A 57,671-nucleotide genomic window follows, 5' to 3' on the forward strand; every position below is an offset into this window, starting at 1 on the left:
TGTCAGCACCAAGTGGTATATCCTACTCTATACCCGTAAAATATCTGCATGCGTTGATGGCTGAGCTTGAGTGAACGGTGTCTGTTTTTTTTACAAGTTGATTTTGTCGGTTTGTAAAATCTTTTAAAAACAATACGTTGAAAGTTGGTGCGATTTTTGCGTGATAGGGTGAGTTGTGTTTCAGTTACTGAACTCTTCAGCGCTGATCTATTTGTTAGGAATTAGGACATGAGTGACGAATATAAAGCTGTTGACTCTCTCGAGGTGGCCAAAAATCAACAAGGCCAAAACCTTAGTCGGCGCAAATGGTTAAAGAAGGCCGGAGTTGCTGCTCCAGCACTGTTGCTATTGGCTAATCGGCCTGCAATGGCGATGGGCTGCACGATCTCAGGATTTATGTCAGTGCAACTGGGAACATCCCTGACTGTACATGATGGTGCAACCTGTAATGGCTGGAGTCCAGGAAACTGGAAAAACCAAAATGGACAGATTAATGGTTGGGCGTGGAATGCCACAGGTGAATCACCTAGCTCTATGTTCAAGTCTATTTTCACCACCAACAGATTGTCCTCAACTTACATTAAGAGAGTCGTGGGCGGCGTGCCAGAGAGCATGCCAATGGAGTTCACCAGTTACTTGTCAAGTACGCTTGGTCAGGAGCTTAGTGGAAATACTAAAACCAACTCTATTACCCAACATGCAGCGGCCGCTTTTCTGAATGCTGCATTTTTGGCAAATGGTGGCGCTGGTTCAAATCCTGATCCTTGGATGGTGACGTATCCCAGTATGGAGGACATTATTGGTGCATATTTGCTCTATGAAATTTCACATTTGTCTGCAGCTATGCTCCAAGCCAGCAGTGGTACTGTCTATCTGTTAGAGCGAAATGGAATACTACTTGGTCGCTCAGATACGATGACAGTGACAGAATATAGCTCGTTCTTTAATAGCATTGCCGATGGCGGTGGTAGTCAGGCTTGGCAGGACGGGCTCTAAGTTTTGCCAACCGCATTTAAATAAGCAGTGAATTTGCGGTATTTTCAAGCAGCTCAAACACAACTGACTGAGTATATTACACCACCCCATTGGGTGGTGTATGTTGGTCGGTATAAGCGCACTTTGTTGTTGCCTTTTCAAGCGAAAGGGCTTTTTGACTTCATTAGCCAAAATGGCCCTTTGCCGTTATCCAGTGAAGCGCTTCGGACAAACTTCGCCGGAACAGATGACGAATTTTCCCTGTTAATTGATAAACTTGTGACTTCTGGGTTGTTGGATCAGTCTACATGACGTTGTTATCAGGCTATTCTTTATCACAACTGAACTCCAAGCTTTCAGAAGACGGTGTGTGTTTTCGCTCTGGGCGTTTTGTCTCCCGCATTCGCAGTACTATCTACAACGTTGCCAATGACCTGCTTAGAATCTATTCTGGTGCAGAGGTCTGCGACGATCAGTTTGTCGACTTTGATATTGAGCTTTTACCGTCGGGGGGCTACCGTCGCTTTTACAAACCCCAGGTTAATTTTAGCTTTAATGGTTATTTGCCGTTTCAGCCTTTACCACAGGAACAGTCACTTCCATTGATGGAATGGGGACTAAACTGGTGTGTCAGCAATCACTTTCAACAAGCCTTAGTTATTCATGCTGCTGTTGTTGAAAAATACGGGCGAGCTCTGATACTCCCAGGACAACCTGGAGCAGGTAAAAGCACACTTTGTGCGGCCTTGGTAAGTGTGGGGGGGTTCCGCTTGCTATCAGATGAACTCACTATTATTGATTGTCATTCGGCAGAAGTCCTGCCTAACCCCAGACCAATTAGTTTAAAAAACAAGGCAATTGATATCGTCGCTGGGCTTCAAAGTGGCTTAAACCTGAGCCGCACTGTAAGAGATACTCAGAAAGGCTCGGTTGCATTGTTGCAGGCCCCACCTGGCAGTGTAGCAAGCTGGAATCTTACCGCCTCCCCTGGCTTGATTGTTTTTCCTAAGTTTAAGGCTGGCAGCGAGGGGGGAACCTTGCAGGAACTTAGTAAAGGTGAGACCTTCCTTCAATTAGCCAATCAGTCTTTCAACTATCCAATTCTGGCAGAGCAAGGCTTCAATGCGATATCCCGGCATTTAGATCAGGCTCAGTGCTATCGATTTGACTACGACGGGGATTTAATTGCCGCAGTCGATGCGTTAGATGGGCTAATGCAAGATGTTTGAGAAGCTGATCGTTCGTGCACTTAAAAATCCTAGCGAGGTAAAAGAATTTACTCCAGCTCAGTGGCAGGCGTTTTTATCTCAGGCTTATCAAACAGGTCTGCTTGCAAGATTTTACTTTTTGTTTAAGACCCAGACATTGCTTCAGTTTGTGCCACCTCCGCTCAGTTGGCATTTTAACTCTGCTCATGCTCTGAGCTTGGCGCACCGTAGAGATATTCGCATTGAAGTTGAGCATATCGAGCGGGCTCTGAAAATGGTTGGAATTCAGCCGGTGTTCCTCAAGGGTGTAGCGTATGATCTGGCTCAGGATAAAGTGGCTGAGGGCCGGGTTTTTTCAGATGTCGATATTTTTATCGGTAAGGCTGAGTTGGCAAGTGCTGAGCACGCACTAGGATTGCATGGTTGGAACATGGGTAAAATGACAGCCTATGACCGTTCCTATTATCGGCGATGGATGCACGAATTACCGCCGATGATCCATAGAGAGCGGGGGATGACATTGGATGTGCACCATAGCCTATTACCTGTCACCTGTCGGTATGCATTTGACCCTACTGAGTTGCAGTTTGATGTCAGTAACGGCCATTGTGTGTTGTCGCTCATCGACCGTATCATTCATGCTTTTTGCCATCTGCTGATGGAAAGCGAGTTTGAAAAAGGTTTAAGAGACCTATCCGATCTGGACTTGCTGTTTCGTCAGTTGGACACTGCTGCCCAGTGGAATCAGCTGTTAACTCGGACTGAGCAGTTAGGCGTGGGGCGGTTGTGTTTTTACGCCCTTCGATATGTTCACCTTGTACTTGTTACGCCGATACCTGATTTTGTTTTACAGGGGAGTCAGCGCTGGGCGCCATCTGCGCCTGTTCTCGGACTTATGGATTGGGCGTTTCCTAAGGTGTTGGTCAACGCATTGAGCATGACAGCTTCATGGCGTATTAAGTTAGCACATTTTTTACTGTATTTACGTGGACACTGGTTACGTATGCCGCTGCATCTGCTGGCGCCTCATTTAGCGCGCAAAGCCTGGATGAGAATTTCAGGGAGTGCCGAACAAGAGACAGCTATCTGATACGACGGGCAGTATATACTGGCTTGGTTTGTCACTATTCATAGGGGATGCACGTTGCTTGACGTTATAGGATATAGTCTTTGCCTTGTTGGTAACCTGTTGCTTTTCCTTTTGCTGTTAACTGTGCGACGTCCTGGGTTACCTAAGCGCTTGCTTTTGGTTGCTGTGGTGACCAACCTGTTATGGGCGTTGACTCACATAGGCGCAGCCACCGGAGTCAGCGGTTCATTTTGGTTATTGTTCCTCGAAGGTGCCAAGTCATTAATTTGGCTTATGTTTATCTCTTCGGTGTTAAAACGTGATTTACATCGTTTAAGCTCACTGCTTTCACAGCCAGTAACGCTTTTTAGTATCGCTTTACCACTTATGTTACTGCTGTTAGGCGCCCCTGGATTTCTGTCCTTCAAGTGGTTGCTGCTCATTCAGACCGTTATCCCGCTGGTGATGCTGATTTTACTCGAGACACTCTACCGTCAAGCGGGTTCGGAGCGGTGGCATTACAAACCCTTGGTGTTGTACTTGGGGGCGACCAGCTTATTTGACTTTGTTATGTATGCTGATGCCACCATGGTCAGCAGTATAGACCCGATGTTCTGGACGGCTCGGGGTTATATTTACGCCTTGCTACTTCCTGCACTTGTGATTGCAATACGTCGTATAAAACATTGGGGCATAGAGATCTTTGTCTCTCGAGATGTAGTGCTACACAGTTCGTTACTGTTGCTCGCAGGTGGATATTTGTTCGTGATGGCGATTGCAGGCTATGCCATTCGATATATCGGTGGGGACTGGAGTGGCGCAGTGCAATTAGTGCTGTTGTTTTTGTCGTTGATCTTGTTACTGGTGCTGTTTTTATCCAATACATTCAGAGCCAGAATAAAGGTCTTCATCACCAAGCACTTTTTTGCCAATCAGTATGATTATCGTGAAGAGTGGCTAAAGTTATCGCAGTCATTAAGCGGTAGTGAAAACAATTTAAGGCAGGTTTTTGATAATGGATTAAACAGCCTGATGGCGGCCATTAATTATTCGTCGGGTATGCTGCTCAAATTTAATGGGAAAAATCAACAAATAATGAGTTCCATTGGTCATCCACCATTAACTGATATTGAGAAGGAGGTATTGGAACAACTTAAAGTCTTTTTGCAGCAGAAGCACTGGTTGGTGGATATTGAAGAGCTTCGTTATCGTCCTTTTGTTTATGAGGGACTCAAGGTTAACCATGCCATCCTAAATCAATGCCGTTTCCAGTTGGTATTGCCATTCTATCGGGATGAGCAATTGTGGGGTGTGGCATTGCTGTATGCACCAACAGAGCAGAAAATCCGCTTAGACTGGGAATTGCGTGATTATCTAAACGCAGTTATCGCCCAGGTGGCAAATTATCTTTTTCACTATGAAGCGGCCAAAGAGGTGGCTGAGAATGCACAATTTGCAGCCTTTAACCGAATGTCGGCCTTCGTCTTGCACGACTTGAAAAATGTGCTGGCACAAATAGACCTTATTTTGTGTAATGCACAACAGCACAAAAATAACCCTGAGTTTATCGAAGACACTTTTGAAACATTGGCGCATACCAAAAGCCGTATGGAAAAAATGCTCAGGCAGTTGACGGAGAAAAAAGAAGCCTTGCCGAGTAGCACGCGCACGCTTAATCTAGGTAACCTTGTTAACAAAGTAATTCAGGAACGTTGCCAAGGCTTATTACCCATACCTAAATTAGCTGAATCTGATGAGATTGAGTTAATTTTGGACGAAGAGAAGTTTAGTAACGTTTTATATCACTTGATCAGCAATGCGCAACAAGCCACGCCTGATGACGGTTCAGTTGAATTAAAAGTGAAGGTGAGCAAAAGTGACGCAGGGGCGCTGTTAGAAATTACTGACACGGGGTGCGGTATGTCCCAAGAGTTCATTGCAACCCGTTTATTTAAACCTTTTGATACCACAAAAGGTAATGCTGGCATGGGCATTGGTGCCTATGACGCTAAAAATTACATTGAAAAAGTCGGCGGACGTATAGAGGTTGTAAGCCAAGTCGGGCAAGGTACCAGATTCAGTCTGTTTCTACCTGCGACTGCCGCCATTGATGCGTAGAGGATAATAATATACATGGAAACACTGCTAGTTGTTGATGACGACCTGGGAATACAAAAACAACTGAAATGGAGTTTCAGCGACTATGAAGTAGTTTTTGCCGATGATCGGCAATCCGCCATTGCTCAGTTGCGGCGTTTCGAGCCAAAAGTGGTGACCTTGGATCTTGGTCTGCCGCCTGATCCTGCAAATGCTTCAGAGGGGCTGGCAACCTTGGCCGAGATTCTTAACCTAGCGCCTCAAACCAAGGTGATTGTCGTCACAGGTAACAATGACAAAGAAAATGCGCTTAAGGCCATTCAGTTGGGCGCATACGACTTTTATCAGAAGCCTATTGATTCAGATACCATTCGCATACTCGTTAGCCGTGCAATGACGCTGTTTGACCTGGAGCAGGAAAACCGTCAATTGGCGCAATCATTACCCGCTATGGGCAGGATTATCGGCAGCAGCGAATCTATTCAACAAGCCAGTCGCAGAGCAGAAAAAATTGCTCAGACCGATGTGAGTACGCTTTTGTTGGGTGAAAGTGGTACAGGTAAGGAAGTATTTGCCCGCTCTATCCACGACTTAAGCGCCAGGCGTAACAAGCCTTTTGTGGCGATTAACTGTGCCTCAATTCCTGAGAACCTGCTTGAGAGTGAGCTGTTCGGTTATGAAAAAGGCGCTTTTACCGGTGCTAACAAAACCACCCCGGGTAAGATAGAGACTGCTCAGGGCGGCACTTTGTTCCTGGATGAAATCGGAGACATGCCTATTGGCCTGCAAGCCAAAATGTTGCGATTTTTGCAAGAAAGGGTGATCGAACGGGTTGGCGGGCGTCATGAAATTCCGGTGGACATCCGCGTGGTTTGCGCCACGCACCGAGATCTGTCATCTATGGTGGCAGAGCAAACCTTCCGTGAAGACTTATTTTACCGGGTCAGTGAAATCACTATTCGAATTCCTCCGCTCAGAGAGCGGGGCAGCGACGTGGTGTTGTTGGCGCGTACCTTCCTGGGGGCTTACAAAGATGAATATGGCTCCAAGGTCAAAGGGTTTAGTGAGGATGCCATTGAAGCCATGATGCAGCATCGCTGGCCAGGCAACATTCGCGAGTTGCAAAATAAGTTGAAGTCGGCAGTTATCCTCGCCGAAGGAAACCTGATTCAGGCCGATGATATGGGCTTAACGGCCGGGCAAAATGGCACAATGCAGAATATTAATTTGCGTGAGGTACGTGAAGAGGCGGAGAGCCGGGCAATCAGGCAGGCTTGGCACTTGGCTGAACAGAATATGTCTAAAACCGCAGAGTTACTCGGCATCACTAGGCCGACCTTGTACTCGTTGATTGATAAGTACCGGCTGGATGATATTAAACCCAGCAACTGACATTACTGCCGTTAAACGTAGATCTCAGACAGATCAAAGATAACTTGGAATAAAGTATTGTAATTGGTTACTTTGTGTGGAATATAAAATCCATTAACCTCTGTAAACAAAGCGCCCTGCTCGGGGCCAATAATAAATAAAGGTGTTCATTTGTCTGATTGGTTAACTATTCTCCCCCCTGTTCTAGCCATCGTTGTGGTATTTTGGCGCAAGGAAGTCATCCTTGCATTGATGGTTTCATTGTTCTGTTCGGAATTGTTGCTGTTGGCATCATCTGGAAGCAGCCTGGTTCAGGCCGGCATGATGGGACCGTTTCAAACGTTGGAACGAGTTGTTGCGGTTTTTAGCTCAGCCGGTAACACCCGGATCCTGATCTTTTCACTGCTGGTCGGTGCACTGTTAGCCTATATGCGTTATTCCGGTGGCGTAACAGCTATGGTGGAAAAACTGATCAATAAAGGGGTGGCCAAAAGCCAACGCCAGGTAGGCTTGCTATCCTTCTTTTCCGGGGTCGTTGTATTTATTGAGTCTAATCTCAGCGTGCTAACGGCGGGTATCTTATCCCGCGGGTTGTTTGATCGTTTTAAGATGAGCCGTGCAAGGCTAGCTTATATTATCGATAGTACCAGTGCACCCATTTGTATATTGATCCTGTTAAACGGCTGGGGGGCTTATGTACTGGGTTTACTAGGCAATTATCCCACTGAGCAGTCGGCTGTATCTATCCTCATTGGCACTATTCCAATGAATTTTTACGCCTGGTTGACCCTGTTATTAGTGCTATTCACTATCCTGACCGGCAAGGTCTATGGCCCGATGAAAGAGTCGGAGCGCCTGCTTAACCAAAACCAGGCCCACAGTGAAATTGATTTTGAGGCGACTAAGGCTCGTTTCATGATAGTGCCACTGCTGACCATGGTACTGGGTATGCTGGGTTTTATGTACTGGACCGGCGATGGGCAGATTACGCAAGGGGACGGTTCTAAGTCTGTACTTTATTCCACCACTCTGGCCTGTATGGTGGCCTATGGTTTGATGCTGCAGTCAGGTCGCTTTAAGCACAAAGATCTGGTCGATATCGGCTTTAAAGGAATGGGGGAGTTGTTACCCCTGGTGTGTATCGTTTTACTCTCACTGGCCCTAGGGAGCAGCCTAAAGTCGCTTGGTACGGGTGATTTTATCGCGGGCATTGTAGCTGAATCCTTACCCTTGTTTTTGATTCCAGCCTTGTTGTTTTTGGCTGGCGGACTGATCTCTTTTACCACTGGTACATCTTGGGGAACTTTTGCCATCTTGATCCCTATCGGGATGCCAATGGTGTTGAACCTGGGATTACCGCCTGAGTTGATTCTGGCAGCGATTTTGGGCGGCGGCGTGTTTGGTGACCATTGCTCGCCCATATCCGATACTACTGCAGTAAGTAGTATTGCGTCAGGTTGTGACTTGCTTGAACACGTACGCACGCAGCTCCCCTATGCTTTGTTCTGCGGTGTATTAACACTAGTGGCCTATTTGCTGGCCGGTTTGTTTTGGATTGGACTATGAAAAGAAAAATCCTGCTGACTGTGATGATGGCGTCTGGCTGGGCAACGGCCCAGTCGATGCCGGAAGATTTTGCCGATATGACAGCTATGCTACCCGACGCGGTATATGACATCCGCTATCACGGCAGCAATAACTTTGTTGGTATGCCTGTTGATGGTTATCTGGCACCCAAGTGCATATTACAGGGGAAGGCAGCCAAAGCGCTGGTAAAGGTTTCAGAGGCGGCCCAAGCGCAAGGCTATAAGTTGAAGATCTTCGATTGCTACAGGCCAACACAAGCAGTAGCACATTTTATGCGCTGGGCGCAGGACTTGGCTGATACTGCCACTAAAGCGGCGTATTACCCTAACCTTGGCAAAGACAAGTTGGTGGGGGAGTATATTGCTGAACGCTCGGGCCACAGTCGCGGCGCGACCCTTGATTTAACCTTGATGAAGCGAGATAAACAAGGTGAGTGGGTAGAACTGGATATGGGTTCGCCATTTGACATGTTTGATGTGTTGTCTAATACCGAAAACCCATCGGTTACTGACGCCCAACTGCAAAATCGTTTTACCTTGCGTGCGTTAATGGAAGCTCAGGGCTTCACCAATTACGATATGGAATGGTGGCATTACTCTTTATCACCACAACCTTACCCAGATACTTACTTCAATTTCCCCGTTGAATAAGATGAGTTTATTAAGGCCTGCTTAGCGGCAGGCCTTAGTTCTTGCCGAAATCAGCGAAGCATTTCCAAGCCCTTGATCTCTTTGATACCCAATCCAGGGGTGTTTTCTATACTTATTTCCGCGCCATTGAATTTCACATTGCCGACCACTGGGTCAAAGGCGCAGAGTGATGGCCCATCCAGATCCACTTTGGTTATCACGTGAGATTTCGCTACCGCTAGGTGTGCTGCTGCCGCGACACTGATACTGGTTTCCAACATACAACCTATCATGCACTGAACATCAAAGGTTTCAGCGATATCTGCTATGCGTATCGCATTTGAGATTCCGCCGGTCTTCATCAGTTTGATATTGATAATATCGGCAGCGCGCATCTTGATGAGATCTATCACTTCTTTGGGGCCAAAGGTACTTTCATCGGCCATAACGGGGGTATGTACACGCTCGGTAATGTACTTCATACCTTCCAGGTCGTAGCCTTTGACCGGTTGCTCGACCAATTCAAGACGCACACCTGCGTCCTCAAGTTTAGTCAGCGCGTATACGGCCTCTTTGGCTGTCCAACCCTGATTGGCATCAAGACGAAGCAATGCTTTACCTTCTACAGCTGCATAAATCGCTTTGACTCGCTCTATGTCCACGCCAATGTCTTTGCCGACCTTTATCTTTAACGTCTCAAAGCCTTGGTTAACGGCATCGATACTGTCTTTTACCATCTTATCGATGTAATCGACACTGATGGTGATGTCAGTGCTGATGGTAGGTTCGCCGCCGCCCAGAATTTTGTATAAGGGCGTATTGTAGCGCTGAGCAAATAAGTCATAGACCGCAATTTCTACGGCAGCCTTAGCACTGTAGTTCTTAACAATACTACCCTGTATCAAGTGTGTGATTCGATTGAGATCTTCTATCTCTTCACCAATCAGCTTGGGTTTAATCATGGTTTTGATGGCTTCAATAATAGAGCCATGAGTGTCACCCGTTATGACTGCAGTGGCAGGGGCCTCACCGTAGCCCACATGGCCGGTATCTGTTTCAACAATAACGATGACATCTTCGACTTTTTCTACCGTCCTTAATGCGGTTTTAAACGGGGTCTTAAGCGGTACCCTGAGCATGGCAAATTTGATATCGGTGATTTTCATATAAGACCCTTAGCGAACAGACTTGATGGTGTAAATCCGATCCAGATAACTGGTGGACTTAGATAGGTGCAAAGGCAGTAGCGGCGTGACTGACACACCGTTCAAGCCACCCTGATAGTAGTTACCCTGCTCATCCACATAAGACATGCCATGCACATCGTGAATCACATAGGGCTGACCCTGTTCCTCGCCCAGATACATAACAACATGACCAGGAATATAAATGAGATCGCCCACTTGCAGCTCTTTTAAGGCATTTAATTTGTCCTGAACCGGGCTGTCGGCATCAAAACGGATATTTTGTCCGAACGCACCATTCCCTTGTTCTCCGGAATTGCGCGGCATCAAAATGCCGAAGGTACGGTAAATTTCCGACACAAAGCCTGTGCAGTCCCTGGCGTTGTAGTCATGTCCCCAGCCATAACGCTCGCCCAGAAACTTAAAGCCCTGTTGAATAATATTGGCTTTGTTAAACGGCAGATAACCTTGATGAAGGTCTTGGTTGCGGCTGATTAACGCTGGTTTGAAAGACAACTGGCCACTCTCTTCACGATAGGGAAGTTTCACCACATAACTAGCGTAAGGATTTTGCCCATATAAATAGTGTTTGACCGACTGGTTATCCAGCAGCGGCATCCGCACACCCATATCCAATTGTTTCTCAGACAGCTGGGGCGCTTGTGGGTTGTAGTTGGTAAATACCTTGGCGCCTGTCACAACTACAAATGGTGCCTGTTGTCCGTAGCCAAGCACTTCTTCTTTGCTACCTAAGGCAACCGACGACTTAGGTAACCAGGCCAGATAATGATAGGCCCTGGCCAGATACCACTGGCCATCTTTACTTTCGTGAAAAATGGCCAGCGCATCCCCCGGAAACAATCCGGTTTCAATGAAACGGTCGATATCCAGATCCATCGCTTGGTTGTAGGTTTTCTCGGCAGAGGGAAAGCGGCGCATATTGGTGCGCTCGGTAACCAAAGCAAACCTAATCGCGTTCTGTGGCTTAATTGCTGCAACGTTGAGGTTATCAAGATAACGCTGATAGTCTGCACTGCTTAGTTTAGTGCCATCGGCAAAAAATCTGTCACTGCTGGGAACGGTACTGATTTGGTTGATGGCCGCCTTGAGAGCATCAGCACTTAAGCGAGCGGGTAACTCGGACAGATTCTGCAATTCTTCTTGCTGCTTAAAACTGCGTTGGTTGAGTGCATTAATTTGCAACTCGTTGAGCAGCACAGTCTGCGCATCTTCCTGCTTTAGTTGCCAGTATTCAGCATGCAGGTGCTGGGGTTGAATACCAATAACATCAGTATCCGCAAAGGCTTGGGGCTGATAACTAGTAAGAGCAAAGCCAAAAAGCAATAGTAAAGAGTGTAACTTAATCATAGTTTTTCCATTCTCAGTGTCAGATGGCCGGCAACAGGTTACCAATCAAAATGCCTCCCGCTGTGCCGACTATATAACCTAGCAACGCCATTAGTATACCAACGGGGATAAGGCTGCGTGAGTAAGAGGCGGCAAGAATTGGCGCCGAGGCAACCCCACCTATATTGGCCAATGAGGCAACGCCACAGGTAAACAAATCCAGCTTGAATAGCTTAGCCAGTATTAACATCACTATGGCATGCAGCAGAAGGATAAGTAGGCCTGAAAGAATAAATAAGGGAGCCTGACCGATGTTTGCAATGCTGCCTCTGGAGGCGATCAAGGCAATCAGCATAAATAGCATCAGCTTGGATAATTCGCGGTCTCCACCTAATCGCTTCAGTGGTGTTTGCGCTGCGATTAGGCCAAGTCCGGTGGCAATAACCACCTGCCAAGCCGTGCTGTTGAAAAACATGTTGGTTGGTAGCAACTGGCCTAAACTGATGGCGCTGGTTGATACCAAGGCGCCACAGCCTAACCAGAATAGCAGTGAAGCGCCATTGGCGGGGGCAATGCGCTGTTCGTCCAACTGTGCCGCAACCTGTGAAAGCCGTTCGCTGTCTGCACCACTCCAGCGATTGAACTTGGTGGCATGGGGAGTAAGGGCGAGCAGAATAAATACCCACACGGCATAGTCGATAGAATCCACCAGCAGCGCATAGCCCATGGCGTCTTCATTGATGCTGAAGATCCCTTGCACCGCCACCATGTTACCTGTGCCTCCCAACCAACTGCCTGCTAAGGCCGCAAATGTTTGCCAACTGTGCTCTGGTAGCCAGTTTTTGGTAAGCATGTACACAACAATAATGGCCATAACGATAGACGTTGAGGCTGCGAGAAAGGTTAGCAGTAGCCGGGGGCCTAGTTTGGCAATGATGCGCAGATCCGCTTGTACCATCATCAGGAAAATCATGGCCGGCAACAGACTTGTCTTGGTTGCTTTATAAGCTTGGTCTATAGCTGGGCTGGCTTGCCAGACTGAGAGGGTGGCTGCACAGAGAATCATAAAGTACAGCACAACTACGGCAGGTACGAGGGAGAAGAAGCGTCGCCCTACCTTTTCTTCCAGCAAAGCCAATAAGCCGGCGCTGGCCAGGATCAAGGTCATAAAACCTGTGACGGATTCGATGAGAGTAAACGGCATGCTCTGCAATGGGCCTCCTGCACTTGTTTAATAAATACACATGATGATTATCTAGGAATATTATTTCATATCAACTTAAAAATAATAATAAATTATTTACAAGTGCCATGTTGGTGATATTTTATCCAAGAGCAGTTTTGCCTCTGGTATCACTAGCTCAAACGAAAAACAATAAAATCAAGGGGATAACATGTTGAACAAAAAACTGAAACGCACGGCTCTCAGTCTGGCAATATCCGGCATGCTGGGAATTAGTCTGATGCAATACGCCGGTACCGCTATGGCGGCAAACAACGACGGTGCCATTCACGGAACCGTGAGTAATGAGATGGCAGAGCATCTGCAAGATGCCCAGGTCACTATTGTAGACAAGGCGACAGGTATTAAACGTTCGGTCACGGTTAAGTCCGATGGACGCTTCCGCTTTCCCCGTCTGCCAATAGGTAGTTACGAGATTACCGTGCAGAAAAACGGTTACGAAACACTGAAACTGGACAATGTGTCGGTGGGAATAGGCAATGCCACGACGCTTGAACTGACGATGACCAGTGGCGATGTGGAAGTTATCTCGGTATCAGGTGCCCGTATTGCCATGATTGATACCACGTCCACCGAATCAGCATTAAATATTTCAGCCCTGGAGCTGGAGCGATTGCCTGTAGCCAGAAGCATTAATTCGGTCGCTTTGCTTGCCCCGGGCACGGCTGGTGGTGGTCGCCATGGTGGCTTGTCTTTTGGCGGGGCATCGGGTGCTGAAAACGCAGTCTTTATTAATGGTTTAAACGTAACAGACCCTGAGCTGCCTACCAGCTATTCCAGTGTTCCATTTTCTTTCTACAAGGATTTTCAGATTAAAACCGGCGGTTATTCCGCTGAGTTTGGTCGAACTACCGGGGGCGTGGTCAATGCGGTGGTGAAATCTGGTACCAACCAATTTGAGTTTGGTGCCGATGTCTACTATTCACCGGATGCTTTACGTGGCGATGGTAAGAATACTTATGACAAGCTAGGGCGTAAGGTGGTTAACCGAGAGAATGACAGTAACGACAGCTTAACGGCCTCTGTTTACGCTGCCGGCCCGATCATTGAAGACAAGCTGTTTTTCTTTGCCTTATATGAACCGCGTTTGGTGCAGAGTGATAGCTGGAACAGCACCGATACTCACTTGAGCAAATATGAGGATGACTCAGGTTTCTGGGGCGGCAAGCTGGACTGGTATATCACTGACGATCACTTGCTTGAGTTTATTGCCTTTTCAGATGAGTCAGATGGTACAACGGATATCATTAAAGACGGTGTTTTGGATTCGACCACATTAAGCAGTAGCGGTGGTAAGAACTATATTGCTACCTATACCGGTCACTTTAGCGAAGACTTTGTGATGAAGGCTATGTACGGTGAGCTGGAACGTCAGTATCGGAGCAATGCTACCACAGCCTTAGAATGTAACCGTGTCATGGATTACACCAAGCTTGGACCTATTTTTGATCTTAGTTGTACATCGCTGGGTATGACGGATGACCGGATTAACAAACGTGAATCCATGCGTTTGGATTTTGAATGGAACATTACCGATGCACATTTGTTGCGTTTCGGTATGGATTATGAAACCCGCATTACCCAGATGGATCGCGCCTATCCAGGAACTGAAGCTACCCGCTATGAGATTCGAGATGTGGTACCGGGTGGGTCGCTGAACGGTGAAACCCTCAGCGATGAATACGACTACTATGTTAGGGCGCGTACCCGCAAGACATTTGGCAATTTTGAAACCGAAACCTCAGCCTTTTACGTTGAAGATATCTGGTCGGTTACCGATACCATTACGCTAACCCTGGGTGCCCGTTATGATGAATTTGATACCACCGGCGCTGGCGGCACCGGCTTTATGAAGGTCGATGGTATGTTCTCTCCGCGAGCAGGCTTTGCCTGGGACGTCAGTGGTGATGGTGAAACCAAGGTATTCGCAAATCTCGGACGTTACTACTATCCGCTACCTAATTCACTGGTGGCGCGTGAAGGCGGCGGCACGGTTGATGTTTCCAACTACTACTATATGGAAGGTGGCTTGCTGGTTGATGGTGTATGGAAAGGTGGTTTTACTGAGAATGTCATTTCAACCGGTCAGACGAATCTTACGCCTAATCTTGGTCCCATCATTGGCGAAGCCATTCAGTTTGGGGCCGTGGAAGCCGCAGAGGATCAAAGTTATCGCATCGACAACGACTTGGAAGCCAGCTATCAGGATGAAGTGATATTGGGTATGGAAACCATGCTTAATCAGGACTGGCGCCTGGGAGGTCGTTTGATCTACCGTAAATTTGAAAATGCGGTGGAAGATATGAAGGTTTATCGTAACTGGGGGGACTGTGATTCACCCGGCACCTGGTTGATTGGTAACCCAGGTAAAGTGATCAGCCTGCAACTGGAATGTAATGGTCAGATGCAAACGGTGGAAGTGGACCTGGGTAAAGAGCAGATTCAGGCTGGCCATCCACAGAATAAAACCGACCAGGACATAGGTAGCCCGGTGCCATTTAGAAAATACGGCGCCATGGAGCTGGTATTGGAAAAACAATGGGATGACCTTTGGTCATTCTATGGTTCTTATACTTGGGCGCATAGCTGGGGTAACTACGAAGGTGGGGTAAACAGCGATACTACTAACAATGTGGCGGGTTGGTTGGAATATGGTGACGATCCAATGTATCTGGTCGGTGGCTACGGTAACCTGCCCAATGATGTACGCCATCAATTCAAACTGCGTGGTGCTTATGCAGTGACAGATCAATGGACTATTTCCTCGTCGCTGAATATGTCTTCTGGTCGGCCCTTGAATGTGAGAGGAGTAGGGAATCCTTATACAGAGGATGAGCATTACTATATGAACTGGGTTTGTGTGGATAATTGTGAAGGCGATGACAGTGCCAGCCGCGTTTATAATGCGATACCCAGAGGCTCATATGGCCGCACTGATTGGCTGATCTCCCTGGATGCCAGATTGTCTTACAAGACACAAATTGCGGGCATGGATACCAGGGTATCGCTGGATGTTTTCAACGTCTTCAATACTCAGGTTGTTACACGCACGGATCAGTTCCTTACCGAAGTAGATAGTGTGGGGATTCCCAACGATGACTTCGGGGTGGCAACTGCTCTGCAGGGCCAACGCTCTATGCAGCTGAGCGCTTCAATCCGATTCTAATCGCTGTGTGTAGATAAAAAGGGGCATTTATTGCCCTTTTTTTAATTAGTGTGTGGCAAGGGTTTGTCTATTCGAAATACTTATTTCTAAGTAGTCCGATCTTAGGAATAAAATATTTAAATCTTGTTAAAATGGTGCTAGGTTTAAGTCAGCTAAGTAATAAGCTGACAACAAGTGCATTGAATAAAAAGTACAACTGAACCTGGGATAACCTAAACATGAAACTCAACAAATCTGCTTTTAACAAAAGGCGCCTGGCATTGGCAACAAGAAGGGCGTTACGTACACCGCTTTATTCCATGTCTGCCCTGGCGTTGGCGAGTGCAATGGTATGCGCTCCGGCTGTGGCTCAGCAGGCTGGTGGGATTAAAGGAAAAGTCGTAGGTGAGCAAGGAGCTGCGGTGGCCGGCGTAACGGTAACCGCAACCAGTAGCGTGATGCCAAAACCTCGTACAGCGACAACGTCGGAAGATGGTAGCTATAACTTGCCGCTTTTGATTCCAGGACGCTATGAGCTGACCTTTAAGGCTGCCGACGGTACCGAACGCAAGGCGGTGGCGAATGTATTACTGGATCAGGTATCGAACGTCAGTATCGTGTTGGCACCTGCAAGCGCTGATGATACCGAGGTCATCCAAATTATCGGTAGCGCCATTGTCCGTGAAGGTAACTCCTCTTTGACTAACTCTATCGGTGATGATGTTGTGGAAGGCTTGCCGGTAGGACAAAGTTATCGTGATCTGTTTAAGTTAGTTCCCGGTGTTCAGTATTCTGAAAACAGCACCTTAGGTCCTGCAGCCGGTGGTTCGGGTGTGGATAATAAGTACGGTTTTGATGGCGTAGATGTATCGCTGCCGTTGTTTGGTAACTTGGCTTCCGAGCCATCCACTCACGATATCGAAATGGTGTCTATGGAGCGAGGTGGCGCCAAAGCCATCGGTTTTAACCGCTCTGGTGGTTTTGCCATGAATACCAAATCAAAGTCTGGTACCAACGAATTTAGAGGCAAGATCGAATATAAACTTCAAGATGCCAATTTTTCTGCAAGCCCTGAAGAAGGTATTGACCAGGAGATCGACAAAAGCTGGGTAACCGCTAACTTTGGTGGCCCGCTAATTGAAGATGAACTGTTTTTCTATGCTTCTTACTATCGTCCGGAAGAAGACGGACAGAGCAAAACTACAGCTTATGGCGACGTTAAGCCTTATAAGAGTGTCAGGGATGAGTACTTTGGTAAGTTAACCTGGGCTCCAACCTATGAGTTGCTGCTCAATTTAAGCTATAGAACGTCTGAAAAGGAAGAAACGGCCGCTTCTATTGGTCAGTATGAAGCTGATACTGCTTCTGCGGGTAATACCGCTGACCAGAACGTATTGATCTTCGATGGTTCATATATTATCGATGACTACACCACACTGAGTTTTCAGTACAGTGAATTCGAGCTGGAAACCGCAGGGGTACCTGATACTAAGTTGAGCGTTGTTCCTACTATTGGTGGCTCCCTGGATCTGGCTAACCTTGATCAAATGGGGTATTTGAACGTACCGGAATTAAAATCTGATGAAGGTTTTGATAACGCCGGTGCACAAGCCTTGATTGATAAATACGGTTATCAGGAAAATGGTGTTCGTCGCGGCGGCGGTGGCGTCGGTGGTTTCTTCCAATACGATAATATTAACTTCTATCGTGACACCTTCGAGACAGCACTTAAGCATGAAATGATGCTCGGAGAATCAACGCACAACCTGCATTTCGGCTTCAAGTGGATGGAAAGTGAAGAGCAGCTCATTCGTGATTCAAACGGGTGGGGATCTATTTCTTACATTGGTGGACTGGAAACCGCAGGAGATGGAACGCCAATTTACTTCCGTACTTATACGCAGCAATCTACCTTTGGCGATATTGAAAGTTCTGTGCCAGCCATTGTGTCTTCCATTGAAACCTATAGCTTCGAAATCAATGACACTATCGAGCATGGCGACTTTACCTACAATATCGGCGTGCTGATCAGTAAAGATACTTACTATGGTCAGGGCTTACGTGCTAAAGATGGTACGGTTTCCGGTTTTGAAGTGGCACCAGGCAATAAATACAAGATGTACTCAATTGACTGGAAAGATTTGATTCAACCGCGTTTAGGGGTGGAGTGGCGTTATGATGGTGAAAATACCGTATTCGCTAACTTTGCCCAGTACAATCCTGAGGCCAGCTCTTTAGCCCGGGCCGCATCCTGGGATAGAAACGCTCGTCCTCAATTGGAAGTGTGGTTCGATAAAGACGGTAACTATATTGAGTCAACCCCAAGGGAAGGCTCGTCTGGTAAAGCCTTCCAGGACAATATGAAGCCACGCCGAGTTGACGAGTTCACTATTGGTACTACCAAACAACTTACCGATGAATGGTTCTTACGTGGCCATGCAAGATATCGTGAGGGATCGCATTTCTGGGAAGATGTGCCTAATACCGCGCGTCTGTCAGGCACTTATGGCAGTGGTTCCGTTCCTGCACACATTGCTGACAAAGGTCTTTACGTAGATAACCTGGCGGATATCCGGGCAGAGATTGGCGGTTCTTCCTACGTTATTGCTGAAGTTGATGATGGTCAGACCAAGTATTGGGAATTGAGCCTGGAAGCCGAATGGAATGGTGACAACACTTACCTGAATGCGTCCTATGTATGGAGCCATTACTACGGTAACTTTGACCAGGACAACACCACAGCAAACAACGACGCTAATACCTTTGTTGGCTCGTCAAACTACAATGATGGTAATGGTCGTTATTCCTGGGATAACAAATACGGAACCCTCAGCAGTGACAAGCCGCATCTGTTGAAAGTGTTCGGTTATTACACCACCGACTGGAATGCCAATATTGGTGCTTACTTGTTGTACCAATCAGGGCAGCCATGGGAGAAGTGGGATCCAACAGTGTATGGCTATGCCAGCACTGTATCAGCGACTAACCGTTATGGTGAGCCAGCCGGCAGTCGTCGTGGACCAAGCCACTGGCAGTTGGATTTGAACTATACCCAAGATTATCAATTGACCGATGATTTTGTGCTGAAGTTCAGAGCTGACCTGTTTAACGTGTTCGACCGTCAAACTGGCTATAGCTTTAATCCATACGCGTTCTCAGAAAACTTCGGAGAGCCTCGTAGATACTACAATCCTCGTAGGTTGCAGGTTTCTGTGGCGGTGGAATTCTAAGCAAAATAACTGGCCCTGCTTTGCAGGGCCATACTCAAAATCCTCGCCGTTGGTCGGGGATTTTTTTTAAGTAGCCCGCCAGCTCTGCGGGTGCGAGACAGAGCAGTACACTACACAAGTAAACTAAGATAAGAGATCACTATGCCGTTTCAGAAGGGAATTATTCACCGTACCTTGGTTGGGTTTGCCACCATGGTAGGTTTGGTAGGATGCAGTAGCTTTTCAGTGCAGCAAATGCCATCACAAAGCTATAACCACAGAGTACAGTTCCTGGTCATGCATTTTACCGCCATTGATTATCAAAAATCGGTGAATGCGCTGGTAACGGGTAAACATGTGAGCTCTCATTACCTCATTCCTGAACGATTTGATCCAAGCTATCCAGGCGGCGATGATTTGCAGGTATACCAACTTGTCGATGAACACGATAGAGCCTGGCATGCCGGCAGAAGCTATTGGCAGGGGCGGGAAGACCTTAATGACCAGTCCATCGGCATTGAAATTGTTAACGTTCCCCGTTGTGAGCGCCCTATGGGCCATCATTTTATGGACCCCGAGCAAAGCAGTGAACATGGTGACGGGCGCCTGTGTATTTTCCCAGACTATGATCCCAAACAGATTGAACTTTTAGTCAAGTTGTCTAAGCAGATATTGGAGCGTAACCCTGATATCGGTCCAACCCAGGTAATAGGTCATTCAGATATTACTCCCAGTCGCAAGAATGACCCCGGCCCGCGCTTTCCCTGGTATCAGTTATATAAAGAAGGTATTGGCGCTTGGTATGACAATGACACGGTAAATAAGTACTGGCAGCAGTTTAGTCATACCCCACCCAGCCTCAGTTTGTTGCAATCAGCGCTGCGTGCCTATGGTTATGGCATTCTGGAAACAGGCGAAATGGATGGTCAAACCTTAGACACATTATCAGCCTTTCAAATGCACTTCTTGCCCTGGCATGTAAGTGGTGAAGCATCGGATAAAACGGCCGCAGTTTTATTCGCTTTGCTGGATAAGTATTTCCCTAAGAAACTGGAAGGCTTGATGAGCCGCTATGCCAAAGAACAAGTGGCTGAGCCAGTTTTGATAACCCAGGTATTACGTGGGCAGATAGACGAAGATTTCCCCCAGCCAGAGCCCAGCACCAGAGTATTTATCAATGATCGTCGTGTGTTTAAAGCCTATGCAGGTCAGGGCGAAATCATTATCGACAGTCAGGATGCGCAAAGTGCGGATATCTATATCAATGATCAAAAACTGAATATTCAGCAGCCATTTGAGGCTAATCAGCAATATCGCTATTCCCTGTCAAAACGCACTCATAATGGCACTAACACACTGAAAATTGCCAATGTGCAGCCGCAAGGGGCGAGTATTCGCGTCACTATTCCTTATCCACAATTACAGCCAGCAGATAACAAGGCTTACAACTTTAAAGCCGTTGATACTCTGATTCAGGATGATATCGCCAAAGGCTTCCCTGGTGCCGTGCTGATGGTGGTGAAGGACGGCAAAGTGATCAAACAGTCGGCTTATGGTTACTCACGGCGTTATGATGAAAGTGGGCAGCTATTGGCAGCCCCACAGACAATGCGCACAGACACCCTGTTTGATATGGCTTCAAACACAAAAATGTATGCGACCAACTATGCGTTGATGAAACTGGTGAGCCAAGGGAAACTGGATATCAATAGCCCTATTGCGGATTACATTCCTGATTATAAAGGCGGTGGTCGCAATGTCAGAACGGTAAAAGATCTACTTGAGCATACAGCGGGATACGCCAGCGAAGTGCGCTTCTTTGATCGCAATAATGCCTTAGGCGAGCGATTTTTCTCCCAGAATAAGGCGCGTACCGAGCAGTTGCTGATATCTCAGGTGCCTTTTGAAACCGGCCGACATGTTCGTACCTTATACAGCGATACCGACTATATGCTGCTCGGGCTTTTAATTGAGCGTATCTCCGGTATGCCCCTTGATGCTTACGTGGAAACGCAGATTTTCCAGCCGCTTGGATTAACCCATACGGTGTTTAATCCCTTGCATAAAGGATTTAGCAAAGGCCAGTTTGCCGCCACCGAGCTGCAGGGGAACAGCCGTGACGGTCGCCTGAGTTTTGACAATATCCGTACTTATACCTTGCAGGGTGAAGTGCATGATGAGAAAGCCTTTTACGCAATGGGCGGCGTTTCCGGCCATGCTGGTATGTTTTCGACTGCGTCAGATATGGCGGTCCTCACCCAAATTCTGTTGAATCGTGGTGGTTACGGGCAACAGCAGGTATTCAGTGCCAATGTACTTGATCAGTTTGCTAAAGCCTCCGACGCTGATATCACCCAGGGCTTGGGCTGGCGCCGCGCTGGTAATGGGGAAAGGGCATGGCATTTTGGTCCTTATGCCAGCCCGCTTGCCATCGGTCACACAGGTTGGACTGGCACAGTGACTGTAGTCGATCCTGCCTACGACCTTGCCATTATTCTACTGACCAATAGAAAGCATAGCCCGATTGTTGACTTAGAAAACGGCTATGGTTTTAGTGGCGATGAGTTTGAAACAGGACGCTATGGCAGTGTGATCTCACTGGTTTATGAAGCCATCTTGGGTAAGCCCTAATTCTTTTAGTAATAAGGAATTAAGGGATGACCCAAGCAAAAAAACAGTTATGCTATGGCGTTATACCCTTAATAAAAAAACGCATGACCAGAAGCTGGATACAGAGGCGCTAGGGAGAGAATTTGACCTGTTTATTAAAGATGCAAGCCATGCGCGAAAACATGTCGTCCAGTGAGAAAAGGCTGGCTGACTTTATATTGGATAATACCCACTTATTGCGGGATTACTCATCACAGCAATTAGCTAATGCGGTGGGGGTCAGCCAATCCAGTGTGGTTAAGTTTAGCCAGAAGATGGGGTATCGGGGTTATCCTGACCTAAAGCTGGCGGTTAATGAGAGCCTGGCCAGGGGCCTGGGCCTGCAAAACCAAAACGGCTCATCTGACAGCGATTCTGAAAGGGAACTCATCAGCGATCTTATCCGCCAGGAAGCCATGAAGACCATTGACTACCTGGCAGAAGTGGAAATATCTGATGCCTTTAGCCAGGCGCTGGCAGTATTGATTAATGCCGCATGCATACAAGTACAAGGAACGGGCGAGGGGCATTATCCTGCGACTCGACTTGCACAGGGGTTATGTCAGTTGCCCAAGCAAGTTCAGCATGTAAGCGATCAGCGCCTGGATTTATTGTTGGCTGAGCAAGCTGTCGAGAACAAGGTGTTGGTGGTAATTAGTATTGATGACAGTGATAGTCATCTGCAGGAGCTTATTAGAATCAATCGCAGCCATAGGGCTAAAATCATTGGCATTTGTAAATACGGAGATACGCGCTTGCCCAGTTTGTGCGATATCACCTTGCAAATGCTGGTGGACAGTCATCATCCAGATGTTGTGGTGCCACCGCAAGCTATCAATCTCTCTTACTTGGTGGACTTGCTGGTATTGTCCCTGCAAAAAGGCACTGCGAAAGGTTAGTTTGTACTCACAAATACATTTGCCTGTCTACTGGCTTTTAGCTTTAAGCGCTGCGAGTACTTCGCGGTGTGAAAATGATACTGATAAACCCGCGAAGTGCACGAAAGATAAGAAGGTCAGGGTTCTCCCTGTTCTAGGCTCTTCTTATCTTCGTATTCTCAGTATTTTTCGTGGCAGGAAATAAAATCCATATCACCATAAAGGCCAGTGGTTTACAGGCCTTTATAGCCATCCGGGTTTTGCGATTGCCAACGCCAGGTATCTTGGCACATCTCCTCAATGCCTTTGGTGGCTTTCCAGTCTAATTCCTGTTCAGCCAAACTGGCATCGGCATAGCAGGAGGCCACATCACCGGCGCGGCGTGGAGCAATCAAATAAGGTACGGGTTTGCCGCTGGCTTGTTCAAAGGCTTTTACCATATCCAATACACTGTAACCTTGTCCTGTGCCGAGGTTATACACCTTTAGTCCGGCATGTTGTTGCAGTTTATCTAGTGCTTTTAAGTGACCGGCGGCCAAATCTTCTACATGGATATAGTCGCGTACTCCCGTGCCATCGGGAGTAGGGTAATCATCGCCGAATACATTTAATACTTCTCTACGCCCGGTGGCGACCTGCGCAACAAAAGGCATCAGATTGTTGGGAATACCATTGGGATCTTCACCAATACGACCAGAAGGGTGGGCGCCAACCGGATTAAAGTAACGCAACAGGGCGATGTTCCAGCTGGGGTCGGCGTTGAACAGGTCTTTAAGGATCAACTCGACCATTAATTTGGACTGACCATAAGGGTTCGTTGGACTTCCGGTAGGCATGGACTCCACGAGTGGCAGTGACACCGGGTCGCCATATACGGTTGCAGAGGAGCTGAACACTAGGTTTTTAACACCATGAGTCTGCATGGCCTCACAAAGCACCAGGGTGCCATAAACGTTATTCTGATAATAACGCAGCGGTTGTTCTACTGATTCACCGACGGCTTTGAGGCCGGCAAAGTGGATAACTGCGTCAATTTTTGACCCGGAAAACAGACTGTTAAGTAGCGCACTATCACGAATATCACCTTGGACAAAATCAAGGGACTTACCGGTAAGTTGCTCAACTCGCTTCAATGACTCGGCCGATGCATTGCAAAGGTTGTCCAATACTGTGACCAAATGGCCTGCTTCCAGCAGTTGTAAGACGGTATGGCTACCTATGTACCCAGCGCCACCGGTAACTAGAATTCGAGACATTTCTTTACCTTCCTTATTGGTTATCTGATAGATATTTTTCACATAATGCGTATTGAACCGGTTTAAGCACGAGTGGATACGCCATAATGACCAGCGCCGCCCAAAACAGTGCCCACCAGTTGTCACTTGCTCGCATAATAAAAACAAAAAGTGGCAATAAGATCAGCAGCTTTAATATATTTAACAGCATCTTCTCAGGCAGACTGAGTTTGCGTGCAGCCTGATTCAACCTGGTCAGCCTTTGATTTAACGGTAAGTGAGAAAGTGCCGGTATATTGCGGCTTGATAGGTATAGCTTCATGGCAAGTCAGCTGGCTGAAATCGTGGCGCAAGCATACCTGAAAATTACGACCTTTTCAGCTCGACCAGAATGTATTAAGCCTATACGTAAAATAGAAACGCCCGGCTGACCGGGCGTTCTTTGATTTATCAGGCGTTGGTTGGTTGGCCAACGGGGGCCTGGGGGGGAGTGTCCTGTTCTGGCTTATCTGCCAGTTTTTCCCAATGCCGGGTTTTCAGCGCCAGTAGGAAGACAACGATACCCACAGCAATGCTAAACAGCGTGATCTGCATAAACAGATCCGGCATTTCAGCTGGCTTTTCAGGATCAAAGTTACCGGCAAGCAGACCAGCAACTACGTTACCAATGGAGTAGGTAAGTACAAATACCCCCATCATCTGGCCAGCCATTCGCTTAGGTGACAGCTTACTCACGGCGCTTAATGCGACCGGGCTTAAGCAAAGTTCCCCTACAGTGTGCAGGAAGTAAGTAGCAATTAGCCAGAAGGGCGCCACTTTAAGGCCGCTCGCAGCCAATTGTGCAGCAATAAACATCACGATAAAGCCAGTGGCCATAATGATCAGACCAATGGCACTTTTAAAGCCGTACGATGGATTGATCATGCGCTTACTCAGGTTAATCCACAGGGCTGCGAAGAAGGGCGACATAATTACCAAAAAGATCGAGTTAGCCGACTGAAACCAGGCTGTCGGGATTTCGAAGGTGCCAATCATGCGGTCGGTCAAATCACGGCCGAACAGGTTCAGAGAGGAACCGGCCTGCTCAAACCCTGCCCAAAAACAGGTGGATGCCACACATACCAGAAACAGGGCCAGCAAACGGCGGGTTTCATCACCTGTTAACTTGCCGAACATGAAGATTGCGGCATAGTAAATCAGGAAAACAGCAGTAATGGCGATAGCAACATACTGCGCCATCACCACAGGATTAACACTCAGTTGGCCGCTCATCATCAAAAAGGTAATAACCGCCAATGCAACAAGGAAAGCAACAATTACCATCCAGCTAGTACGCACCGCTCCGGCTGATAGCGGCTCAGTTGGCCCATTTCCAATGTTGGCCAATTTGGGCAGGGTCTTACGATATTGAATTAAACCCAGACCCATACCAATGGCTGCGGCACCAAAGGCCCAGTGCCAGCCCATGTTAGTTTGCAAGTAACCACAGATGAAGTAGCCGATAATAGAACCGATGTTGATACCCATGTAATACAGGGTGTAACCCGCATCACGGCGCTGGTCTTCTGCGCTGTACAACTGGCCTACCAATGCGCCGATATTGGGCTTCAGCAATCCGGTGCCTAATACCACCAGAATTAAGCCGAGGAAGAATGTCTTGTCAGAAGGTATAGCCAATACAATATGGCCGGACATAATAATTAAGCCGCCATACCAAACGGCTTTTTGTCCGCCAATCAGACGGTCGGCCATCCAGCCGCCGGGCAAGCCCATAAAATAGACAGCACCTGTGTATAAACCATAAATAGCCGTCGCAGAAGCCACAGTGATAGCGAGTCCGCCTTCCTGTAAGCTGGCGGTCATAAACAATACCAGCAGTGCGCGCATGCCGTAGTAGCTCATGCGTTCCCACATTTCAGTGAAAAACAGGGTGGAAAGTCCGCCGGGATGGCCAAAAAAGGCAGTATCTAGATTGTTGTTTGAAGGGGTTGTCATTAGTGCTGACCTCCGCAAAAATTGCCGGCGGCCGGAAGACCGGAGTCGGATGGTTTCATTAATCCTTCCTTATTTAATAATAATTATCAGGAATCAAACGCTTAGCCGGTCACCAGACTGTAGAGGTACAAAAACCAGCCAATACGCACGCTGCAAACGCTCGGTTATACCGTTCACCTCAGTTGAATGCAAGTGTATTGCGGTAAGTTCAATAGCTGAGCTCTGTGGTTGATAGGATCTCAAAACCTATTGCAGAGGACTCTTACCAGATGCGCATTTTGTAGCATATTGTAGCTGGTGGTAAAGGCGCTGCTTTGCTACCATTTCGCATCAGATGTTTTGTCGGTCTGGAACCTGTTTACTCAGCTTTCCTGGGTTCGCATAACTGGAACAGATTAGCACCAAGTTTATTATTAGTTTTGTCGTCGCAAAGATATTTGACGTATTTTGAAATTTTATTATTTGCGCCCCCAATTTTTCTTGCTGAGAAAATCGTGAAGATTAGAAAGATAAATGAATGTAGAGCGTCGGATGTTATTTCTTGTTATGGCTGATTGTATCTTTATTTTATTAGAGCCAAGGAAATAATATATGTTGGCGTATCTTGAGATAATACCTTTATTCACCGCATTTTTTGTGGCGTTTTTATCTTTGGTTGTAATGACTCCTTTTGCGCGCCAACTGGGTTTGGTTGATTCGCCTGATATTAGGAAACGCCACACTGGTGTGGTGCCATTAACCGGCGGTGTTTCTATATTCCTGGCGGTATTAGTTGCTAGTTTAGCTACCGATGCATGGATGAAAAACTATCCTCTATTTTTTACAGCATCGGCAGTGATTATTTTATTAGGTATGCTGGATGACCGTTTTAATTTAAGTGCAAAGGGACGCTTATTTTGTCAGTTTGGTGTTGCCTCCATCATGGCTTGGAGCGCTCAAAACTACATCACCGATTTAGGCGATATTTTAGGTTTTGGTGAGCTCTACTTGGGCACAGCCGGTTATTTTTTTACACTTGTTTGTGTTGTTGGTGTAATTAATGCCTTCAATATGATTGATGGAATTGACGGTTTGGCTGGTGGAATGAGCCTGGTCGTGTTGTTCTCCGTCGTATTTCTAATGTTAATGTCGAATAATGGTGGTGCAATTATGGCGCCGCTGATTATCATTGCTGCTATTGTCCCTTTCCTTGCCTTTAATCTTAATATCAAAGGGTTCCGCGGTAACAAGATTTTCATGGGAGACTCTGGCAGTATGTTTATTGGCTTAACCATTGTTTGGTTGCTGGTAGAGTTTACTCAGGGGAACAAACCAGCAATGCGTCCAATCACCGCAGTTTGGTTAATTGGATTACCTCTTATGGACATGGCTGCAATCATGTATCGCCGGGCTAAGCAAGGCCAGTCAATGTTGAGACCAGATAGACAGCATTTGCATAATATTTTTATGCGGGCCGGATTTTCCCAGACAAAGTCTCTGATAATTATTGTGTGTTTGGGGGCGGTTTACTCGGCGGTCGGAATCAGTGGCGAATTGTTTAATGTATCTGAGTCTGTAATGTTTTATCTTTTTGTAGTTGTACTAATCCTTTACAGCTTTGTGTTACAGAATATATGGAAAATACTAAGAATCGTCAGGCGTTGGAGAAAACGCGTATAATTCGCCAACATTGTGTTGGTGATTTTTAATTATAAAATCTAAAAATAGCGACATGTTTAAAAAAAATATTTTGGTTATTTTTTCTCTTTCATTTATGTATGGTTGTGCGTCTGCACCCGAGCAACCTGTCTCTACAAGGGCACTTGTAGCCACCACAGCTGAAATTGATTATCGAACCTTACCTTCGTCCTACACCAACTTGTTAAGTTCTCCTAAGACTACCGATGTGCAAATTGGCAACTTCACTGCAAGCATTGGTGACCTATATTTTTCAGCCGCTGGCTATCCATGCCGGAAGCTGAAGTTTCAAAGTGACACTGCTGCGCAAATCAATCTTAACGTGGCATGCCAGCGAAAGGCAGGAAGCAACTGGTCAATAACCAGGCCTGTTCTAGCAAACGATACACAGGTTTGGATAATCGAGAATAATTGATGAAGAACTTAACCGCATTGTTATTTGTGATGTTATGCGTTGTTTTCGTTCATAACGCTGCTGCACAGTCTGCCTCGAGCCAATCTTATTTAAACGATGGCACTGCCACGCAATCTTTTGTTCCTAATGCCACAGTGCCCCAAATGCAGGCGCTGCAAAGCGATCAGGGCAGCAGAATCGATGTTTCTCAATACATGCAAAAAGGTGGGTACGGCTATCCATTGCCTGGTCAACCTCTAGCGGGGCAGATTGGCGCTGATCCAACTCAGGTGCAAGCATATGGAGCAAATCTGTTTTTTGGCAACTTTGAGGCGCAGAGAAGCGACGGTATCAACCCTGACTACAAAATAGCCCCGGGAGACAAAATATCGATTTGGCTTTGGGGAGCAGTTAACTTTGCAGAAGTGTTGACCGTTGATAATCAGGGCAACATTTTTATTCCTGATGTTGGCCCTGTGAGGGTAATCGATCTCCCCGCCGGCAGTCTCAATAGCGCCGTAACTGAGCGAATCAAATCGGTCTATGTAAGTAACGTTAATGTCTACGTTAATTTACTGGTTGCCACACCAGTCAGTGTATTTGTGTCTGGTCCCGTACAGCGACCTGGTAAGTATGCTGGATTGACGTCTGATTCTGCGCTCTACTATTTACAGCGTGCAGGTGGGATTGATCCTCAAAGAGGAAGTTATCGACATATTTCCCTGATAAGGGAAGGTGTCGAAGTTGCAACTTACGACCTGTATGAATTTCTTAGAACCGGGCGTTTAGATTCTGTACCGTTTAAAGACAATGATGTTTTACTGGTTGGTCAGCAAGGACCTGTTGTTACAGTAGAAGGTGCTGCACGTTACCCATTCAGGTTTGAACTGGACAAAACGGTTTCTGTCGGTAGAGACCTAAATTTTTATGCCAGACCACTCAGCAAGGCAAGTCATGTAGGTATCTTCGGCGACAGGGATACTGGTCCTATCTCCGTGTACTTGCCGTTAGCAGAGTTTGACGATTTTCAGGTTAAAGACGGTGACCGGGTCTTATTTAATGACGATTTAAGAGCAGACGTGATTAGCATTAGAGTGTCCGGTAGCTATCTTGGTCCCTCGTTTTATGCAGTCAAAAGAGATGCGCGTTTGCTGGATTTGTTGGACTACATTCAGGTTGATAAAGAACAGGCGAACATCAAATCAATTTACATCAAACGAAAAAGTGTCGCAGAAGCACAGAAACGTATGATCGAAGAGTCATTACAACGACTAGAACGTAGCGTATTTACCGCACCCGCATCGTCTACCGGGGAAGCCGGTATTCGCGCCGAAGAAGCAAAATTGGTGGCCAGCTTTGTTCAACGGGCCAGAAAAATAGAGCCTTTAGGTAAGGTGGTGATTTCATCCGGAAACAATATTGCCAACGTTCGGCTTGAAGAAGGAGACGAGATCGTTATTCCGATCAAGAGCGATTTGGTTAATATTGCCGGCGAAGTACTTCTGCCTCAGGCCGTGGTATACAACAAAGATGCGAACATCAGTGACTATATTGCATGGGCCGGAGGATTTACCGAGCGTGCTGATCCGGATCGGATCGCGGTAGTTCATGCAAACGGACTGACAAGCTTTATGGAAGTCAGCGATGGTCGTGGTTGGTATTCTGCATCGGTGCAAGACAACATCAAGCCTGGAGACGAAGTGATTGTTTTACCCAGGGTAGACACCAAAGTGTTGCAAGCAGTGAAAGATATTACGCAGATAATCTACCAAATTGCTGTTGCAGCGAATGTTGCGCTTAAAGATTAATCTCTGCTCAGGTTCACGCTATGAGTAGCATTGCTAAACGCGGTCCTTGGGGAATATGGAAAGATGTGATCTTTGCGCTTTTCGCAAGGGAGATTCGCGTTGGCTTCAACGATAAGTTAGGTATTGGCTGGGCTATTATTCAGCCGGTCTTGTTTATCTTTATTTTGTCTTTCCTGCGTGGGAGGCTAAATGGTGGAGAAACCCACGGCATTCCTACGTTTGTCTTTATGGCCTTCGGCATGGTGCTGATTCAGTGTTTTCTGCAAACTTTCCTGGCTGGCGCGAAGGCAATTAAGAAAAACAAAGCGTTGTTTGCATTCCGGCAAGTTCAGCCAATCAGCGTTGTCCTGGCGAGTGGACTGTTTGAGCTATTGGTAAAAATATTCGTCAGTCTGGGAATGGGACTGATGATGTATTTTCTTGATCTGGAATTACAACTGTCGGACCCGTTGAGTCTGATGTTTTATTTTTTTTCCCTCTGGTTATTCTCGTTATCTCTTGGGTTTATTGTCGGGCTAGTTGGTTTGTATATTCCTGAGGTGGATAAAATACAGAACCTGATGACTCGACCACTTTTTTTCATCTCAGGCGTATTTTTCTCGCTGCAAGATTTCCCGCAAGAATATTGGTGGCTGCTTGATTGGAACCCAATACTCCACGCTATAGAGTTGAGCCGCTACGCAGCATATCCTACATATGGTCAGGTCGGGGTAAGCAGCACTTATCTGGCTATGTCGGTGTTAACCTCTACCTTTTTGTGTTTGTCCATTTATCAGGCGTATTGGAAAAAGGCCATTTCCAGATGATTAGTTTGGTCAATGTCACCAAGTTTTATAAGACCAGCTTGGGCAATAAGTACATATTCAAAGATCTCTCCTTTGATATTCCAATTGGGCACAATATTGCCATTTTGGGATCAAATGGAGCGGGGAAGTCAACATTGTTTCGTTTGCTTGCTGGCAGTGAATACCCGAACAAAGGAAAAGTACATTGCACTTTGAATGTTTCCTGGCCGGTTGCTTTGGCGACTGGAATTCACCCTGAAATGACTGGTAGAGAAAACACGCGCTTCATTGGCAGGGTAAATGGAGTAAAAGATTTAAATCGTTATGAAGATCGCGTGAAGCGATTTGCGGAGTTGAGAAACAACTACGAGTTGCCAGTGAGAACTTATTCAAGTGGCATGCGTTCCAGATTGGCTTTTGCCTGTTCTATCGCCATTGATTTTGATGTCTATCTGATAGATGAAGTGACGTCTGTCGGGGATGCTGGATTTAAACGTAAAGCCAAGGAAGCGCTGTTGGAGCGCAGTAAAAATGCCAATGTCATCATGGTAAGCCACGATATGCGAGATATTCGCCAGTTTTGTGATAGTGCAATTGTATTACACCAGGGCGAATTAACTTTTTATAACGATTTGGATGAAGGTATCCGGAAGTACCAGGCGCTTTAAAAAAATGACCAAAGAATCACAACGAGAATTAGAGCTACGGTTAGATGAATTCCGACGGGAATCCCTTGCAGAGGGGGATTGGCGACGCCCTGTAAGGCTTTCTATGGCTGCTGGGAAATTAAAAGATACGGATCCTGCGCTAGCGCTAAGAATCTATCAACGAGTGCGGGTGCTGCAGCCAGACTCTGCCGTGGTTCGCAAACATATCAAAGAGTTAAACGCCTTACTGCGCAGAACCAAGCCAGAGTTGATGCGCAGTTCTTCTAATGAAAACACCACACCAGAGCAACAAAGCCCTGTTGAGCAGATAACGCCTGAGCTTTCAATGCAAGAGCGTGTTAAGGCCTTTCTGAAAACCCCACTGTCTCTGGCGGTGTTTCTGCCATTCGTTATTTTTGCATTTTATCAGTTGGTTTGGGCCAGTGACATGTATGAAAGTCAAAGCCAATTGATTATTCAGCAGCCCAGCGGGGTAAGTACTCTCGACCCTTCTATGGCTTTATTGTCTGGCCTGACAGGCAAAAGTAGTAGCCCGGATACTGAATTGGTTAAAACCTACATTCACTCAAGTGATTTGTTGGCTTATCTGGAAAACGAAATAAAGTTTACCGCCTATTTCAGTGGTTCTGATGCCGATATGTTTAGTCGTTTATCCACGGACGCCAGTCTCGAAGACAGGTTGTCTTACTATCAAAAGCGTATAAGTGTGGAAGTGGATGATGCATCCAAAGTTATTACGCTTAAGGCGCAGGCCTTTGATCCTGAATATGCGCATCTGTTATCAAATACTATTGTTCAGCGCGCAGAGTGGTATATCAATAAGATAGGTAATCAATTGGCTGAAGCACAATTGCAGTTTGTTAAGAAAGAACACGAACAGGTAGAGGCCAGATTACAGAAGGCAAAACAGGACCTGCTGATTTTTCAACGAGAGTATAATTTACTTGATCCCATTGCCGAAGGAATGGCGCTTCAGCAAATTACCTATGCGCTAGAAGGGCAAATTGCTGCTAAAGAAGCTGAGCTCAGAACGCTGAAAGGGAGTATGAGCGAAAATGCATCTGCGGTTATACAGACCCGTGAACAACTGCAAAGTCTGAAATTACAGCTTAAACAGGAACGCGACAGGTTGACGCGCAATGATGGTCTCTCTCTAGGTGCTGATTCAATGGGCGTGAATGAAATTCAAGCCAGATTCAGTAGCCTGAAGACTGAACTGGAATTTGCACTGGAAGCGCTTTCCGCCTCTTTAGTGTCGTTGGAAAAATCAAGGATAGAAGCTTATCGTCAGCTCAAATATCTGGTTATCGTTGAATCACCAACCTTACCTGAAGAAGCGAAATATCCCCGTGTTTTACACAACCTAACGCTATTTCTGGCGGTGGCCTTTATGCTCTTTGGTATTGCCAAAATCATCCTGGCTACTGTAGAGGAATTACGTTGACACTATATTCATTAATTCATTCATATTTAAGTTAATTGGGTAACTGATAATGCGCAAAGGTATTGTGCTGGCCGGAGGGTCTGGGACACGTTTACATCCTCTGACTAGTGTCGTCAGCAAACAACTTATGCCGGTTTACGATAAACCGATGATTTACTACCCCATATCCACTCTAATGTTAGCGGGTATCCGCGATATATTAATCATCACCACCCCTGAGGAGCAAAGCAGGTTTAGTGCTTTATTAGGTGACGGTAGTCAATGGGGGGTTAATTTTAGTTATGTTGCACAACCTTCTCCAGACGGCCTGGCACAGGCCTTTATATTGGGTGAGGAGTTTATTGCAAATGACCCTTGTACTTTGATTCTTGGAGACAATATTTACTACGGCCACGATTTACAGCTTTCTCTTTTGAATGCCGCCAAGCGGGACTCGGGCGCCACAGTGTTTGGTTATCACGTCAATGATCCTCAGCGATATGGTGTGGTTGATTTTGATGACGACTGGAATGCTCTTTCTATTGAAGAGAAACCGGTGCAGCCTAAATCGAGCTATGCCGTGACCGGTTTGTATTTCTATGACAATGATGTGGTTCAGCTTGCCAAGCAGGTAAAGCCGTCTAAAAGAAATGAGCTGGAGATAACCGATTTGAATTCGTTGTATCTTCAGGCGGGTAAGCTCAGTGTCGAACTGTTGGGCAGAGGGTCTGCTTGGCTTGATACCGGTACCTTGGATAGTCTGTTAGATGCCGCTAACTTTATTGCCGCCATTGAGAAGAGGCAGGGCCTGAAAATAAGTTGTCCGGAAGAAATTGCTTTTAGGAAGGGCTACATCAGCGCCGAGCAATTGGAAGCTTTAGCCCGTCCCCTGATAAAGAGTGGGTATGGTATGTACCTCATGAAAATACTGCACGACAAGGTGAAATAGGTCCACTATGCAAGTTATAGAAACCGCAATTCCTGAGGTCAAAATTCTCGAGCCACGTTTGTTTGGTGATGAGCGGGGATTTTTTATGGAAACCTTTCGTGATGATTGGTTTCGTCAGCATTGTGCTGATGTGCAATTTGTTCAGGATAATCATAGTCGTTCGTCTCAAGGGATCTTAAGAGGACTTCATTATCAGACACAGCAAACGCAAGGAAAATTGGTGCGAGTTGTGGCGGGCGAAGTGTATGACGTGGCTGTTGATGTTAGAAGAGATTCACCAACATTCGGTCAGTGGGTGGGGGTTTACCTTAGCGAGCAGAATAAGCGCCAGTTATGGGTTCCTGCTGGATTTGCACATGGGTTTTATGTTACCAGCCAATTCGCAGAATTTGTTTATAAGTGTACAGATTATTATCACCCCGAGTCTGAGGTCAGCATCAAATATGATGACCCTTCATTACAGATCGACTGGCCTCTTCTTGATGGGGTAGCAGTCTCACTGTCTGCGAAGGACCGTGACGGTGTATTGTTTGCTGAGGCGCCAAGCCTCTGATTGTTGAGATGCAAATATGTTTGTAGTTATCGGTAAGCAAGGGCAATTGGCTCAGGAACTAGCAGCACGCTTGAACGACAGGGCTATCTGCCTGGGCCGCAATGAGATTGATCTCGGTAGCATGCGAGGCATTGAGGAAGCGTTGGCTGGGTGCTCTATCGATGCGATTATCAATGCCTCGGCCTACACTGCGGTAGACCGGGCGGAAAGTGAGGCGGATTTAGCCTATTTGATCAATCAAACTGCCGTGGGCAATCTGGCGCGCTATGCTAAAGCGCATTCTGTTCACTTGGTACATGTTTCCACCGATTATGTCTTCTCAGGGCAAAAGGGCAGCCCTTATTTGCCAACAGATGAACTCGCCCCTTTAGGGGTTTATGGGGCTAGCAAGGCTGCGGGTGAAAAAGAATTGCATGCCGTCATACCTGAAGGTGGCTGTATTCTGCGTACCAGTTGGGTGTACTCAAGGTTTGGTAACAATTTTGTCAAAACCATGCTGCGCTTGATGCAGGAGCGGGACGCGCTCTCTGTCGTTGATGACCAAATCGGTTCCCCAACAGAAGCATCAGGCTTAGCGCGGGCTTGTATTGAAGCGGCAGAAAGAAAGTTGTCGGGGGTTTATCACTACACGGATGAAGGCGTTGCAAGTTGGTATGATTTTGCCAATGCCATTCAGGATATTGCTCTGGAATATCGTATTTTACATAAGCGAATTCCTATTACTCCTATTCCGAGCGCGGCTTTCCCTACGCCGGCAAAACGCCCCAATTATAGTGTGCTTGATAAGCAGTCCTTGCGTGCCACATTCACAGGATTGTGTGGGCGTCATTGGCGGGAGCCGCTAAGAGATTTGCTTATCACTTTGGCTGACAAGCCCTGACGAATTGATAGCTTTTGTTTGAGACGAAGGCCCAACGAGGTAAAAAAAATGACAAGACGTATGTTGGTTACTGGGGGGGCTGGTTTTATCGGTGCCAATTTTGTGCATTACTGGCTGTCCAGACACCCACAAGATAGCGTTGTGGTGTTAGATGCGTTAACTTACGCTGGCAACGAACAAAATCTGGCCATGGTTAGTGGCGAGCCTGGGTTTAAATTTGTCAAAGGTGATATTTGTGACACGGCTTTGGTAGAAACCTTACTGAAGGAAGAGACAATTAACACTGTTGTACACTTTGCCGCGGAATCTCATGTGGACAGATCTATCAGCGGGCCTGATGCCTTTATTGAAACCAATATTCTTGGTACTTATAGTCTGCTGAAGGCATCTAAAAAGGTATGGATAGACGAACCCAAGGCAGCGGGTAAAGAAATACTCACGCATAGGTTTCATCATGTAAGCACGGATGAGGTGTATGGTAGCCTTGGACCTGAAGATCCCGCCTTTACTGAAACTACAGCATATGCGCCTAATTCGCCTTATTCAGCCAGTAAAGCTGCCAGCGATCACTTGGTCAGGGCTTATCACCACACCTACGGATTGGATGTGACGACCAGCAATTGCTCGAATAACTATGGTCCTTTCCATTTTCCTGAAAAGTTAATTCCATTGATTATTACCAATATTCTGCATGACCAGCCTTTACCGGTGTACGGCGATGGCAAACAAATCCGGGACTGGTTGTATGTTGAAGATCATGCACGGGGCATTGAGCTTGTTCTTGATAAAGGGCGGGTTGGTGAAAACTACAATATTGGCGGGCACAATGAGTGGGCCAATATCGACATCGTTCAGCTTCTGTGTCAATTGATGAATCAAGCCTTCTCTTCACGCCCCGAGTTGGCAGCCCGTTACCCCTTAGCGACGCTGGCGGCGCAAGGGCGCAGTGAAGAACTGATTCGGTACGTTACTGACCGGCCTGGGCATGATCGCCGGTATGCCATTGACGCGACAAAAACAGGTCAGGAACTCGGCTATAAACCGCAGGAGAGCTTTGCCTCAGGCATAGAGAAAACACTTAACTGGTATCTGGACAATCAATCTTGGTGGGCGCCGCTGAGAGGCTAATTTTTTTGCTCAGCAAAGAGGGTCTTTGCTGAGCATTATCTTTATTGGTGGGCAGTTAAGCGTGTCGCGTTACTTAACGATAAACTTCTGAGTCACCTTTCGTCCTTCTGCCTGATCTAAGTTTTCTGCTAGATATAATTGATCAACAGCCATTTCAACTGTTTCACCATTTACCTCAACTGATACTTGAACAGGGAAAGATACTGATAAGCGGCTTAGCACTTTTTCCCCTGATGTATAATCAACCGAGGTGGCAGCTTTCAATTCTGGGCTGCCTTCACAATGCAACTTAGTCAATACCGAGCCTGGCTGTTGGCGAGACAACTCCGTTTGTACATCCTGTGCGATGAACTGTTTGGGGTCGTCGCCTCTACCTATCAGGTGGATGATTTCTTTCACCTCGTCAGCACACTCAAAACCGGTAATCAACGGGGCCGTCTGTGGGGCCGCCCAGGAAGACCAGGATACAGTTAAAACTAACAATGCGACGTTTGCTTGGTATTTCATCATATTCCTCTTAAGCAATATCTCTGGCTACAGCCTTTGTTCAGGGTTAAAAATTGGTTGATAGCTCGTCGAATCTTTTGCGCTGAAGTTCATCTGTCAGGGCTTCCGCTTCATCAGGCGAGCTTAGTACATAAGGGATAACCATTATCATCAGTTCAGTGCGTTTTCTATCCTCGTCGTCGTTGCGGAACAACTTACCCAGCAGGGGAAGCTTGCTTAAATAGGGAACGCCTGAGTCGGTTACCGAGGCGGTTGAGCGAATAAGTCCCCCCAGCAAGACTGAGCCGCCATCCCGCAGAGACACCGTGGTGCTTATTTTCCGCTTGGAAACCGTGGGCGAGTCTATTTCACTGGTGGCATTGCCCAATGCCTCACTTAGTTCCTGGTTTATTTCAATGTCCACAAACCCTGTGGCATGTACGGTGGGGCGAACTTCCATCAATATGCCGGTGTTACGATAAGATATGTTCTGAATAATCGGCGCATCGGAGTTGGTGGTGGATTGGCTGTTTGATGTCAAAACCGGTATCTCGTCGCCAACTTCTATTTTTGCTTCCCCGCCACTTTTAACCATAATACGTGGGCGGGCACGAATAGAGGTATTCTGGTTTTTATAGAATGCACTTAATACGGCACGGGTAATACCTGCACTGTTCAGTGTTAGGTTCAGACCGGTATTGTTAATATCCAGTAAACTGTTTGGTGTGCCACTGACACTGGTATTGGCGGCTTTGCGGATCCAATCTATACCGGTTTGCTCTGTATCATCAAGTTTTACCTCGGCCAGAATAATTTCGACCATGACAGATGGTGCAGGTTTGTCTAAGCTTTTGATAATAGGGAGAATTTGCAGCCAATCTTTGCCGCTTCCGCTATACAGTATGGTATTCAAATGCTCGTCTACCGCATACTTTCCTTTGGCGTCATCATTTGATATTGCGTTGCTTTGGCTGCTTCGTTGCGATGGCTGCGAATTACCGGATGACGAAGTGCCAAGCGAAGAAGTTTCTCTTGCTGCTGCTCTGTAGCTGGCCACGCCCAGATTGTTTAATACATTCACAATGTGACTGGCTTGAGTACTCTGAACCTGATAGCTAAACAAGCCACTTTCTACCGTACTGTGGCGCTCCTTTTCCAGGGTTTTGGCCCAGTCGATGACATGGTTTAATACATCGGCAGAGCGGGCAAAAATAACTAACTGGCCAGATGAACTGAGGGGCAGAAGGCGTATCGCCGAGGCGCCATCGCCAATCCGTACTGAGTAGCCTTGACCGAGTAGCACTTTTTCTAAATCCTTGGCCAAATCATCAACAGTAGATATGTCAGGACGTATTACCCGGCTGTACATGCCATCCATAGTTGGTCTGTCGAGTAATTTAGTGGCCGCCAGTGCTTGTTCAACAATTCTTGAACTGCCTTGCAGTATCAGTGCGTTTCTGGCTGGGTCTTCTTTTACTGTCAATTCCTTGTTCGGAAACATCTGGGTTAGCCAAGAGCGCACCATTGGTGTGGTAGTGGCGACCAGTGGGTGTATGTAGAACACAGGTCGACTGGTGGCCGGTACTTCGGGCAGAGCTCTGCCGCTCACCAGCAAAGGTTGTTCGTTAGACGTTGCATTAGATGAAAAGTCAAACACCAGAACATTATCTCTGACGTAGGTAAATACACCGTAAGTTCTCAGTGTGGTGATGGCTAGATTGTACAGTTCTTTTTGGCTGACCTGTGAGGTTATCCGCATAGTTACCAGATCTGCGGCATTGCTCACACTGGGTTCAACGATAAAATTTAAACCTAATTGATTGCCAAACACTTCATTGATAAAAGTGCCCACTGGCATGTTGTTAAATGCAAGCCGACTGACTGGTTGCTCAGTTAGCCCCGGAATGACATATTCCTTTGCCTGCTCCTCAGCCAGCTCAGGGCTGAGATGCGGCGCATCAAATATCTCCATTCCTGGGCGCAGACTGGTTTCGCTTTTACTTAGTGTCGTCGCTTGATCCTGGACGGGCGTCTTGGGGTCTCTTAATGGTGTCGAGAATATTTCGTCGTCTTGTTGTGCAACCTGATAGGCCGGTCCTTTCAACGTAGCGCATGACACCAGACTCCCCAAGGTTAGGGTAACCAGCAGGGCTTTATGAATACGGTTAAACAAATAGTTATTCTTGTTTTGCATAGTAATACTTTTTCTCACTTACCTGGCTCACTCTCGATTTTTCCACTGTTCGAAGGCTCGAACAGGTACTGAGTTTGTAATTCACCTGTGTTCTGCTGTTGCCAAACGACGTAATCTCTGCCGATTTCTGCAAGAGACCAGTCAGGCAACCAATGCTCCCCTACAGTTAAGGTTACTGGCATGTTCTGTCCAGGGAGCTTAAACATTGCACTCTGAGGCGTATCAGCCACTAAAGCAATGAGTTTACCGTCTGCTATGGTAAGTGGCATCTCTGCCACTTTGGATGTGCTGTCAGGTTCTACAATTGGTGGGGAAAACTGTGAAATCCCTGTGACCGCGTCTTTCCACTGGTAGTGAAGACGACCTTTTTCACTTTCAAGAATGGATAGATCCGCTCTGGTATTTGATGCAACCTGCTGCAAGTTTCCAACCCAAGCTAACATGGAGCACGAGAACAATATAAAACCGGCCATGAAGGCGATACGATTATTCATGTTCTTGATACCTGTACAATAAATCGATCACCATATTGAGCGTATTAGACGCCTTGGGTGAATATTGGAATGAGGCTATGCGTCGATGACCCACACTGGCATCGAAAAGTGAGAGTAAGTCAACAAAATCCTGGTCAGAAAGCTGGCCGGAAATGTCAATTCGCACTGACCAGTAGTGTTGCTTTTCAGCTTCTATTGTTTCTGCACCGATTAGGTTTAAACGTTTACGGATAAGCTTTTTACCAATTAAGTCCTCGGCGTCAGCCAACGCTTTAGCTTCCGCAACGCTACCCGACACAGCAGTAGGTATTTCTTTATTAAGTTGAGCAAGATGTTGTTGGCTGCTGCTCAACAGTTCCTCGTTAAAAGGACTGTTTGCTGACTCTGTTAACCGGGCTAAAAGTCGCTGTTGAGTGTTTAAATCCTCTTTTTGATTTCCAATCTGGTCAATCAATGCTTTACCAGCAGAGAGAATCAATATCCATACAACCAGCAATAGCAGCCATTGCAGTCGTGGAGTCCGTTTCAGTTCATTGGTTAACTTGTTGCTGTCCAAATTGGGCTTTTTCACCTTTGTTTTGCCTCAATAATCCAGGCCCCGCCAGAAGAAAATGGGCGAATACTAACACTTTGCAATTCCGGGATGGTTTCTAAATCAGTAATCAGTTGGGCAATATCGATATTCTCTCCTTGTAATTCAAGCTCCATGGCTTTGTTTTGCCATCTGATTTGATTGACTTTCCAACTGCCTTGTTTATTTATTTTTTCCGCAACCAAGCCTAGCGTTTCTGGTAACTGGCCATGAATGTTGAGCCACTCGTTTATGAGCTGCACTTGCTGCTGTTGTTCTCTTAAGGCGGTCTGTTGGACTATTCGCTCGCCAGACAATTCACTGAGTCTTTCACTTTCTTGTTTGGTACTATGCTCTTGCATGCTCAGTGTCAGAAAACTTATAGCGAACCAAAGGATAAAACAGAGTAATGTGAAACCACCTATGACAAGCCAGGTCAGGGGGCTAACTAGTGTTTTCTTTAACTTTACCTCAGTTGCCCAGGGTTTATTTGTTTCAATCGCCACTGATTCCTGTGCATGACTTTTCTCATCGACTATTTCGCAAGAAACTAGGACAGCATTGTGCCAAGTTTGTTCATAGGTAAATCGTTGCCCTTTGATCACAAAATCGCCATCGGGAAGTGCTGTTTGCAAGGCCGTTTCAGGAATGCCTGAGAATGCCTGATTTGAAAACCAAATATGCAAGCCAGCAGGGCTAATATGTGAGTAGTGAAAGCCGTTAACAAAAGGGCATAGCGTTTTAATCTGGAGGCTTGTCCAGTTCTCTAACTCACTCTGTTTGAGTTGTTTTGGACGAGGACGAAAAACATAGATCATCCAATTTTCCGAGTCGCACTGATATTCTGGAGGCCATATCCACGAGCTGACGCGAGGCAAAATTGCGTCAAGCCACGTGTTAATCGAATAGGGAGTTTGCTGTTGGATCAAGCTAATTTCACTTCAATTCTAAAATCGCTGTGGTGTAATATACGCGATTAAGGTCAATAGGTTAATCGCTTCTTCGCATGGATATATGCGGTTAGCATCTACGCAAAATCACAAAAACGTGGGAGGCTGGCAAGAGTTTGGCAAGCCATATCTATAAAGATGCTGTCCATTTGGATGCACAATTATCCACTTATCTGATCGAAAAGATGTCCTTGAGTCATGAGGATATCCAAAAGGCCCAGGCAACGGCTTCTGAACTTAAGTGTTCATTGGGCGATGCGGTGTCCCGACTGGGTTTTTGTGGCGAAGATTCGTTATGGGAAGGGATTGCCAGTGTGACAGGGTTACCCCTTGTTTCAACGGTTGGTCAATGCCCTCAATCTCATCAGGTGCTTTCCACTAGTCTAATTTTGGGTATCAGCATTGATTGGTGCATGGACCATCAGGTTTTCGTATCGGCTTATGAATCTACCTTGGATTTGTACTGTGTTGATATTACCGATAAGTTCGCTCTGGGTGTGTTAGGTAATATTGCCACAAATTACCAAATTAACCTTCACTTGATGACGCCAGCTATGGCGGCGAGTTTGTCTGATGACCTTTCGCGAGAGCGAGCTGTTTCAGAATTGTTCGGCAGAAATAGTACAGATATAGCGGCACTGGCCGAAGAGGCTCCGGTTATCAATTTGGTGAACAGCATTATAGAGCGTGCTATTCAGGCAGAAGCCTCTGATATTCACATCGAGGCAGGCAGTCAATCTATGCTGGTAAGGTTCAGGGTTGATGGGCGCATGATCGAGTTTATGCAACAGCCTATGACGCGTTTCGCGGCTATTGCATCACGTATCAAGCTGATGTCGCATTTAGACATCGCGGAACGACGTCTTCCACAAGATGGTCGATTTACCACTCGTGCCAACAAGCGTGAATTTGACGTGCGGGTTTCTACCGCGCCAGATGTTCATGGTGAATCGATTGTTATGCGCTTACTGCCTAAAAAACGCGATGAACTCTCCTTGGACGGTCTTGGATTTGAATCCGATCATTTGGCGCTAATGCGTCAATGGGGCGCACTGAGCAACGGTATTGTGTTGGTTACCGGACCCACGGGGTCGGGGAAATCTACCACGCTTTACGGGCTACTGGCTGATATTCGCACCGGTCATGAAAAAATTGTGACGGTGGAAGACCCTGTGGAGTATCAGGTCGAGGGCATCACTCAGGTTCAGGCCAGACCGGACATCGGGTATACCTTCGCGAAAGCCTTAAGAACCTTTTTACGCCAAGATCCTGATGTCATCATGGTGGGGGAAATTCGTGACAAAGAAACGGCAGATATTGCCGTGCAGGCCTCCTTAACCGGTCACCTGGTATTATCAACATTACACACTAATGATGCCTGTTCGGTATTCCCTCGGCTGTCTGATATTGGCGTAGAGCCATATTTAGTGGCGGCCACTATACAAGGGGTGCAGGCCCAGCGATTGGTGCGTAAGCTGTGCAGTGAATGCAGTGAACCCACAGATGCGCCTACTTTTATCCGCCATATGGGGGAACTGCAAGGCAACTGGCGTAAGCCTGTTGGCTGCCATGCATGTCAGGGGCGCGGTTATCGCGGCCGCATTGGCGTTTATGAGCTGGTACCTGTTACTCCGGAAATGCGAGAACTCATAACCTCCAGATCGCCGGTCAGCGAGATAAGGGAGTTGGCGAGAAAAGCAGGCTGTCGAACCTTGATGGAAGATGGTTTGCTTAAAGCGTCTCGCGGCATCACCAGTGTGGATGAAGTTCTGCGGGTGTGTAGTCAGGGTGAATCTGATTCATGAAGTTTCGCTATCAGGGAATCGAAATCGCGACAGAACAGCGCGTTGAAGGTGAAATAGACGCCGTCAGCTATGCCGAAGCCATTCGACAACTGGCGGATAGGCGTATCGAAGCCTTTGCCCTGGAGGAATATACCAAACCTACCAAGCACGGGCGAAAGGTTAAAGTATCGGATTTGGTTTTGCCGCTGCAAGAACTGGCAACACTGACACAATCCGGTGTTGCTCTGATTGATGCCGTGAAGGCACTGGCACAAAACGAAGAACACCCGAACCTGGCGAGAGGGTTTGCGGCCATAGCCAGCAGAATCGAAGGTGGGGATACGCTCTCTTCCGCAATTTTGGAGTCCGGTTTACCTTTTCCTGAATACGTCGCGCATTTGGTCAGTGCGGGTGAGGCAGGGGGGCAATTGGCTGGGGCGCTATCGGACGCGTCTGCACAAATGAATTATGAGCAGTCGGTAAAAAGTGATATCCAAAGTGCATTGACATATCCATTGGTGCTGATTGGCTCAGGCTTGGTTGCCATGTTGATTATCTTTTTCGCCGTTGTACCGAAATTCAGTCATATGCTCGATGGTGACAAGGAATTACCTACTTTGGCCTTTTTGGTGTTGTCGGCTGGTCGTTCAGCAAATGAGTCTCCCCTGCTGCTGTTTGGTTTTGTGGGTGCCTTGGTTTTGCTGATTGTACTTGTCCTTGGCAACCCTAAAGTAAGACGGGCTTTGATGGACCGAATTATAGACTTACCTGTTATTGGTCCATGGTTGGCCGAACAAGATGCCGCACGCTGGGCGTCACTTTGTGCGGCTATGTTACTGGCCCGGGTAAATCTGCTTACGGCGTTAAAGCTATCTGCTGCGTCATGTGCATATACCAAGCGTCGCAAACGCGCGTTAGCCATGATCCAGGATGTGCAGGATGGGGTAACCTTTACCGAGGCCTTGAGCCGTTCCAGATTGGTACCCGGTACCTCTTTGAATTTGGTGGCGGTTGGCGATAAAACCGGTCAGTTGGCCGAGATGTTAAAGGCGGTCGCCGCGTTGCATGACACGTCATGCAAGCGACGAATGAAGCAGGTTCTCACCTTGATGGAACCCATTGCCATTTTAATTGTCGGCGTATTAATTGGCGTGATGATATTGGGTATTGTTTTGGCGATTACGGCCTCAACAGATATTGCTATTTAATTATGGGGAGTACAAATGAGTCAAAATAAACAGCGTGGGTTCACCATGATTGAATTGCTGGTGGTGCTGGTTATTCTCGGATTGTTGGCAGGCCTGGTTGGCCCGCAGTTTTTTGGCAAGGTAGACAGTTCTAAAGTACGTACAGCAGAGACTCAGGTGAAAATGCTGAAAATGGCGTTGCAGACGTATCGTCTGGATGTTGGAAGTTATCCAGCCAAACTAGTGGACCTGAGAAGTGCCCCGGCCAATGCTAAAGGCTACTGGGCCGGTCCGTATCTGGACGATGACATTCCCTTGGACCCTTGGGGCAATTCCTACCAGTACCGACTCGATAGCGCCGCTGAGCAGGGGTTTTACCTATACAGTCTCGGCGCTGATGGTGTTGAAGGAGGCGAAGAGCTTAATGCCGAAGTTGGTTACTTCCCTGCGAAATAGCCCGGGTTTTACCATGATCGAGTTGCTGGTGACTTTGGTGCTGCTCGGGTTGATTGTCGCTGTTGTGGCGCCCGGGATGGATGCCTGGTTGATGGCTCGCGAAGCGGCCGCTCAGCGTGCGATGGTCGCCGGTAAACTCATGTTGTTGCCTCTAGAGGCTAATCGCAGCGGCCAGACAATCCGCATTAACAGTGCCACAGACCTTGGACTCAATGATGTGGCATTGAAATTTGAACCTGCCATCGAAGTAAACAGCAATGGGTATTGTCGTGGCGGGGCATTTACCCTGACACAAGGGCAGCGCGCCTATCACTTTGAAGTGCTGCCTCCATTTTGTGAAGTGAAGCAACGTGACGTCAACTCCTAAGGGGTTTTCCCTCATCGAGGCACTGGTTGCATTGGTCATATTGTCTCTGGTGTTTAGTGCTGTGTGGGGATGGTTTGGCACTGCTGCAACCTCAACCGTCAGAATTCAGCATGCGACTTCGTTGCCAAATCTGTTTAACCAGTTCACCCAGTATCTGGAACTAGAGGATTTGCGCCAGACGCGCTCGGGAAGTTACCTGATCGGTAACTATCAAGTGGACTGGCAGGCGTCTGTTGCCAAGCAATCATCCACGGAAAGTCACCGCCGGCAACCCGCGTGGATTGTTGCCCTGTTTGATGTGCAGGCCGATGTTCTAAAAGATGGCAGAGCCGTCTCGGCCTTTTCTACCCAAGTGGTTAAACAGTGGCGTGACCCCAATTATGTCGAGCCCCTAATGTCCCAGGACCAATAAATGCAAAGGGTTATGTTTGACAGGTTGAAGTTGCTACGCAGCCAGTATCCTAGCTCGCGGTCTGTTAATCAGGGCGGATTTACCTTGATAGAAATGCTGGTTGTGTTGGTCATTTTGGCGATGACCACAACCTTGCTGGCCCAGGGACTTGCCACCACCTGGCGCAATTTTGAGAAAATGGATGCAAAGATATTGGTTCAATCCAGTGCAGATTTACCGGTAGTCTGGTTTCAACAGAGCATTCGCGGGGCTGTGCTTTATCATCCCTATATCGCCAATGCCAAAGGACTGAAAAACTCATTTGAGTTTGTCAGCTCTGCACTACCTGATGACAGTGCGCATATTCCCCAAGGCATGTCCTGGCAGATAGTGGCTGACAATAACTACTGGTATCTGCAGTGGCTGAATCAAAACAACCCGCAACTTGCCGTAGAGATTCAACGATTCGATCAGTCTGCCCGTTTTGAATATCTGATTGAAGATAGCTGGCAATCGGAATTCTTACCTGATACGGCAGTGCTTCCGCGAGCGGTTAGAATTGTTAATGGGGACATTGTCTGGGCGGTGGCCGTAATCGGTCGACCGCAAATTGCGGATATGCCTCCGGAACTTCAGGCCTTTGGCATCTATGAGTTTGGAAGCTGAGTTGATGGCTCGGGACCGGCAACAAGGAGCGGCATTGCTGGCAGTGTTGATTGTGTCTGTTGTATTGGTGACTTTGTTGGGAGCATCGTCTGTATTGCTCAATAGTCGTTTGCAGATTGCTGAAGCATCTAAAGCGAGAATGGCAGCCGACGCCAAAGCGTACGCCAAAATCAATCAACTTATCTATTTGCTGTCAACGCAGCGTCGCACTGTGGCTGGGGTAAGCCAGGGAATAGCTACAAAGACCGCTCAGACCAATGAAGATGGTCTGTATCTGCAGCCCATCGCCGGGGATGAACTTCGTACAGACGGATTTTTATACCAAGAGCAGGACATAGAATTTTCTATTCAGAATGAGGATGGCCTGCTACCTATTAATTCTTCTTTCCAATATTGGTTAAAACTCTGGTTAAAAAATACCGGTTACAGTCTCAGTGAACAAAGCTATTTTGCCGACAGACTTGCAGACTACGCGGACGGTGACGATTGGCAACGCCCGGCTGGGGCGGAAAAGGCCACTTATCTGCTGCAAGATAAGATGTTACCTATGAATTTTTTATTACAGCAATGCTCAGAATTAGCGCAGGTGTCAATGTGGGATGCTTTGGTGACAAATCATCCGCAGATCCTGGCACATTGCAGTTTGCGTCGAAGTCCGCGACTGAATATCAACGCCATCCCGATATCATTGTGGCAAAAACTCTGGCCTGGCTCAGTACAAAGGTTAACCGAAGCAAGAGCGCGGGGTCGCTGGCTGATAACCTATCAGGACAGTTATTTAATTGAACCTGCACTGGCCCTGATCCCCGAAGAATATTATTCGCCACTGGGCGGTGAACGCTATATTTTAAGCGTGACAGCAAAAGGCAACACGCAAAAAATCAGTGTTGAAATTGGCGAAAAAAATAACCGTCCTTTTACACGGCGGGCTATTTATTAATCAGTCAGATTGTTGATGCAATTTATCCGCACTTATAAATCCGCATAACCTATGAGATTTATTACAGAATTTATCACTTTGTTGCATTGATAATTATATTTGCTGATAAATTAAGCAAGTGGCTGAAAAGCCTGTAAACAAAAGGCCAGTGCCATTGTAGTTCGGGCAAATTTACACTATAGTTGCGCCTTCGGTGGGGGCATGCTAAAACTTACCTCGTCAGCTCAATCGGTAAGTTAGTGTTAATACTGATAAAACTACACTTTAAAAGAGTTGATTACTACAATCTGGTGTTGTAGCTTATTGGGGGTAGTCTGGTGAGTGGTCACCGAGGACTTGTTGGCACATCGCCACGACTAACAAAAAACTATAGTTACTCTTGCAGGAGTTTTTAAATGTTAAACAAGAAAATCCTAGCTGTTGCTGTTGCTTCAGCTTTCACTATGAGCGCTCAAGCTGCTATTACGCTGACGGATACAACAGCGGACCTGGTGACTTACGCTACTGAAACTTTCACTTCAGCTGACTTGAATGCCGACGGTAACCTGCCTGTTACTAACGCTGCCAATGAGTTGGACGTAGTTACTTCTCTGGGCTTCACTATCGCTGCTAGCACGTCTAAGTATGTTCGTTTTGACTTGTCTGCCGCTGAATTCGATGGTGTGCCAGCTCTGACTGGTGCCAACACTACAGCTACCATTTCTTCAGGTGGTGACGGTGAAAACTTCGTAATCTTCGAAGTTAAGTCTACTGACGGTACTAACGACCTGGCAAACAGCTTGGTAGTTACTTTGGCGTCTGACTACGCTATCTCTACTGTAGCTACTAACACTGTAACTTATGCTCTGTACGAGACTGCTTCTCAGGCTGTTAACAAAACTAGCCCTCTGTCTACTCGTTCAGAAGCTATGACTAGCACTGCTTCTGCCAGCACTGGTACTTTCACTGTACCTGGCGAAGTAACTGCAACTGTTGGTTCTAAGTTCCTGAAGTTTGTTGACCCAGCTGATTCAAGCAAGACTGTTACCGAAATCTCTGTTGGTGCAGTTGATGCATCTAAACTGCTGAAAACCGGTACTTTCTTGACTCCTGCTGGTGCAGCTGTTGCTGTAACTGATCTGTACACCACGCCTCAGGATATCACTTTTGCTGGTGATTTCAGCTTCGGTACTTGGACTATCGATTCTGCGTCTGACTGTTCTAACGCCGGTACTGCGGTAACCCTGAACAGCACTAAGACTGCTGCCACTGCTGCTAACGTAGCGCTGGGTGCAGCTTCTTACCTGTGTGTGGACAACGGTACTAAGAAGCAGACTATCAACAAAGGTTCTTACAGCGCGACTCTGACTGCTAAGCCTAAGTTGACTAACACTGTTGGTAAGATCGTATACAACACTACTACTGTTGAAGTACCTTACGTGACTACGTTCTCTGCTTACAACCAGCGCGTATACATCGTGAACAACGGTGTGGTTCCTGCTACTTACAGCATGACCTTCACTTCTGAGAATGGTGTAGTTGCAACTGGTCTGGCAGCATCTAGCGGTTCTGTACCTGCTGGTGAAATGGTAGCTCTGAAAGTTACTGACCTGGTAGATATCGCTGGTAAGACTCGTACTTCTGCTATCATCGAAATCGAAGCTGAAGACGAAGACGTAATGGTAAGCAGCCAGACTGTTAACCTGTCTACTGGTGGTACTGACACTGTAGTACACAACTAAGCATCAGCTTGTTGTAAAAAAGCCTTCGCTTAGCGAAGGCTTTTTTTTTGAGTGAGGTTTTGTTTTAAGAAGGAAAGTCATGTCTGTGATTCGACCTGCGGCCCTATCGGCGATACTCTGTGTCCTGAATGCCTTTGCGGCGCCTTTTGAACTGGGCAAATCTGCCAGTTTGTTTTATGCCCTGGAAACTGTCTCTGCCCAGCAAACCGAAAACATTCTGATTTCTAGTGCCGGGGATACCCTTAATGTAAAGTTTCCAGCCGGCTTTTCCTTATCCTCTGATCCGCGTTATGTGCGCATTGATCTAGTTAACGGCCAGTTTGCAGCGGCACTGCCCGCCGCGGGTTTAGCCGCGTCAGCAGACTACACATCATTGCTGAGTGCTGGAGGCGCTGTAGGCGATAATTTCGCTATAGTGCAAGTTTCAGCTGCCGTGCCCAAGGGACCTGAAACGCCGTTAGTCTTGCCTTTAACCAGCATTCAGATTGGTAGTCCGGCGCAGCCGCTGACCTTTGTTTATACCTTATTTGACAGTGCGTCTTCCGCGGTAAATAAGGGCCTGTACCTACATCGTGGTCAGGCTGAATTGCTACACTTGCAAAGTGGTTTATCCGAGGCCTTTGCCCAGGGATTTGAGCATAGGGTTGGATTTGGTACGGATTTTGTGAAATTTTCTTCTACCTTTCGCTCTCCGGCGGTCTTTTCGCTGGGGGACAGTGATGGTGATAAGGCCTCATTGGCTAAGTTCAGAGCGGATCTGTTGATTCAGCCCAATGCTCGAAAGGTTAGTGACTCCTCAATTATCAGTGATTTTCGTGATCTGCTGAGCAACGTGAATAGCAAAGCGCCTAGTGCTTTGCTCCAAGGGGATTTCTCGGCTGGAAATCTGCACTTAAATGCCGCTGATAATTGTGGCGGAGCAAGTCACGAGTTGAGTGTGCAAGACGGTGCTCGGGAGGCGAAAGTCAGTTTAGATAATCTCATCAGCTTTCCCGTATTATGCATGGATGTGAGTGAGAATCGTGAAAGAATAGTACGATCTGAATACCGCTTGAACCTGGGATTGGGCGCTGATGCGGCTTATTTCGGTCGGGTGCGATACGATGGCGCCAGAGTTGACTTACCTTATATCAGTGGATTTGGCGAATACCGACAACGTATCACCTTGGTGAATCACACCGGATATAACGTCAGGTATATCACCGAATTCTTCGCTGAACAGGCTGTTCAGGGAAATTTTGAACCTGGGTCACTTAGTCAGGGAGTTATCCCAGCTAAAAGTGCACTGAAACTGGATGCTACCGACTTGGTTAGCATTGTCTCCGGCGTGCCAACCAGAGTGAGTGCCAGGATCCTGTTGGATGCCTTACCAGAAGATGTTTCAGCTTCTGTTCAGATTGTTGCTGTGGGCAGCGGGCAGCCACCAATGACTAATGTTCTACAAATCTTGTCTAACTAAAAGGCTTTTTAGTAAGGTAACGACATTGAGTTAGAGAAGGGGAATGCGTTGGCCTGACTTCGGGTGAGCGGGTTCCCTTTTATCGATATTAAGGTTCTGAAATGAATGACAGGTTGGATGACCTGAGGGCGCTCATCGCCAAAGGGAAATATAAAAAGGCACTTCCGCTTCTCAAAAAGTTTAATCAAAAATCGCAACAACTCAGTTATGAAAGTCTGGAGATGGAAGCGGGATGTTTATTTTTTGAAGGGCAATATCGTTTATCCAGAATAAAAACACAACAGGCCTTGCGACTGGCCACACTGCCCGAACAAAAAATAGCGTGCCTTGGGAATATGGCGAAGGCATCAGAAAAGGCTGGTGACAAGAAAGACGCCTTGCAATGTCTTTGTGAATTAGTAAAGCAAGACCCTGGGGGGCAATATCTCGAGCCGCGTTTAGTCGCGCTCCAACTGGCTTATCAGCTACAAGATTGGGAGATCATCCAACAGATTGGCCCATCCTTGGTGAAGTTTACGGCGTTTGCTACACCCTCTTTACTGATAATGGCGCAAGCCGCCATATCGCAAGGTGAATCTACGCTGGCTCTTAAACATCTGGACACTATTACACGACAGATTCGGATGAATGAGCAGCATATCATCAAGCCAGATGAAGTTATTTCGTTGTTCGCCTGCTATAAAGCCTTGTCTGCTTACACCGCTATGGAAGAATTGTTAGAAAAGCTCAAACCCGCTTTTGAGCAAAGCGACTGGTTCCGGCAATTGGTGCATGGCTTATCTTCAGAGTCGACGGGTGTAAGTTCATCGTCTGCAACCACAGCAGGAAAAATCGGCAACGGACAACCTCCGATTATTAGAGGCAACAATGCCGGCGCAATAAAGGCCCTGACATCCTTAAGTCGAACAATGCTGCAACTAGGCGCGAGGTTCCACTCTGCCTTAGTGTTTGAGGTGGACGGTGATGACATCTGTGTCAAACTGAGCCAATCAGAGGCGATTGGGGGGACTGGTATGGACATTCCGCTCAAATGCTTGCCCGTTCTCTCTGACTATCGCTTCTACTTGTCTTCAGAATATAACCTCAATTTCGCCGTCAGCAAGCACCCCTTGAATGAGGCTGCAAAGCCGATTTTGCAGGATTTGGTTGAGCTATATAACGCCTGCAACAAACTGGCTTCATGGCGAAAAAGCTATCCTTTGTTCTCTCTGACAGGTATTCGGCCCGTATTTGACAAGTTATTGCAGGCACGCTGTGATGCCGAATATTATCAGGCTTGTTATGCTGACTCGGCTGACGCCATTGATGAACAGGTCTTAATTAGCAGCTTCTTCAACTCAAGAATACTCCAATTGGACAGCGGCCTTATTCAGGATTTAGGTGGAAAGCCCAGACACTCAACAGAGCTGGTATTTATCCCCATGATTGAGTTGATTAACCATAAAATGGGCGCGCCAGGTTTCTTGTTAGATAGGTCCAGACTATGCATTCAAACCAAATATGAATCGGGGGCAGAAGGTGACGAACTGTTTGTACAGTACAATTTGGATGATCCTGTCGTCACTCTCTTGAGGTATGGTTTTTTCGATGCTTCAGTTTCTTGGATTTATACCGTACCTTTGGTGCTCAACACCACAACCGGACTCACCCTTGTTGTACACAATCAAGTAAAACAGGCTGGTAGTAATGTTGTACCTGAACATCTGAGAGACATTCCCGAGCATTACCCTGCAATTCTTGTGCGTGAAGGTTCTGATGTATACTTGAGCAAGCTTGTTATTCCTGGAAAATCGCAGATCAATGCCTTGCCACGAGTGATTGCCGAGGTGCTCAAATCTGTTGATGTCGAGCACAATTTTCAAAACACCGATATTCTAAATGCGGAAGTGGAACATCTCATGAGTCAGCTATTGGATGCTAATCAGCAATACTGGCAAGACCTGGATGTTTGTATTAAACAACAGCAAACTAGTTCCAATAGAATTCCGGAAGCGACTTTTGAGATACTTAGTAAGCTATGTGAGTTTTGCTCAGATCATCTTGCTTCTTATGTGGCTAATTCAGGCTATGCGCGATAATTCGCTAAAGTGCATCCCTGTTGTAACTGAATAAACACCGTGATTGAAAACATAACCCTTATTACCGGTATCCCAAGATCGGGCACCACTTTATGCTGTAACCTGTTGAATCAGCGTGATGATGCGGTTGCATTACACGAACCCATCAACCCATCAAGACTTGCTGGCGGCGTGAGTGCAGGCAGGGCAGGGATGGAAATTGAAAGCATTATCCTGCAGTTACGTGAGGACATTGCTGCAGGGCGCCCATTTGAGAATGGCGACAAAGCCGGCCTCTCCATTGATAATCCTGTGGGCCTATCTACGAAAGATGGAAAAAGGCAGGTCGTTGCTCAAAGGGGCCTTGTTTCCATTCCACCCAGAGAGAATCAGCATTTTCGCTTGATCGTAAAACAGAATGCACTGTTTACCTCATTGCTGACGCAGCTAGAAGTGCGTTTTCCTATTGTTGCCATAGTCAGAAACCCTGTAGATGTTTTGCTCTCCTGGATGACAGTAGACCTGCCAGTGAATCGAGGACGGGTACCCGCCGGTGAACGGTTTAGTGATTTTCTTCGAAATACGCTTTTACGCACTGATAGTGTTTTTCAGCGCCAATTGATTATTTATACCTGGTTTATGCAGCAGTTTATTGAACATGAGTTGTCTATAGTGCGCTACGAAGATGTGGTTGCTAGTGCTGGCACTGTACTGGATGAAGCGCTGGGTTTTCAGGCGTTAAACCGCTCTCCTTTGAATTATCAAAGCAGACAATTTGCGCCAGCGTTACTTGATGAGTTGCAGAGTAATCTGACTGAGATAACAAACCTCTCTCGGTTTGGTTTGTATAGTGAGGTAGAAATAGCGCGCGCGATGACATCGGCCATTGGGGCCGGAGAGTAATATGTCAAATACAGCAAACGCTCCTCAACCTTTCTACTTGTGCAGCGGGTTTCACCGCAGTGGTACTTCCATGATTGCCCAGTGTCTTGCCAAAGGGGGCATGCACATGGGCAATGAGTTAATGGGCGCGAGTTTCAGTAATCCACTCGGCCATTTAGAAGATATGCCTGCAGTCAGATTACACGACAAATTATTTGAGATTAATGGCACAAACTGGCAGTACTGTGATGACAGCCCATTGATCAAACCAAACTGGCTGCAAAACTATCTAAAGCGTTATATTCAGGCACGCAACCAGAGCGACGGGATACAAGGGGTTAAAGACCCAAGAGCCCTTTACTTCCTTAAAGATTGGCAAGTGGCTGGACAACAGTCAATACGATACATTTTCATCTACCGGCATTGGGCTAGTGTAGGACAATCGCTGCTCAACCGTGCGAGCAGACATTTAGTCAACAGTGTTGCACCTATTGCCGCCAATCGGCTCAATTACCGCTTTTGGCAAGAACCTGAACTGGCCTTCCAAATGTGGTTATCCAGCAATAAGCGCCTGCTGGATTTTTATGCCGCACATCAGGACAAATGCGTGTTGATTGCACAGGAAGGCTTTGCAAAGGGACAGTTTGATGCACAGCCACTGGCTGACAAGCTGGCATTGCCTGTTCATTGTTTGACGCCTAGCGAGTTCAAAACTGAGCTGATGACCTCGAAGGTGGATCCTGCCGCGTTGGCCTTGATTAGTGCGGAACTTCGTGAGCAATTGGAGCTCGTCTGGGCGAGGCTGCAAAGTCTTGCCGATGTGTCTGCGCCTGAGATGCGTTCACTTTCGTCGAATCATACCTCGACTGGACGAGCTGAAACTGCAATAGCTAAGGCTGCCCAAGCGGCCAGACCGGCATTCCAGCTAGAGGGATTAAATTGGGCTGAGCTGTTGGGCTTTTTGCCCCGTATACCCGAGCGTTTGCTTGAGCAGGATGTATTTAATAGCGCATTTGGTAGACCATTCGGTTCAGTAGAACAATATTTGTCCCTAGCGAAGGTGACTCACCGGGCTGGTTTCTATGCGTTGACCAAACTGGCCAAGTTAAGAGCGATGCATGTGCAGGCCGGCCATTGGCGGATTAAAGAGTGGTCATTGTTTGCAGACGAATGTGACGCTTGGTTTGAACAGGATGACCAATCCATGGCGCAGTTGATTCCTTTCTCGCTGCGGCCCATGCATGAACGGGTACAAGGTACCTTGCCTTTAATTGATGCCTTGCCTGATATAGATGAGCAAACGTTGCTTACCAGAATTGCCAAGTTGGCCGTTCCTGCGGCAAGAAAGGCCATTGAAGCGACATTGCTATACAAAGCACTAACCACGCCTGCGCAATATCAGCAATTATCTCAATTAGCCTTGAGAGGGAGAGCTTACACCTTGGCGGAGTTTGCCATCATTAAGGCATTGCGTTTGCACTATCACGTCGATTATTTGGTTGGCCTTGGAGACATTTATCACCAGCAGAAGTTACTTGTGAAGGCTTTTCAGGTGTATGAAGAAGCTAATTCTCTGAGTCCGCAGCAGGTAGCTATTCAAGTGCGTTTGGCCCAGGTTTGCAGTGCTCTGGGAGATATCGACCGCTTTAATGTTTATCGGGAGAGGGCTATACAACTGGCACCTGAACACCCCTTAGTTAAAAAGTGGATGTCAGATGAATATTCCGCCGTGGGCGAGAAAAAAGCCGATAACCTATACGCCGACATGATCAGTATGCTGAGCTACGAGGCTCAAAGTTATGAAGACATCGTGAAAATTTCGCAAATGGATGAAAGCGAAGGCTTGACGCTGGATTTACATAATCTGCGAGTTAGTTTCTTACTCAGAGACAACCAAGCCTGGCTTGAAGAAGCAAGCCTTGGCTTATCGGTGGCGGCGAATGCGCACTTGCGCAGCAGTATCTACCGGCAATGGAAAAAACTCTGGCCCACACCATTGTTGAATAGCTATCTGGGATTGGAGGTTGAAGACGTGTCCTTTAGCCAGAATGTTCTGGCCAAGTCGACGGAGACATTGCCAAGGATCGCGCTTTATATCGACACCAGCGATCCAATCAGGCTCCAAGCACTGTTGTCATTGGTTGATTGTCGTCAGGCATTGTTTGATCTGTATATTCTCACCACGTCGGATAATCAAACTGAGATTGAGCGGTTGTGTGCTGACTGGCCAGGTAAAACGCATATTTGGTCAGCATCCCCAGAGGTTTCTGAGCCGCAGGAGTGGTTGGCATTTTGTCTACAACATGAGGCAAATTATCCGGCCATCGTAAAGTTACATACACAAACTAATGCGCCCAGTGGGCAAATATGCAATCGACTTTTAGGTCAGTGGTATGGTTTGCTGGGAACCGACGAAACCGTACAAAAGGCATTACGCTTATTTGGTCAACATGCACATGCCGCATTGCTGGTTCCACCTTATCTTCCAGAGGATGCGGCAGAGTTACGCCAAAATGCTTGGTTTACCTCGTATCAGCAAAAATGCGTGAGTATGGGGCTGCCCATGCCTTCCGACTTGGTTGTCGTCCCGACCGAACGCATGTTCTGGTATGCACCAACTGCCCTGGCTAGGCTGGAACTTGATAAGGCGCTGGCGCTACATGAAGACTTTTATAAATTGTTGCCCAGTGTGTTAGAGCATGTTGGCTACAAAACCCAGTCTATTCATCTGTTGTAGAGGTTTTGCTTAATACCTGCTGCCAGGTCTTTGGGGATTCTCCCGCGAGTGCAAAATACATTTGGGCGTACAGCCTGGCGAGGCGCTCGCCAAGAGTACGCTTGGTGAACGGGGCAGCAAAGACGGTTTCTGATGGAATGAAATGGCGATGAATATCCAAAAAGCGAAAAATCTTGGTTAGGCTTTGGTCATGCTCATTCTGCAGTTCTTCCTGGCTCATTATCAGAATTTGTGAGGCGGGTATAATATTGAACATTGCCTGTAACTGTCGGCCATAACGTCCTCTGTCCAGGTAAGATTGAGTGCGAAGCGGTGAGTTAAATGACCAGTCTTTTTTACGTCTGGCCAGATGAAGACGCAATGGTTCGAGCAAAAAGGCACTTAACATATGGCGGGTTTCCTTGCCCGTGCGTTTTGACATTTTGTAGTGTGACACGGCGCGCTCGACTGGGTCTCGGAGCATCAGAATGAACTTCGCATCAGGATTGTATTGATAACAATTTTGCAGAAAGCTGGGATCATAAATCGTGATGGGGGTGGCATCACAAATAATGGGTTGTCCGCCATAGCCTTGGGTACGTCGTTGGTATTGACGGTGCGCGAAGTCGAGTGGGTTGGCGTGGGTCGCATAATCCGGATGATCAAATATATGTGCTTCTTTTCCTCTCACCAGGAAAACGGCTGGGTGCTGTTGCAAAAAGCTGGCGAGTGCTGTTGTGCCGGCTTTTTGAACGCCAATGATATGTAAATTAACCAATTTCACGCGTTGTTTGGTGTCTTGCAAAAAGGCGGATACCATAGCCCGTCAGACTCAAATTGTCACCTCAATAGGAACCTGCTTGAAGATGCCGCGTAAAACAGTTTCTTTTCATCGACGCTATTTAGGGTATACGGGAGGGCACCAGAAAGTCAGAGATTATATTGGGCACCTTTTGACGCAGGATTCTCTGTCCTTGCGTTTATGGCTGGAAAATCGCTCAGCGATTCAGACGGGACTGTTTGAAGATATTGACAATGTTGAGTACGAGCAGAACTATCGTCCGGATCTGGCTGATATCGTGTTTCTTGCCGGTATGGACTGGGATGACTACCTGCCATTCGCTAATGATGCGCAGCCAAAGATTAATCTTATCCAGCATGTCCGCCATGGTGATAAACAGCATCCGTTATTCAAATTTTTATCTCATCGCGCTATACGACTATGTGTCTCAGAGGCGGTAAGACAAGCTATTCTTCCTTATGCTAACGGCCCTTGCCTGACAATTCGTATGGGACACAAAATTCCCCTGCTGACTTATCCTAAGTCGACGCAGCTGTATATCCTCGCGACGAAGAATCCTGAGTTGGGGGGACGTGTTAAAAACGATGCCATAAAGCTAGGCTTGTCTGTGGTTTTGCATGACAAACCCGTTGAACGACATGTTGTTCATCAGTCAATGGCACAAAGCATAGTGACTCTCACATTACCCAATAAAACGGAAGGGTTTTACTTGCCGGGCATTGAGGCGATGGCCTTGTCTGATTGGGCAATTGTGCCTGATTGTGTGGCCAGTCGAGAGTATTCCTCTTCGTTTGCCAATGTGACTGTTTGTGAACGTGATACGGCGGCCTGTATTTATGCTGTGCAGGGGGCATTAGCAAGTTATCGGGGGGTGTCAGGTAGATTACGCAGATGGATGGGCAAACGCATTGCACAAAGTTATAGCCTGAGGGCTGAACAGCGTGCTGTTCAAAAAGTATTTCAGCAAATACCTTCCCTATGGTAGGTAGAAGCTTACGGGCTATCTAACCGGTAAAACAGATGAATATCTTCTGTGCCATATGTTAGTATTCGCGCTCATTTTCGCCGCCGATGTGGTGATTTAACAGAACTAAACGTGTTTTTTACTACAGTGACAACCATGAACAGAACCGTTGCTTTACGTGATTTCGGATTTAACTTTCTGGGCCCTATCTGTAGCGAATATCTGCATGCTTTAGAACAGCTTTGTCAGTCTGAGTCGCCCCGGAAATTAGTCTTTCTGGCGCGTGAAGGGTATTTTTTGGAACAGGTGTATCAGCACTTAGTCTCAAAAGGGCTGATGTCTTCTTACCCTGCCGCATATCTCAACGTGTCTCGTACCTTTTTGTTTCGTATCAGCATAGCCGACCCCTATACATGGCAATGGAGCCTTTACCACAAGTATAAAGGAACACTGGCAGACCTGTTGGTTGGCCGATTTGGATTTACGCTCTCACAACTT

47 protein-coding genes (2 of these 47 only partly in view) are annotated in these 57,671 nt (G+C 47.0%); 35 read left to right on the plus strand and 12 right to left on the minus strand.

Annotation, left to right across the window (positions count from 1 at the left end; all coding sequences use genetic code 11):
* The 8 genes from KJY73_RS14830 to KJY73_RS14865 all read left to right on the plus strand — a co-directional run.
* Positions 1-74, plus strand: the end of a protein-coding gene (locus KJY73_RS14830; protein WP_214344480.1) for a S1 family peptidase. It extends 679 nt beyond the left edge of the window; the window shows 74 of its 753 coding nt (coding positions 680-753); its start codon lies off the left edge, out of view; it ends in the stop codon at positions 72-74.
* Between the two features lie 154 nt (positions 75-228).
* A complete protein-coding gene (locus KJY73_RS14835; RefSeq protein WP_214344481.1) occupies positions 229-996 on the plus strand; it encodes a hypothetical protein in 768 nt (255 codons plus the stop codon).
* A 287-nt stretch (positions 997-1,283) separates the two neighbouring features.
* Entirely contained in the window at positions 1,284-2,204 is a 921-nt protein-coding gene (locus KJY73_RS14840) for an HprK-related kinase A (protein ID WP_214344482.1), read from the plus strand.
* Positions 2,197-3,273: a nucleotidyltransferase family protein gene (locus KJY73_RS14845; protein ID WP_214344483.1), complete on the plus strand. Its 1,077-nt coding sequence runs from the start codon at positions 2,197-2,199 to the stop codon at positions 3,271-3,273. The genes KJY73_RS14840 and KJY73_RS14845 overlap by 8 nt, the downstream gene beginning before the upstream one ends.
* Positions 3,274-3,327: 54 nt before the next feature.
* Positions 3,328-5,370: an XrtA/PEP-CTERM system histidine kinase PrsK gene (gene prsK, locus KJY73_RS14850; RefSeq protein ID WP_214344484.1), complete on the plus strand. Its 2,043-nt coding sequence runs from the start codon at positions 3,328-3,330 to the stop codon at positions 5,368-5,370.
* Positions 5,371-5,385: 15 nt separating this feature from the next.
* Positions 5,386-6,741 (plus strand): PEP-CTERM-box response regulator transcription factor, encoded by a 1,356-nt coding sequence (gene prsR / locus KJY73_RS14855; RefSeq protein ID WP_214344485.1) that lies wholly within the window; start codon positions 5,386-5,388, stop codon positions 6,739-6,741.
* Positions 6,742-6,891: 150 nt separating this feature from the next.
* Positions 6,892-8,286, plus strand: coding sequence for a Na+/H+ antiporter NhaC family protein (locus KJY73_RS14860; RefSeq protein ID WP_232848613.1), 1,395 nt, complete (start codon positions 6,892-6,894; stop codon positions 8,284-8,286).
* Positions 8,283-8,957 (plus strand): M15 family metallopeptidase, encoded by a 675-nt coding sequence (locus KJY73_RS14865; protein ID WP_214344486.1) that lies wholly within the window; start codon positions 8,283-8,285, stop codon positions 8,955-8,957. Before KJY73_RS14860 ends, KJY73_RS14865 begins: the two co-directional genes overlap by 4 nt.
* A gap of 50 nt (positions 8,958-9,007) precedes the next feature.
* On the opposite strand, the gene KJY73_RS14870 is transcribed toward KJY73_RS14865, so the two are convergent.
* The 3 genes from KJY73_RS14870 to KJY73_RS14880 are packed head-to-tail and all read right to left on the minus strand — an operon-like array spanning position 9,008 to position 12,671.
* Complete coding sequence (locus tag KJY73_RS14870; RefSeq protein WP_214344487.1) at positions 9,008-10,102, minus strand: dipeptide epimerase; 1,095 nt, start codon at positions 10,100-10,102, stop codon at positions 9,008-9,010.
* A 9-nt stretch (positions 10,103-10,111) separates the two neighbouring features.
* Positions 10,112-11,488 carry an NlpC/P60 family protein gene (locus tag KJY73_RS14875; protein ID WP_214344488.1) on the minus strand — a complete coding sequence of 459 codons (1,377 nt, stop codon included), beginning with the start codon at positions 11,486-11,488 and terminating at the stop codon, positions 10,112-10,114.
* Between the two features lie 19 nt (positions 11,489-11,507).
* Positions 11,508-12,671 (minus strand): DUF819 family protein, encoded by a 1,164-nt coding sequence (locus KJY73_RS14880; RefSeq protein WP_214344489.1) that lies wholly within the window; start codon positions 12,669-12,671, stop codon positions 11,508-11,510.
* A gap of 190 nt (positions 12,672-12,861) precedes the next feature.
* On the opposite strand from KJY73_RS14880, the gene KJY73_RS14885 reads away from it, so the two are divergent.
* From KJY73_RS14885 to KJY73_RS14900, 4 genes are all read left to right on the plus strand, one after another.
* Positions 12,862-15,876, plus strand: a complete 3,015-nt coding sequence (locus tag KJY73_RS14885) for a TonB-dependent receptor (RefSeq protein ID WP_214344490.1) — start codon at positions 12,862-12,864, stop codon at positions 15,874-15,876.
* 218 nt (positions 15,877-16,094) lie between these two features.
* Positions 16,095-19,085 carry a carboxypeptidase regulatory-like domain-containing protein gene (locus KJY73_RS14890; RefSeq protein ID WP_214344491.1) on the plus strand — a complete coding sequence of 997 codons (2,991 nt, stop codon included), beginning with the start codon at positions 16,095-16,097 and terminating at the stop codon, positions 19,083-19,085.
* A gap of 141 nt (positions 19,086-19,226) precedes the next feature.
* Positions 19,227-21,695, plus strand: coding sequence for a penicillin binding protein PBP4B (gene pbp4b, locus KJY73_RS14895; protein WP_232848614.1), 2,469 nt, complete (start codon positions 19,227-19,229; stop codon positions 21,693-21,695).
* 122 nt (positions 21,696-21,817) lie between these two features.
* Positions 21,818-22,612, plus strand: coding sequence for a MurR/RpiR family transcriptional regulator (locus KJY73_RS14900; RefSeq protein WP_214344492.1), 795 nt, complete (start codon positions 21,818-21,820; stop codon positions 22,610-22,612).
* A 212-nt stretch (positions 22,613-22,824) separates the two neighbouring features.
* Here KJY73_RS14900 and galE read toward each other — a convergent pair whose 3' ends face one another.
* The 3 genes from galE to KJY73_RS14915 form a co-directional block, all read right to left on the minus strand.
* Complete coding sequence (galE, locus tag KJY73_RS14905) at positions 22,825-23,847, minus strand: UDP-glucose 4-epimerase GalE (protein WP_214344493.1); 1,023 nt, start codon at positions 23,845-23,847, stop codon at positions 22,825-22,827.
* Positions 23,848-23,860: 13 nt separating this feature from the next.
* Entirely contained in the window at positions 23,861-24,148 is a 288-nt protein-coding gene (locus tag KJY73_RS14910) for a DUF6170 family protein (protein WP_214344494.1), read from the minus strand.
* A gap of 128 nt (positions 24,149-24,276) precedes the next feature.
* A complete protein-coding gene (locus tag KJY73_RS14915; protein ID WP_214344495.1) occupies positions 24,277-25,821 on the minus strand; it encodes a peptide MFS transporter in 1,545 nt (514 codons plus the stop codon).
* Between the two features lie 591 nt (positions 25,822-26,412).
* Here KJY73_RS14915 and wecA point away from each other — a divergent pair.
* The 9 genes from wecA to rfbB all read left to right on the plus strand — a co-directional run bounded on the left by wecA (position 26,413) and on the right by rfbB (position 36,086).
* Complete coding sequence (gene wecA / locus KJY73_RS14920; RefSeq protein WP_206594254.1) at positions 26,413-27,480, plus strand: UDP-N-acetylglucosamine--undecaprenyl-phosphate N-acetylglucosaminephosphotransferase; 1,068 nt, start codon at positions 26,413-26,415, stop codon at positions 27,478-27,480.
* A gap of 432 nt (positions 27,481-27,912) precedes the next feature.
* Entirely contained in the window at positions 27,913-29,700 is a 1,788-nt protein-coding gene (locus KJY73_RS14925) for a polysaccharide biosynthesis/export family protein (RefSeq protein WP_232848615.1), read from the plus strand.
* A gap of 20 nt (positions 29,701-29,720) precedes the next feature.
* The gene (locus tag KJY73_RS14930) at positions 29,721-30,506 is read left to right on the plus strand and encodes an ABC transporter permease (protein WP_206594256.1); all 786 of its coding nucleotides are present in this window, start codon (positions 29,721-29,723) and stop codon (positions 30,504-30,506) included.
* Complete coding sequence (locus KJY73_RS14935; RefSeq protein ID WP_206594257.1) at positions 30,503-31,153, plus strand: ABC transporter ATP-binding protein; 651 nt, start codon at positions 30,503-30,505, stop codon at positions 31,151-31,153. The genes KJY73_RS14930 and KJY73_RS14935 overlap by 4 nt, the downstream gene beginning before the upstream one ends.
* A gap of 103 nt (positions 31,154-31,256) precedes the next feature.
* Positions 31,257-32,597: a lipopolysaccharide biosynthesis protein gene (locus KJY73_RS14940; protein ID WP_232848616.1), complete on the plus strand. Its 1,341-nt coding sequence runs from the start codon at positions 31,257-31,259 to the stop codon at positions 32,595-32,597.
* A gap of 49 nt (positions 32,598-32,646) precedes the next feature.
* Complete coding sequence (gene rfbA, locus KJY73_RS14945) at positions 32,647-33,525, plus strand: glucose-1-phosphate thymidylyltransferase RfbA (protein WP_214344497.1); 879 nt, start codon at positions 32,647-32,649, stop codon at positions 33,523-33,525.
* A gap of 7 nt (positions 33,526-33,532) precedes the next feature.
* Positions 33,533-34,078 carry a dTDP-4-dehydrorhamnose 3,5-epimerase gene (gene rfbC / locus KJY73_RS14950; protein ID WP_214344498.1) on the plus strand — a complete coding sequence of 182 codons (546 nt, stop codon included), beginning with the start codon at positions 33,533-33,535 and terminating at the stop codon, positions 34,076-34,078.
* A 16-nt stretch (positions 34,079-34,094) separates the two neighbouring features.
* On the plus strand, positions 34,095-34,958 hold the full coding sequence (rfbD, locus tag KJY73_RS14955) for a dTDP-4-dehydrorhamnose reductase (RefSeq protein ID WP_214344499.1): 864 nt from the start codon (positions 34,095-34,097) through the stop codon (positions 34,956-34,958).
* A gap of 48 nt (positions 34,959-35,006) precedes the next feature.
* Positions 35,007-36,086, plus strand: a complete 1,080-nt coding sequence (gene rfbB / locus KJY73_RS14960; protein ID WP_214344500.1) for a dTDP-glucose 4,6-dehydratase — start codon at positions 35,007-35,009, stop codon at positions 36,084-36,086.
* 69 nt (positions 36,087-36,155) lie between these two features.
* Here rfbB and KJY73_RS14965 read toward each other — a convergent pair whose 3' ends face one another.
* Genes KJY73_RS14965 through KJY73_RS14985 form a run of 5 tightly spaced genes read right to left on the minus strand, consistent with a single transcriptional unit; the run spans position 36,156 to position 40,649 of the window.
* On the minus strand, positions 36,156-36,593 hold the full coding sequence (locus tag KJY73_RS14965) for a hypothetical protein (protein WP_214344501.1): 438 nt from the start codon (positions 36,591-36,593) through the stop codon (positions 36,156-36,158).
* Between the two features lie 46 nt (positions 36,594-36,639).
* Positions 36,640-38,766 (minus strand): type II and III secretion system protein, encoded by a 2,127-nt coding sequence (locus KJY73_RS14970; protein ID WP_214344502.1) that lies wholly within the window; start codon positions 38,764-38,766, stop codon positions 36,640-36,642.
* A 14-nt stretch (positions 38,767-38,780) separates the two neighbouring features.
* Entirely contained in the window at positions 38,781-39,260 is a 480-nt protein-coding gene (locus KJY73_RS14975) for a hypothetical protein (RefSeq protein ID WP_214344503.1), read from the minus strand.
* Positions 39,253-39,831: a hypothetical protein gene (locus KJY73_RS14980; RefSeq protein ID WP_214344504.1), complete on the minus strand. Its 579-nt coding sequence runs from the start codon at positions 39,829-39,831 to the stop codon at positions 39,253-39,255. The genes KJY73_RS14975 and KJY73_RS14980 overlap by 8 nt, the downstream gene beginning before the upstream one ends.
* Complete coding sequence (locus KJY73_RS14985) at positions 39,828-40,649, minus strand: hypothetical protein (protein ID WP_206594267.1); 822 nt, start codon at positions 40,647-40,649, stop codon at positions 39,828-39,830. The genes KJY73_RS14980 and KJY73_RS14985 overlap by 4 nt, the downstream gene beginning before the upstream one ends.
* Before the next feature lie 248 nt (positions 40,650-40,897).
* On the opposite strand from KJY73_RS14985, the gene KJY73_RS14990 reads away from it, so the two are divergent.
* From KJY73_RS14990 to KJY73_RS15045, 12 genes are all read left to right on the plus strand, one after another.
* Positions 40,898-42,586: a GspE/PulE family protein gene (locus KJY73_RS14990; protein WP_232848617.1), complete on the plus strand. Its 1,689-nt coding sequence runs from the start codon at positions 40,898-40,900 to the stop codon at positions 42,584-42,586.
* Positions 42,583-43,773: a type II secretion system F family protein gene (locus tag KJY73_RS14995; protein ID WP_214344505.1), complete on the plus strand. Its 1,191-nt coding sequence runs from the start codon at positions 42,583-42,585 to the stop codon at positions 43,771-43,773. Before KJY73_RS14990 ends, KJY73_RS14995 begins: the two co-directional genes overlap by 4 nt.
* Before the next feature lie 15 nt (positions 43,774-43,788).
* A complete protein-coding gene (gene gspG, locus KJY73_RS15000) occupies positions 43,789-44,208 on the plus strand; it encodes a type II secretion system major pseudopilin GspG (RefSeq protein WP_214344506.1) in 420 nt (139 codons plus the stop codon).
* A complete protein-coding gene (locus tag KJY73_RS15005) occupies positions 44,177-44,575 on the plus strand; it encodes a prepilin-type N-terminal cleavage/methylation domain-containing protein (protein WP_214344507.1) in 399 nt (132 codons plus the stop codon). Before gspG ends, KJY73_RS15005 begins: the two co-directional genes overlap by 32 nt.
* Positions 44,559-44,987, plus strand: coding sequence for a PulJ/GspJ family protein (locus tag KJY73_RS15010; RefSeq protein WP_214344508.1), 429 nt, complete (start codon positions 44,559-44,561; stop codon positions 44,985-44,987). The genes KJY73_RS15005 and KJY73_RS15010 overlap by 17 nt, the downstream gene beginning before the upstream one ends.
* On the plus strand, positions 44,988-45,632 hold the full coding sequence (locus tag KJY73_RS15015; RefSeq protein WP_214344509.1) for a PulJ/GspJ family protein: 645 nt from the start codon (positions 44,988-44,990) through the stop codon (positions 45,630-45,632).
* Positions 45,616-46,572, plus strand: coding sequence for a hypothetical protein (locus KJY73_RS15020; protein WP_214344510.1), 957 nt, complete (start codon positions 45,616-45,618; stop codon positions 46,570-46,572). Before KJY73_RS15015 ends, KJY73_RS15020 begins: the two co-directional genes overlap by 17 nt.
* 395 nt (positions 46,573-46,967) lie before the next feature.
* Positions 46,968-48,293 (plus strand): hypothetical protein, encoded by a 1,326-nt coding sequence (locus KJY73_RS15025; RefSeq protein WP_214344511.1) that lies wholly within the window; start codon positions 46,968-46,970, stop codon positions 48,291-48,293.
* 79 nt (positions 48,294-48,372) lie between these two features.
* Complete coding sequence (locus tag KJY73_RS15030) at positions 48,373-49,752, plus strand: hypothetical protein (protein WP_214344512.1); 1,380 nt, start codon at positions 48,373-48,375, stop codon at positions 49,750-49,752.
* A 101-nt stretch (positions 49,753-49,853) separates the two neighbouring features.
* A complete protein-coding gene (locus KJY73_RS15035; protein ID WP_214344513.1) occupies positions 49,854-51,830 on the plus strand; it encodes a hypothetical protein in 1,977 nt (658 codons plus the stop codon).
* A 39-nt stretch (positions 51,831-51,869) separates the two neighbouring features.
* The gene (locus KJY73_RS15040; RefSeq protein ID WP_214344514.1) at positions 51,870-52,712 is read left to right on the plus strand and encodes a sulfotransferase domain-containing protein; all 843 of its coding nucleotides are present in this window, start codon (positions 51,870-51,872) and stop codon (positions 52,710-52,712) included.
* Position 52,713: 1 nt separating this feature from the next.
* The gene (locus KJY73_RS15045; RefSeq protein ID WP_214344515.1) at positions 52,714-55,428 is read left to right on the plus strand and encodes a hypothetical protein; all 2,715 of its coding nucleotides are present in this window, start codon (positions 52,714-52,716) and stop codon (positions 55,426-55,428) included.
* Here the strand turns inward: KJY73_RS15045 and KJY73_RS15050 are convergent.
* A complete protein-coding gene (locus tag KJY73_RS15050; RefSeq protein ID WP_214344516.1) occupies positions 55,412-56,212 on the minus strand; it encodes a sulfotransferase family protein in 801 nt (266 codons plus the stop codon). The two genes, KJY73_RS15045 and KJY73_RS15050, sit on opposite strands and share 17 nt — an antisense overlap.
* A 169-nt stretch (positions 56,213-56,381) precedes the next feature.
* Here KJY73_RS15050 and KJY73_RS15055 point away from each other — a divergent pair, with 169 nt between their 5' ends.
* Complete coding sequence (locus tag KJY73_RS15055) at positions 56,382-57,194, plus strand: hypothetical protein (protein ID WP_214344517.1); 813 nt, start codon at positions 56,382-56,384, stop codon at positions 57,192-57,194.
* Positions 57,195-57,329: 135 nt separating this feature from the next.
* Positions 57,330-57,671 carry the 5' portion of an HAD family hydrolase gene (locus KJY73_RS15060; RefSeq protein ID WP_214344518.1) on the plus strand. 714 nt of this gene lie beyond the right edge of the window, so the window shows 342 of its 1,056 coding nt (coding positions 1-342); it begins with the start codon at positions 57,330-57,332; its stop codon lies beyond the right edge, outside the window.

Origin of the sequence: Bowmanella yangjiangensis (assembly GCF_018531185.1) — a bacterium.
Classification (GTDB): Bacteria; Pseudomonadota; Gammaproteobacteria; order Enterobacterales; family Alteromonadaceae; genus Bowmanella; species Bowmanella yangjiangensis.

Coding starts and splice junctions, on each gene's coding strand:
- KJY73_RS14875 (WP_214344488.1), bottom strand. CDS start 11,488: ATGATTAAGTTACACTCTTTACTATTGCTTTTTGGCTTTGCTCTTACT.
- galE (WP_214344493.1), bottom strand. CDS start 23,847: ATGTCTCGAATTCTAGTTACCGGTGGCGCTGGGTACATAGGTAGCCAT.
- KJY73_RS14940 (WP_232848616.1), top strand. CDS start 31,257: ATGGCTGCTGGGAAATTAAAAGATACGGATCCTGCGCTAGCGCTAAGA.
- KJY73_RS15025 (WP_214344511.1), top strand. CDS start 46,968: ATGTTAAACAAGAAAATCCTAGCTGTTGCTGTTGCTTCAGCTTTCACT.
- KJY73_RS14925 (WP_232848615.1), top strand. CDS start 27,913: ATGAAGAACTTAACCGCATTGTTATTTGTGATGTTATGCGTTGTTTTC.
- KJY73_RS14890 (WP_214344491.1), top strand. CDS start 16,095: ATGAAACTCAACAAATCTGCTTTTAACAAAAGGCGCCTGGCATTGGCA.
- KJY73_RS14930 (WP_206594256.1), top strand. CDS start 29,721: ATGAGTAGCATTGCTAAACGCGGTCCTTGGGGAATATGGAAAGATGTG.
- rfbC (WP_214344498.1), top strand. CDS start 33,533: ATGCAAGTTATAGAAACCGCAATTCCTGAGGTCAAAATTCTCGAGCCA.
- gspG (WP_214344506.1), top strand. CDS start 43,789: ATGAGTCAAAATAAACAGCGTGGGTTCACCATGATTGAATTGCTGGTG.
- KJY73_RS14935 (WP_206594257.1), top strand. CDS start 30,503: ATGATTAGTTTGGTCAATGTCACCAAGTTTTATAAGACCAGCTTGGGC.
- KJY73_RS14965 (WP_214344501.1), bottom strand. CDS start 36,593: ATGAAATACCAAGCAAACGTCGCATTGTTAGTTTTAACTGTATCCTGG.
- KJY73_RS15005 (WP_214344507.1), top strand. CDS start 44,177: ATGCCGAAGTTGGTTACTTCCCTGCGAAATAGCCCGGGTTTTACCATG.
- prsR (WP_214344485.1), top strand. CDS start 5,386: ATGGAAACACTGCTAGTTGTTGATGACGACCTGGGAATACAAAAACAA.
- KJY73_RS14865 (WP_214344486.1), top strand. CDS start 8,283: ATGAAAAGAAAAATCCTGCTGACTGTGATGATGGCGTCTGGCTGGGCA.
- pbp4b (WP_232848614.1), top strand. CDS start 19,227: ATGCCGTTTCAGAAGGGAATTATTCACCGTACCTTGGTTGGGTTTGCC.
- rfbD (WP_214344499.1), top strand. CDS start 34,095: ATGTTTGTAGTTATCGGTAAGCAAGGGCAATTGGCTCAGGAACTAGCA.
- KJY73_RS14985 (WP_206594267.1), bottom strand. CDS start 40,649: ATGATCTATGTTTTTCGTCCTCGTCCAAAACAACTCAAACAGAGTGAG.
- KJY73_RS14975 (WP_214344503.1), bottom strand. CDS start 39,260: ATGAATAATCGTATCGCCTTCATGGCCGGTTTTATATTGTTCTCGTGC.
- KJY73_RS15035 (WP_214344513.1), top strand. CDS start 49,854: ATGAATGACAGGTTGGATGACCTGAGGGCGCTCATCGCCAAAGGGAAA.
- KJY73_RS14880 (WP_214344489.1), bottom strand. CDS start 12,671: ATGCCGTTTACTCTCATCGAATCCGTCACAGGTTTTATGACCTTGATC.
- KJY73_RS14870 (WP_214344487.1), bottom strand. CDS start 10,102: ATGAAAATCACCGATATCAAATTTGCCATGCTCAGGGTACCGCTTAAG.
- wecA (WP_206594254.1), top strand. CDS start 26,413: ATGTTGGCGTATCTTGAGATAATACCTTTATTCACCGCATTTTTTGTG.
- rfbB (WP_214344500.1), top strand. CDS start 35,007: ATGACAAGACGTATGTTGGTTACTGGGGGGGCTGGTTTTATCGGTGCC.
- KJY73_RS14995 (WP_214344505.1), top strand. CDS start 42,583: ATGAAGTTTCGCTATCAGGGAATCGAAATCGCGACAGAACAGCGCGTT.
- KJY73_RS15015 (WP_214344509.1), top strand. CDS start 44,988: ATGCAAAGGGTTATGTTTGACAGGTTGAAGTTGCTACGCAGCCAGTAT.
- KJY73_RS14885 (WP_214344490.1), top strand. CDS start 12,862: ATGTTGAACAAAAAACTGAAACGCACGGCTCTCAGTCTGGCAATATCC.
- KJY73_RS14910 (WP_214344494.1), bottom strand. CDS start 24,148: ATGAAGCTATACCTATCAAGCCGCAATATACCGGCACTTTCTCACTTA.
- KJY73_RS14840 (WP_214344482.1), top strand. CDS start 1,284: ATGACGTTGTTATCAGGCTATTCTTTATCACAACTGAACTCCAAGCTT.
- KJY73_RS15030 (WP_214344512.1), top strand. CDS start 48,373: ATGTCTGTGATTCGACCTGCGGCCCTATCGGCGATACTCTGTGTCCTG.
- KJY73_RS14845 (WP_214344483.1), top strand. CDS start 2,197: ATGTTTGAGAAGCTGATCGTTCGTGCACTTAAAAATCCTAGCGAGGTA.
- KJY73_RS14970 (WP_214344502.1), bottom strand. CDS start 38,766: ATGCAAAACAAGAATAACTATTTGTTTAACCGTATTCATAAAGCCCTG.
- KJY73_RS15045 (WP_214344515.1), top strand. CDS start 52,714: ATGTCAAATACAGCAAACGCTCCTCAACCTTTCTACTTGTGCAGCGGG.
- KJY73_RS14915 (WP_214344495.1), bottom strand. CDS start 25,821: ATGACAACCCCTTCAAACAACAATCTAGATACTGCCTTTTTTGGCCAT.
- KJY73_RS14835 (WP_214344481.1), top strand. CDS start 229: ATGAGTGACGAATATAAAGCTGTTGACTCTCTCGAGGTGGCCAAAAAT.
- rfbA (WP_214344497.1), top strand. CDS start 32,647: ATGCGCAAAGGTATTGTGCTGGCCGGAGGGTCTGGGACACGTTTACAT.
- KJY73_RS15020 (WP_214344510.1), top strand. CDS start 45,616: ATGAGTTTGGAAGCTGAGTTGATGGCTCGGGACCGGCAACAAGGAGCG.